The sequence below is a fragment of the Enterobacter sp. BNK-18 genome, assembly GCF_047456135.1.
Taxonomy (GTDB): domain Bacteria; phylum Pseudomonadota; class Gammaproteobacteria; order Enterobacterales; family Enterobacteriaceae; genus Enterobacter; species Enterobacter ludwigii.
In genome coordinates this window covers 1030503-1087136 of the sequence record NZ_CP179899.1, presented here as the reverse complement: position 1 = coordinate 1087136, position 56634 = coordinate 1030503, and the positions used below count along the sequence as shown (strand labels likewise).

Below are 56634 nucleotides of genomic sequence, written 5' to 3'. Positions count from 1 at the left end.
GGAGATTGCTGCATGGGTTTACCGCCGCTGTCACCCGGAAACACCGGCGCACCCGCCATCCGTTTTTCGATAATGTGACAGCCTTTGGCATAACGTACCCGCGAGGCCCCCAGATACTGCTCAAGCGCCGCGCGCGGTGTCGTGACCTGCGAGGTCTCTTCCACCATGTCGCTAATAATTAAGTGCACCGGAAAACTGTAACCGCTGAGGAGCGCCAGCGGATCGTCTGCCGTTGGCCCGACGACCGCCACGCGAGGGTTGCCGCCGAGGGGCAAAATGCCGTTATTCTCAAGCAGCGTCAGCGAACGGGTCGCCACTTCCCTTGCAACCTGACGCGTTGCCTCATTTTGCAAATCGATGCCCTGTTCATCGGCATACGGTTTTTCAAACAAGCCAAGAAGGAATTTTTCGGTCAGGACGCGAGCAACAATTTCATCGACTTTCGCCATGGAAATCAGTCCGCGCTCAACGGCTTCTGCCAGATGACGCGCGCAGTCATCTTTTGGTAGTTCGACATCCAACCCGGCATTGAAGGCCAGCGCTGCAGATTCGGCGGCATCGTGCGAGATGCCATGATGCTGGTGCAGCAGGCTCACGCCGCCGTAGTCCGCAACGATGATCCCATCGAACCCCCACTGTTCACGCAGCACGGTTGTCATCAGGAAGTGGTCGCTGTGTCCGGGCTGGTTATCGATATCGTGATAGGCAGGCATCACCGAACCGGCATTGGCCAGCTTCACCGCCATCTCAAACGGCAGCAGGAAGGTGTCGTTCAGTTCGCTAAAGCCAAGATGCACCGGCGCGTGGTTCCGTGCCCCTTCGCTGAAGGAGTGGCCCACATAATGTTTGAGCGTTGCCAGAAGATCGCGCTTATCGCCCTGCAAACCCTTCACGTATGCCGTAGCCATCACCCCCACCAGCCACGGGTCTTCTCCGAAGGTCTCTTCGGTGCGTCCCCAGCGAACGTCGCGAGAGACATCCAGCACCGGGGCCAGCCCCTGCTGGCAGCCAACAGAGCGTGCTTCTTTGCCAATCTGTTCTGCCGCACGCTGCACCAGCTGCGGATCCCAGGTCGAACCGTAGTTCAGCGACGACGGGAACAGCGTGGCATCTTTGCACAACAGCCCCACCAGGCACTCTTCATGGAACAGCGCCGGAATACCGAGGCGCGTCTCTTCCATCATCATGCGCTGCAGGCGGTTAGCGGCACGCACGCCTGTTTTCGCATCAACAATATGGGTGCCCAGTGGACGCGTAATCTGTCCCACCCCCAGTTTCAGCCGTTCGCTAAGCGCAGCCTGTTCGCTCACACCCGCGAATTCATCGCTCAGATCGCTGCGTTCGCGGTGGTTACCGTTTTCATCGAGGATCAACCAGTAGGCATGCATCTGGGCGAACTTCTCTTCGGGGGTCATGCGTGCCAGTAGGTCGGCGACGCGTTCATGCACGGGACGTCCCGCGTCCTTATAAATCGCTGTCATGTGTTACTCCTGTATTGCGGAATGGGTGGCCGGGGTGAGTTGTCCTGTCTCGTCTCGCACCTCGCGTTTGCTGGCCAGCTCGCGGGCGATGGAATTGACGAGCTTGCTGTTGAGTTTGTAAATGGTCAGCAGCGCGACCATACAGAGGAACAGCACGCAGGGGATGAGGGTGAAGAGCGCATTAATGGTAGAGAGCACGTGCGGTGCCTGGGTTGCCTGACCGGGCGCATAATCCACCATCCCGAGAACCCAACCGACCACCGCCCCGCCCAGCGCCAGACCAAATTTGATGGCAAACAGCGCGGTAGAAAAGACCAGACCATCCAGACGACGGCCGCTGCGATGCTCCTCATAATCGACCACATCAGAGAACATGGTCCACTGCAGCGGCGTGGTCAGGTTCTGAATAAAGCTAAAGATAATGTTGAGGCCAAAAATCAGCCAGATCTGCGAAGGCGGCAGGAAGAAAATCAGCGCGCCGAAAATCACGAAGGAAATAATGGTCCACTGATAGGCACGGACGCGGTCAAATTTCCCCAACAGACGTTCAGATAATAATGCCCCCGTTAAGGACGCTACCATCCCGGAAACAATAAAGGCAAATACCAGCTCCGGGCGTAGAAGCACATATTTCACGTAATACATGGTGGCAGAACCACGCGTCACCACTGCGGTTAACAGCAAAATATTAAACAGGAAAACAATTCGCCACTGGCTATTTCCGGCCAGCAGTTTTAAATCGCCGATCATCGAACCCGAGGTGTCATTGCGCGGGGAATAACGCTCGCGGGTCATCAGAAAACAGCAGAAGAAGAGAATAATACCCAGCAGGCCCATCATGCTCATGGCATAGAAATAGCCTTTCTGAACGTTGCCCTGGCCTAACAGCGAGACCAGCGGTAAGGCGATCACCGTCACAATCAACCCGCCGATGAACGACAGGCCGAAGCGCCAGGACTGCAGCGAGTGACGCTCACGCGGATCCAGCGTCAGCGCCCCGGGCATGGCGCAATACGGGACGTTAATCGCGGAATAAATAAGGCTTAAGATGGCGTAAGTGACGCAGGCATACACGATTTTCGCCGTCGGCCCGACGTCCGGTACATAGAAGGTGATAAGGCAGCTTACGCCAAATGGGATGGCAAACCACAATAGCCAGGGACGAAAGCGACCGTGCCGCGTCTGGGTGCGGTCGACCAGCGCGCCGATGCAAGGGTCGACAAAAGCATCCACCACGCGCACCACTAAAAACATGGTGCCCATGATGGCCGCCGGCAAACCGAAAACATCCGTATAGAAATAGGCGAGAAATAAGGTTGCCGTTTGCCAGACCAGCGCACTGGCCATATCACCTAAGCCATAACCTATTTTATCTTTGGTACGCAATACAGAGGAGATTGTCATTGTTATTTGCCTTTTTATCAGGTTAAAACGTATTTCAACCAGTTGCGCATCAGCGAGGGAAATGCGCGGTAAGGCTCAAGTATTAGCAACGCTTTGCGCGCTAACAATTGTCTAAATTAACAGACAAATTATGATATTTGGTTTTTTACTTTATTTGTGATGGGGAGCAAATAAGGCATGAAATAAAAAAGGCGAGGAATATATCCTCGCCTTTTTCTGGTGCTGATGGCGTTACTTGTTGAGTTCGGCCAGGCTCAGCCAGGTTTGCACCACGGTGTCCGGGTTCAGGGACAGGCTGTCAATCCCCTCTTCCATCAGCCATGCGGCAAAGTCTTCATGGTCAGACGGACCCTGACCGCAAATCCCGACATATTTACCCTGTTTCTTCGCCGCACGGATGGACATCGACAGCAGCGCTTTCACCGCCTCGTTACGCTCATCAAACAGTTCAGAGACCACGCCGGAGTCACGGTCAAGACCGAGCGTCAGCTGCGTCATGTCGTTCGAGCCGATAGAGAAGCCGTCGAAGTACTCCAGGAACTGCTCAGCCAGCAGGGCGTTGGACGGAATTTCACACATCATGATAATCTTCAGCCCGTTTTCGCCGCGCTTCAGACCCTGACGTGCCAGCTCCTCCACCACCGCTTTTGCCTGATCCACGGTACGCACGAACGGGATCATGATCTCAACGTTGGTCAGTCCCATGTCGTTGCGCACGCGCTTCACGGCGTCACATTCCAGCGCGAAGCAGGCACGGAAGCTATCAGAAACATAACGTCCGGCGCCACGAAAACCGAGCATTGGGTTCTCTTCTTCTGGCTCGTAACGCTCACCCCCCACCAGGTTGGCGTATTCGTTTGACTTAAAGTCGGACAGACGCACGATCACGCGCTTCGGATAAAACGCCGCGCCCAGCGTGGCGATCCCCTCGGTCAGACGACCGACGTAGAACTCTTTTGGCGAGTCGTAACCTTTCATCATCTCGCGGATTTCGTTCTGCAGCTTCGCGTCCTGGTCGTCAAACTCCAGCAGCGCGCGCGGGTGAACGCCAATCATACGGTTGATGATAAATTCCAGACGCGCCAGGCCAACGCCTTCGTTCGGCAGGCAGGCAAAGTCAAACGCACGATCCGGGTTACCAACGTTCATCATGATCTTCAGCGGCAGATCCGGCATGGTATCGACGCTTGAACTCTTCACGCTGAAGTCGAGAATATCGGCATACACGTAACCGGTATCGCCTTCCGCACAGGAGACGGTCACTTTCTGATCGTCCTTCATGCGCTCGGTCGCGTCACCGCAACCGACAACGGCAGGGATCCCCAGCTCACGGGCGATGATTGCCGCGTGGCAGGTACGGCCACCGCGGTTGGTGACGATGGCCGCCGCTTTCTTCATGATCGGTTCCCAGTCCGGGTCGGTCATGTCGGTCACCAGCACGTCGCCTGGCTGAATGCGGTTCATCTCGCTGATGTCATGGATCACTTTGACAGGACCGGCACCGATGCGATGGCCAATCGCGCGGCCTTCCGCCACGATTTTGCCCTGTGCGTGCAGGGTATAACGCTCCATCACCTGACCGCGGGAGCGGACAGTTTCCGGACGCGCCTGCACGATAAACAGCTTGCCGGTGTTGCCATCTTTGGCCCATTCGATATCCATCGGACGGCCGTAGTGTTTTTCGATCTGTACCGCCTGTTTCGCCAGCTCCTGCACTTCTGCATCGGTCAGGGAGAAACGGTCACGCATTTCCTGCGGTACGTCTTCAATCTTAACCTGCTTGCCATGCTCCTGCGTCGGGGCATAGATCATGCGGATTTTTTTCGAGCCCATCGTGCGGCGAACGATCGCCGGACGGTTTGCGGCCAGCGTCGGCTTATGAACGTAGAATTCGTCAGGGTTCACCGCGCCCTGTACTACCATCTCACCCAGACCCCACGCCGAGGTGATGAACACCACCTGGTCGAAGCCGGATTCGGTGTCGATGGAGAACATCACGCCGGAAGAGCCCACGTCGGAGCGCACCATGCGCTGTACGCCAGCAGAAAGCGCCACGCCGCGATGGTCATAGCCCTGGTGCACGCGGTAAGAGATGGCGCGGTCATTGAACAGGGACGCGAAGACGTGCTTCACCGCCACCAGCACGGCGTCATAACCCTGGACGTTAAGGAAGGTTTCCTGCTGTCCGGCGAATGACGCATCGGGCATATCTTCCGCGGTGGCAGAAGAACGCACGGCAAACGACGCCTGGGCATCATCCGCTGAGAGCTGGTTGTAGGCTTCGTGAATGGCTTTTTCCAGTTCCGGCTGGAAAGGTGTGTCGATAATCCACTGGCGGATTTGGGCACCGGCTTTCGCAAGCTCGGTCACATCATCAATATCCGTTTTATCCAGCAGGTCATAAATGCGCTGGTTTACACCGCTCTGGTCTAAAAACAGGTTAAAGGCATCGGCGGTTGTGGCAAACCCGTTCGGTACGGAGACACCCATACCCGACAGGTTTGTAATCATTTCACCCAGGGAGGCATTTTTGCCCCCAACTCTGTCTACATCATTCATGCCGAGTTGGTTATACCAAAGCACCAGCGGTGACGAGCCATTGTTGGACATCGAAACAATCCTTTTGTGATATTTGATCGGAGTAAGAAACACCTGACTACGTATTTATACTGGCATAATTATTTCCGCTAAAAAAACGGTGAATCGTGTAAGCAATTTAAATTTTCAACTTTTCGGATACTTTCCCACCATCCGCTAACCCGATGATTCCTATATATTCAGCCAAAAACCCTAAAAATAAAGTCGCTAATTGAAAAATGAAATCCACTTTTCAGGAAAATCAAAAACACCGTTTCATTTATAATTAGGATAAGTTCTTTGCTGTGTAATTTACTTTTTTAATTTATGCTTTCAGACAATTACGTACGATATTCAGGGTGGGTAAAATGGATAATGCTGTCGATCGCCACGTTTTTTATATTTCTGATGGTACGGCGATTACCGCCGAAGTGCTGGGACATGCGGTGATGTCGCAGTTCCCGGTTTCGATTAACAGCATCACGCTGCCGTTTGTGGAAAATGAGAGCCGTGCAAAGGCGGTGAAGGACCAGATTGACGCCATCTTCCAGCAGACGGGGGTCCGCCCGCTGGTCTTCTACTCCATCGTGATCCCTGAAATTCGCGCGATTATTTTGCAAAGTGAAGGGTTCTGTCAGGATATCGTCCAGGCGCTGGTGGCCCCGCTGCAGAGCGAACTGAAACTCGATCCGACGCCTATCGCCCACCGAACGCACGGGCTGAACCCCGGCAACCTGACCAAATACGATGCGCGTATCGCCGCCATTGATTACACCCTGGCGCACGACGACGGTATTTCGCTGCGTAACCTCGACCAGGCGCAGGTGATACTGCTGGGCGTCTCGCGTTGCGGGAAAACCCCGACCAGCCTTTACCTGGCGATGCAGTTCGGTATCCGCGCCGCCAACTACCCCTTTATTGCTGACGACATGGACAATCTGGTGCTGCCAGCCGCCCTTAAGCCGCTCCAGCACAAGCTGTTTGGCCTGACCATCAACCCGGAACGGCTGGCGGCAATACGTGAAGAACGGCGTGAGAACAGCCGCTACGCCTCAATGCGCCAGTGTCGAATGGAGGTTTCCGAGGTGGAAGCGCTGTACCGCAAAAACCAGATCCCGTGGCTAAACAGCACTAACTATTCAGTAGAAGAGATCGCCACCAAAATCCTCGATATCATGGGACTCAACCGCCGCATGTACTAACATGCTAGTACAATAACTCAGAATCGGGTATCATCACCACATCCTCGGCGCGCAGACGCGCCGAACTTGAATTCAGCAGGGATTGGTTTAAGGTGATGCCCATCACTTCCCGGTAGTCTGCCGATGAAGCAAAAATTTTTCTGAGACATTTCATGAATAAAACCGATGAACTCCGCACTGCGCGCATTGACAGCCTGGTCACACCGGCTGAACTGGCACAGCGGCATCCTGTTTCCGCGGGTGTAGCGGAACATGTCACGGCATCCCGCCGTCGCATTGAAAAAATCCTTAATGGCGAAGACAAACGTCTTCTGGTGGTGATTGGCCCTTGCTCCATCCACGATCTGGATGCCGCAATGGATTACGCAAAACGGCTTCAGGGACTGCGGGACAAGTACCAGCATCGCCTTGAAATTGTCATGCGCACCTACTTTGAAAAACCGCGCACCGTCGTGGGCTGGAAAGGGCTGATTTCCGACCCGGACCTGAACGGCAGCTACCGTGTTAATTATGGTATTGAGCTGGCGCGTAAACTGCTTTTGCAGGTCAATGAGCTGGGCGTACCGACGGCCACCGAGTTTCTCGATATGGTGACCGGACAGTTTATCGCCGATCTCATCAGCTGGGGCGCTATCGGCGCGCGCACCACGGAAAGCCAGATCCACCGAGAGATGGCCTCTGCCCTCTCCTGCCCGGTTGGTTTTAAAAACGGTACCGATGGCAACACGCGAATTGCCGTTGATGCGATCCGTGCATCGCGTGCCAGCCATATGTTCCTGTCGCCGGATAAGCGCGGTCAGATGACCATTTATCAGACCAGCGGCAACCCATACGGGCATATCATCATGCGTGGCGGGAAAAAGCCTAATTACCACGCGCAAGATATTGCTGCGGCGTGTGAAACGCTGGCCGAATTCGACCTGCCGGAACACCTGGTGGTGGATTTCAGCCACGGCAATTGCCAGAAACAGCATCGCCGCCAGCTGGACGTGTGTGATGAGATCTGCCAGCAGATCGTCAGCGGTTCAACCGCCATCGCGGGCATTATGGCCGAAAGTTTTATCCGGGAAGGCACGCAAAAAATCGTAGCCGGACAGCCAATGGTTTACGGCCAGTCGATCACCGACCCGTGCCTGAGCTGGGAAGACAGCGAACTGCTGCTGGAGAAACTGGCGGCAGCGGTCGATTCACGTTTTTAGTCCTTGCCTTTTACCCTCTCCTGCGGGAGAGGGTCTACGTTCGCGCACGGCCACATCCTCTTCTGTTTTGATCCCATCACAGTTTTTTCACAAAAACGCTTGCCGTGAATTTTCACTTTGTTGATAATGATTATCATTGTTACATTGATTGTTATTTATAAACATTATGTCACGTACGGATAACAACGCGGCAACGCCCGAAAACACACACACAGCACCTGCCCCAGCGCGCACCGATCGTCGGATCGACAGTAAAAGCCTGCTGGGGGACGAGGGACGCGTGATCATCGAGCATGACGGCCAGCTTTATCTGTTGCGCCAGACCCATGCCGGGAAGCTGATCCTCACCAAATAAATACCACAATACCTTCGCCAGCCACCCAGGTGATCCCCAGGCAGCCAGCGCTTTCGATTCTTTATGGAGAGTTGCTATGCCACACCTGCATTCCGCATTTTTGCGCCCGTCCTGCCTTGCGCTATCCGTTGTCAGCGCCCTGCCGGGCGTCACGTTTGCGGCCACAGATGACATGACCGTTATCGCCACCGGCAACGCCCGCAGCGCCTTCGAAGCCCCGATGATGGTCAGCGTGATTGACACCGCGGCCCCGGAAAACCAGACCGCCAGCTCGGCCGCCGACCTGCTGCGCTACGTCCCAGGCCTGATGCTTGACGGCACCGGGCGCACCAACGGTCAGGACGTCAACCTGCGCGGTTACGACCGCCGCGGCGTGCTGGTGCTGGTGGATGGCGTGCGCCAGGGGACCGACACTGGCCACCTGAACAGCACGTTCCTCGACCCGGCCCTGATTAAACGTATCGAAGTGGTTCGCGGCCCGTCAGCCTTACTGTACGGCAGCGGCGCGCTGGGGGGCGTGATCGCGTATGACACCGCCGATGCAAATGACCTGCTGGAACCGGGAAAAAACAGCGGCTACCGCGTGTTTGGTACAGGCGCGACGGGCGATCACAGTCTGGGCATGGGGGCCAGCGCTTACGGGCGTACCGAAACCCTGGACGGACTGGTTGCCTGGTCGAGCCGCGATCGCGGCGATCTGCGCCAGAGCGACGGTGGAACAGCACCGAATGACGAATTCATCAACAACATGCTGGCAAAAGGCCGCTGGGCCATCGACCCGGCCCAGACGCTGAGCGGATCCCTGCGCTATTACAATAACGCGGCGCAGGAGCCAAAAAACCCGCAAACCCCCGCCGCAGACGCCAGCAGCAATCCCATGACCGATCGCTCCACCATTCAGCGAGACGCTCAGCTGGGCTATCACCTGGCTCCCCAGGGCAACGACTGGCTGAATGCCGATGCGAAACTCTACTGGTCTGAAGCGCGCATTAACGCCCAGAACCTTGACGGCACCGGCGAGTTTCGCAAGCAGACCACCAAAGGTGGCAAAGTGGAAAACCGCACCCGTCTGTTCAGCGACACGTTTGCCTCACATCTTCTGACCTATGGCGGCGAATACTACCGTCAGGAGCAACATCCGGGGGGCACCACCACCGGCTTCCCGGAGGCTAAAATCGATTTCAGCTCCGGCTGGCTGCAGGACGAGATCACCCTGCGCGACCTGCCGGTCACGCTTCTCGGCGGTACCCGTTACGATAATTACCGCGGGAGCAGCGAAGGATACGACGATGTGAACGCGGACAGATGGTCCTCCCGTGCCGGACTGACCGTCAGCCCGACCGACTGGCTGATGCTGTTCGGCTCTTACGCACAGGCCTTCCGTGCGCCGACCATGGGTGAAATGTATAACGACGCCAAACACTTCTCCATCGGCCGCTTTTACACTAACTACTGGGTACCGAACCCGAACCTGCGTCCGGAAACCAATGAAACGCAGGAGTTTGGCTTCGGACTGCGCTTTGACGACGTCATGCTTGCTAACGATGCGCTGGAATTCAAGGCCAGCTACTTCGACACCAAAGCCAAAGACTACATCTCCACCAGCGTCGATTTTGCGGCTGCGACCACCATGTCCATGAACGTTCCCCACGCCAAAATCTGGGGCTGGGACGTGATGGCGAAATACACGGCCGACCTGTTCAACCTCGACGTCGCCTATAACCGCACCCGGGGAAAAGATACCGATACGGGCGAGTATATCTCCAGCATCAACCCGGATACCGTCACCAGCAAGCTGGATATCCCGGTGGCGCAAAGCGGTTTCTCCGTCGGCTGGATCGGCACCTTCGTCGATCGCTCAACCCATATCAGCAGTAGCTACAGCGAACAGCCGGGCTATGCGGTTAACGATTTCTACGTAAGTTATAAAGGCCATGAGCAGCTCAAAGGGGTAACCACGACGCTGGTGCTGGGTAACGCGTTCGACAAGGCGTACTGGTCTCCTCAGGGCATTCCTCAGGACGGACGCAACGGTAAGATTTTTGTGAGTTACCAGTGGTAATCCCCACGCCCCGCCCTGCCGGGGCCCTTATTCGAAAGGAAGAGACAATGAATCACTACACACGCTGGCTTGCGCTGAAAGAAGAAAATCCGGGTCAATACGCACGTGACATCGCAGGCTTAATGAACATCAGCGAAGCAGAGCTGACCTTCGCCCGCGTGGGCCACGACGCCTGGCGCCTGCACGGCGACATCCGCGAAATCATCGGCGCGCTGGAAGCCGTGGGCGAGACCAAATGCATCTGTCGTAACGACTATGCAGTTCACGAGCAGGTGGGCGCGTTTACGCATCAACACCTTGGCGGCCACGCCGGGCTGGTACTGAATCCGCGGGCGCTGGATCTGCGTCTGTTTCTCAACCAGTGGGCGAGCGCGTTCCACATCAGTGAAACCACCGCCCGCGGTGAGCGTCAGAGCATTCAGTTCTTCGACCTTCAGGGCGATGCCCTGCTGAAAGTTTACACGACCGATAACACCGATATTTCTGCCTGGGGCGACCTGCTTACGCGCTTTATCTTTGCCGATAATCCGCCACTGGCGCTGAAGCATGCCGATGTCCCTGCCCACAACGAAAAGGCTGATGCCGCCCTCGTTGATCAGGAGTGGCGCGCCATGACCGACGTGCATCAGTTCTTCGGCCTGCTGAAGCGCCACAATCTGAGCCGTCAGCAGGCGTTTCGTCTGGTGGGTGACGATCTGGCCTGCAGGGTAGACAACACCGCTCTGGCACAGCTGCTGGAAACGGTCCGCCTGGAGGGGAATGAAATGATGATCTTCGTCGGCAACCGCGGCTGCGTGCAGATCTTTACCGGCGTGGTGGAAAACGTCGTCCCGATGAAAGGCTGGCTCAACATCTTCAACCCAACCTTTACCCTGCATCTGCGGGATACGTCCATCGCCGAAACATGGGTGACGCGTAAACCTACCGCTGACGGGCACGTCACCAGCCTGGAGCTCTTCGCCGCCGACGGGACGCAAATCGCTCAGCTGTACGGTCAACGCAGCGAAGGTGAACCAGAGCAGCGTCAGTGGCGCAGCCAGGTCGACGCCCTGACCCGAAAAGGGCTGGCCGCATGAAAAAATGGCTCGCCCTGCTCTGCGCCCTGCCGCTGGTGACGTTCGCGGCCACACCGCAGAAAATTGTCGCCCTGGGGGGTGACGTGACTGAGATTGTTTATGCCCTTGGCGCGGGATCGTCACTGGTTGCCCGCGACAGCACCAGCCAGTGGCCGCAGGCGGCGAACGCCCTGCCCGACGTCGGCTATTTGCGCCAGCTTAACGCGGAGGGGATCTTATCCATGCGCCCGACGCTGGTGCTGGCCAGTGCTCAGGCGCAGCCCTCGCTGGCGTTAAAACAGGTCGAGGAAAGTCACGTCAGTGTCGTCACCGTTCCCGGCAGTCATGACCTGAGCGTGATTGACGAAAAGGTGCGAGTCATTGCCGAAGCGACGCATCGCGAAGCACAGGGGGACGCATTGCGCGCTACGCTGCGCCAGGCGCTGGCAGCCCTGCCCACCTCGCCACTCGACAAACGGGTGCTGTTTATCCTCAACCACGGCGGGATGACCGCGATGGCTGCCGGACAACAGACCGCCGCGGATGCAGCCATTCGCGCAGCGGGTTTGCAAAACGCGATGCAGGGCTTTACCCGTTATCAGCCGCTGTCCCAGGAAGGCGTAATTGCCAGCCAGCCTGACCTTGTGGTGATTTCGCAGGATGGCGTAAAGGCATTGGGTGGCGAAGCGAATGTGTGGACACTTCCCGGCCTGGCGCAAACGCCGGCGGGACGGAACAGGCAGGTGCTGACCATCGACGATATGGCTCTGCTGGGCTTTAGCGTGCGCACGCCGCAGGCCATACAGCAATTGCGCACCCGGGCGGAGCAACTGCCCTGATGTCCCGACGGATCGCATTGTCGCTGTGGATGCTGGCCGCCATCCTGACGGTCATGACGCTGGCGGCCTCCGGGGCTGGCGCACTGCATCTGCCGGTCAGTCTGCTGTGGCGCGGCAGTGATGAAACCCTGCGTCAGATCTGGCTGACCATTCGTCTCCCCCGGGTCCTGCTGGCGCTGGTCACCGGCGGCTCGCTGGCGCTGGCAGGCTGCGTAATGCAGGGGCTTTTTCGTAATCCGCTGGCGGATCCGGGGCTGCTTGGGATCAGCAGCGGCGCGGCGCTGGCCGTGGCGCTGTGGGTGGTCATTCCCCTCTCGCTCCCTGCGCTGATGATGCTTTACGCTCCCATGATCGCGGCATTTGGGGGTGCGCTGGCGGCCACTTTGGTCATTTTCGTCCTAAGCCAGCAGCGTAACAGCACACTTTCACGGCTGTTACTGGCAGGCATTGCCCTCAATGCCCTGTGCGGTGCGGCAGTCGGCGTGCTGTCATGGCTCAGCAATGATGCCCAGCTTCGCCAGCTCTCCCTCTGGGGCATGGGCAGCCTGGGTCAGGCACAGTGGTCTACGCTGCTGGCCGTCACCTCGCTGATGGTGCCAGGCGTTCTGATTATCTGGCGTCTTGCCTGCGCGCTCAATTTACTGCAGCTGGGTGAAGAAGAAGCGCACTACCTTGGCGTGGCGGTGGCGACGGTACAGCGGATCCTGTTGCTGTGCAGCGCCTTACTGGTTGCCGCCGCGGTTGCCGTCAGCGGGGTGATTGGTTTTGTCGGTCTGGTGGTGCCGCACCTGATACGGATGTGGCTGGGCGCCGATCACCGGGCCGTGATCCCCGGCTCCGTACTGGCCGGGGCGTCGCTGCTGCTGGTTGCCGATACGGTGGCGCGCACGCTGGTCGCACCGGCTGAAATGCCGGTCGGTTTACTGACCAGTCTCTTCGGTGCGCCGTGGTTCCTGTGGCTCATTTTTCGTCGTGGAGGCGCACATGGCTGAACGTTACTGCGCGGAACGTCTTGTTTATCAGGTCGGGCAACGGACACTTATCAACGACGTGTCGCTGGCGTTATCTCCGGGGGAAATGGTGGCGTTGATTGGGCCTAACGGTGCCGGAAAATCGACGTTACTGCGCCTGCTCACGGGCTATCTCACGCCTTCTGGCGGGCAATGCAGCCTGGCGGGTACGCCGCTTGAGGCGTGGCACCCGCAAAAGCTTTCACGCCGCCGGGCAGTGATGCGCCAGAATACGCAGCTCGGTTTCGACTGGCCGGTCGACGCGGTGGTGGGTATGGGCCGCGCGCCCTGGACGCGCTACCCGGAAGCCCCGGTTGTCGAAGCCGTAATGGCGATAACGGGCTGCCTGCCCCTCGCAGACCGACACTTTTCGGCCCTCTCCGGTGGCGAGCAACAACGGATCCAGCTCGCCCGCGCCCTGGCGCAGCTCTGGCATGACGGCGGGCCACGCGGCTGGCTGTTTCTCGATGAACCCACTTCCGCGCTGGATCTTTACCACCAGCAGCATCTGCTGCGGCTGTTGAAATCCCTGACCCGTCAGGGCGATTTTCACGTGTGCGTGGTGCTGCACGACCTCAATCTGGCAGCGCTGTGGGCGGACCGGATCCTGCTGCTGCATAACGGCACGCTGGTTTCTCAGGGCACGCCGGAAATGGTTTTACAGGCCGACGCGCTGGCCCGGTGGTATGGCGCTCAGGTATACGTTGGCCCACATCCGGTTCACGCCTCACCGCAGGTGTTTCTCGCCCCCTGACCGGGCTGATAAAAATCTTTCAGCGTCTTAAGCAGGGCATGCGCCGCTTTTGAAAGCTGCGTATGCCCGGGGTGGATCACGCCGATGCATTTTTCAATCGGCGGGTTATCGAGTGGAATACAGACCGCGCCTAACGAGGTCATCTGCGCCTCACAAAGTGCCGGGACCGCACTGCCGCCCAGACCGCTGGCGACCATTCTGCCCACCGTCACCAGCTGATGGCTCTCCAGCGCCACATCCAGTTTACGACCGCTGCGGGCCAGCTCCTCTTCCATCATCAGACGAACGGCCGAAGGGCGCTGCAGGGTAATGAAATCCAGCGTCAGTAGCGCCTCCCATGACAGGCGTTTTTTGGCTGCCAGAGCGGATGATTTCGGCACAATGGCGACAAATCGATCGAGACCCAACGGCGTAAAAAGCAGGTTATGGGTCGGCGCCGGTTCAAACGCGATCCCCATCTCGACCCGCCCTTCCCGCACCATTTCAATTACCTGCTCGTTGATAACATCGTGCACGGTGACGTTGATCCCGGCGTGGCGATCGCGAAATGCCTTGAGCACCTCCGGCAGGACATTCGCCGCAAATGACGGCATCGCCGCGACTGAGATTTTGCCGCGCTGCAGCGTAAAGCACTGATGCATGGCCTCTTCGGCGTTATCCCAGTCCGCCAGCAGCTGCCGCGCCATCGGTAAAAAGGTTTCCCCCTCCTGCGTCAGCGCCACCTTGCGGGTGCTGCGCTGCAACAGCGGTCCCCCCAGCGCCTCCTCCAGACCCTTGATCGTCAGGCTGAGCGCCGGCTGGGAAAGATTCAGCCGTTCACTGGCATGCGCGAAATTCAGAGTGTGAGCTACCGCTAAAAACGCGCGTAACTGTTTGACACTCATTCTCATTTTTCACCTTGTTAACTAATTGAAAAAATTTAGTTAACAGGAAATTAATAAAAAAACCAAATGAGTGGGTCACAAATTCAAAATTAACAAATGAGTCGCCGCCCCTAATGATACCGGCACGGATAACGGGAGGGATGATTATGGCGGGACTGGATAAGCGCGTCGGCAGCTATGCGCAGGCGCTGGACGGGCTGACGGACGGAATGACATTGCTGGCAGGCGGCTTCGGCCTGTGCGGCATTCCTGAGAACCTGATTGCCGAAGTCAGACGCCGTCAGGTGCAAGGGCTGACGGTGGTTTCAAACAACTGCGGCGTCGATGGTTTTGGTCTCGGGATACTCCTTGAGACGCGCCAGGTACGAAAAGTGGTGGCGTCGTACGTGGGCGAAAACGCGCTGTTTGAGCAACAGGTGTTGAGCGGCGAGCTGGAAGTGGAACTCACCCCACAGGGAACCCTGGCAGAAAAGGTTCGCGCTGGCGGAGCGGGTATTCCGGCGTTTTACACGGCCACCGGCTATGGCACCCCCGTGGCTGCTGGCAAGGAAGTTCGCCAGTTTGCCGGCAAGCATTATGTCCTCGAAAAGGCCATCACCGGCGATTTTGCGCTGATCAAGGGCTGGAAAGCGGACTGGTATGGCAACGTTATCTATCGCCATACCGCGCAAAACTTTAACCCGCTGATGGCCACCGCGGGCCGGATAACGGTGGTGGAAGTGGAAGAGATCGTCGCCCCGGGCGAACTGCCCCCGTCGGCCATTCATACCCCGGGGATCTACGTCGACAGGCTGATTGTCGGCCAGTTCGAGAAACGCATTGAACAGCGCACGCTGCGCGCAGAGGGAGTCTGAAGATGTTAACCCGTGAACAGATGGCCATGCGCGTCGCCCGAGAACTGCGCGACGGTTACTACGTCAACCTGGGGATAGGGATCCCGACCCTTGTGGCGAACTATATTCCGGCGGGAATGGACGTAATGCTCCAGTCTGAAAACGGCCTGCTGGGGATGGGAGCCTTTCCGGATGAGCAGAGCCTTGACGCCGACATGATTAACGCCGGTAAGCAGACCGTCACCGCGAGGATCGGTGCAGCCATTTTCGACTCGGCCCAGTCGTTCGCCATGATCCGGGGCGGTCATGTTGACCTGACCGTACTCGGGGCGTTCGAAGTGGATGTCGAAGGCAACATCGCCTCGTGGATGATCCCGGGCAAGATGGTGAAAGGGATGGGAGGCGCGATGGATCTGGTCGCCGGGGCGCAGAACATCATTGTGGTGATGACCCATGCCGCAAAAAACGGCGAGTCAAAACTGCTGCCGCGCTGCACGCTGCCGTTGACCGGCGCTGGCTGCATCCGTCGGGTGTTAACCGACCTTGCGTTGCTGGAGATTGAAGACGGCGCGTTCATTCTGCGGGAATACGCCCCCGGCGTCAGTATTGACGACATCGTCAGTAAAACAGCCGGGAAAATCATCGTGGCGGACGACGTGCGCGAGATGCGCTTCAACTGAGGAGTGAACATGAATGAGGTCATGATTGTCGGGGCCACGCGAACCCCTGTAGGCAGTTTTCGCGGATCGCTCTCCTCCCTTTCCGCGGTTGAACTGGGTGCCGTAGCGGTTCGTCGCCTGCTCGAGAACAGCCAGCTGTGCGCAGATCAGGTAGACGAACTGATTTTCGGTCAGGTGCTGACGGCAGGGTGTGGACAAAACCCCGCCCGTCAGACCGCTCTCACGGCCGGATTGCCCGTCAGTACGCCCGCAACAACCGTCAATCTGGTGTGCGGTGCCGGCTTAAAAGCGGTGCAGCTCGCCGCGCAGGCTATCCGCTGCGGCGATGCCGACGTGGTTATCGCTGGCGGCCAGGAGAGCATGAGCAATGCCCCTTACCTGCTGGACGGTGCGCGGTCAGGGTTGCGTTTTGGTCATACAGGGTTGCAGGACAGCATGATAACGGACGGCCTGTGGGACGCATTTAACGATTATCACATGGGCATCACCGCGGAAAACGTTGCCCGCCAGTATGGCATCTCCCGCGAGCAGCAGGACGCTTTTGCCGCCCGGTCGCAGCAAAAAGCGGCGTCGGCCATTGAGCACGGTCTGTTTGACGCGGAGATGGCTCCGGTCACGGTGAGCGAGGGTAAAAAGCCGCCGCGCCTGGTCAGCAGTGATGAACAACCCCGGCCGGGAACCACCGCTGAGCAACTCGCTCAGTTGCGCCCTGCCTTTCGTCGTGAAGATGGAACGGTCACGGCGGGTAATGCCTCAACCCTGAACGATGGTGCCGCTGCGGTGCTGTTGATGAGCGGTGAAAAAGCGCGGGAAAGCGGGTTACCGATCCTGGGACGGATCGTGAGTTATGCCGTGACCGGCGTTGATCCATCGGTGATGGGCATCGGGCCGGTCAGCGCCTGCCAGACGGCTCTGGCCCGGGCAGGCTGGGCGCTGGATGAGGTGGACGTCATTGAAGCGAATGAAGCCTTTGCCGCACAGGCGCTGGCCGTTGGCAAACTGCTCGGCTGGGATGAACGTAAGGTGAACGTAAACGGTGGTGCGATTGCGCTTGGCCACCCCATCGGCGCCTCTGGCTGTCGGATCCTCGTCACGCTGCTGCATGAGATGCAACGCCGCGACGCGAAAAAAGGGCTCGTCACCCTGTGTGTGGGAGGGGGGCAAGGCATTGCATTAACCCTTGCGCGCTAACCGCGCCCGGACATCTCGTTGGTACCCGAATATAACAATGATAGTGAGGAGTCATAATGAGTGTGTTGATTGCCCTGGCGGCGCTGGCATTGCTGATGCTTGCGGCCTATCGCGGATACAGCGTTATTCTGTTTGCCCCCATCGCGGCGCTGGGTGCCGTGCTGCTGACCGATCCGGGGGCCGTCGGCCCGACGTTTACCGGTCTGTTTATGGAAAAGATGGTCGGCTTCGTCAAGCTCTACTTCCCGGTGTTCCTGCTGGGTGCCGTGTTTGGCAAGCTGATTGAGCTTTCCGGTTTCTCACGCGCTATCGTCGCTGCAGCGATCCAGATCCTCGGGCGCCGCCATGCGATTCCGGTCATTGTGCTGGTGTGTGCATTGTTAACGTACGGCGGCGTTTCGCTCTTCGTGGTGGCGTTTGCCGTCTATCCTTTTGCCGCCGAACTGTTCCGCCAGAGCGGCATCCCCAAACGTCTTATCCCGGCGACCGTGGCTCTGGGGGCGTTCTCGTTTACCATGGACGCCCTGCCCGGTACGCCGCAGATCCAGAACATTATCCCCACCAGCTTCTTTGGCACTAACGCCTGGGCCGCGCCGTGGCTTGGGCTGATTGGCTCGCTGTTTATCCTCTGTTTTGGCCTGCTCTGGCTGGAGCGTCAGCGGCGAAAGGCGCTCAACAACAATGAGGGTTACGGTTCCGATCTGAAAAATGAACCTGAAACGCCGGACAACATTAATCTGCCCCATCCGCTGATCGCCATTTCCCCTCTGCTGCTGGTCGGGATCCTCAACCTGCTGTTTACCCGCTGGATCCCCGGCTGGTACGGGACGCAACATGAGCTTATCCTGCCCGGACTGGCGAAGCCGATTGTCACCGAGGTCAGCAAAATCACCGCCATCTGGGCCGTGGAAGCGGCGCTGATCGCGGGTATTGTCATGGTACTGCTTTTTGGATTTCGCAATATCCGGGGACGGCTGGCAGAAGGCAGCCGGACGGCGGTCAGCGGCGCCATTCTGGCGGCAATGAATACCGCATCTGAATACGGTTTCGGGGCGGTGATCGCTGCGCTGCCCGGTTTTCTGGTCTTATCCAAAGCGCTCGCCGCTATCCCGAACCCGTTGCTCAACGAAGCCATCAGCGTGACCGTGCTTGCCGGGATCACCGGTTCGGCGTCGGGCGGGATGAGCATCGCCCTTGCGGCCATGGCCGATACGTTTGTCGCGGCCGCCCACGCAGCCAATATCCCTCTGGAGGTTCTCCACCGCGTGGCCTCGATGGCCAGCGGCGGCATGGATACGCTTCCCCATAACGGGGCCGTGATTACGTTGCTTGCCATTACGGGTCTGAGCCATCGTCAGGCGTATGGCGGCATTTTCGCTATCACCCTCATCAAAAGTCTGGCGGTGCTTTTTGTCATTGCCGTGTTCTATCTCATCGGCATTGTGTAAGGAGAATAAAATGAATCTGAACGGTAAAACCGCACTGGTGACCGGCTCGACCAGCGGTATTGGACTTGGGATCGCTGGCGTGCTGGCGAAGGCTGGCGCGCAGTTGATTCTTAACGGTTTCGGCGACAGTGAATCGGCAAGAGACGATATCGCGAAACGGGGTAAAACGCCGGGCTATCACGATGCGGACCTGCGTGACGTCCAGCAGATTGAAGCCATGATGCACTACGCCGAAACCCGGTATGGCGGAGTCGATATTCTGATCAACAACGCCGGTATACAACACGTCGCACCTGTTGATGCGTTCCCGGTGGAGAAATGGAACGACATTATCGCCATCAACCTCTCTTCCGTCTTTCACACCAGCCGGCTGGCGCTGCCTGCGATGCAGGCAAAAAACTGGGGGCGCATCATTAATATCGCCTCCGTGCATGGGCTGGTCGCTTCGAAAGAGAAATCCGCCTATGTTGCCGCTAAGCATGGCGTGGTGGGCTTTACCAAATCCCTGGCGCTGGAGACCGCCCGCACAGGTATTACCGCCAATGCCATCTGCCCGGGCTGGGTGCTGACCCCGCTGGTGCAGCAGCAAATCGACAGACGTATTGCCGATGGCGTCGCACCGGATGTCGCTCGTGAGCAACTGCTGGCAGAGAAACAGCCCGCCGGTGAGTTTGTTACGCCGGAACAGCTAGGCGAGCTGGCGTTGTTTTTGTGCAGTGACAGCGCCGTACAGGTCCGCGGCGCCGCCTGGAATATGGATGGCGGATGGGTCGCACAGTGACCGCGGTATCGGCATAAAAAAACCTGGCACCGCAAGGTGTCAGGTTTTGTCCGCCCGGACTAGCTCGAACAGCTCACTTCCAGGCGTTTTCCCCAGTCCGGCGGACGGCTGACATAGTCGTCATCACGGTCAGCAAACGGCGTACGCAGAGCCACATGCAGGCGATGTAATTCGTCATACTCCCCCTGCTCTGCCTGTTCAATGGCCCGCTGCGCCAGCCAGTTGCGCAAAACCATCGCCGGGTTCGCCGCGTTCATTTGCGCCTGCCGGGTTGCGTCGTCGACTTGCTCTTGCTGCAACCGCGCACGGTAAAGCGCAAACCAGTCGTCAAAGCCCTGCCTGTCAATGAACTCGTCGCGCAGCGGTGAGGCACAACTGTGTTGCTCAGTCTGGCTCAGCATCCGGAAGGTGCGGGTGTAATCGCTGCCTTCACGTTCCATGAGGGCAAACAGAGCGTTCAGGATGTCGTTATCGCCCCTCTCCTGCGTCACCAGCCCCAGCTTGTTGCGCATCAGCACGCCGTATTCGCGCAGTAAAATGTCCTGGTAGCTGTCGAGCGCATCATTCAGGGCATCAACGTCGATAAACGGCGACAGAGTTTGCGCAAGGCGCTGCAGGTTCCACAGGCCAACAGCCGGCTGATTGTCGAAACTGTAACGTCCCTGATAGTCAGAATGGTTGCAGATGTACCCCGGCTGATAGTCATCAAGGAAGCCAAACGGACCGTAATCAAAGGTCAACCCGAGAAGCGACATGTTGTCCGTGTTCATCACCCCATGGGCAAACCCGACCGTCTGCCAGCGGGCAATCATGGTTGCGGTACGGGCTACCACATCGCGGAACCAGAGAATGTACTTATCGGCCTCGTCCTGGAAATGAGACCAGTGATGACGAATGGCATAATCCGCAAGCTGGCGGACTTTTTCCGGCTCACGACGATAATAAAAGTGTTCAAAGTGGCCAAAACGCAGATGGCTTTGCGCAACGCGCATAAGCATCGCCCCTTTTTCCATCGTTTCACGCGCCACCGGGGTGTCACTGGTTACAATCGACAGTGCGCGGGTGGTGGGGATCCCCAGCGCATGCATCGCTTCGGATGCCAGACATTCGCGAATAGTCGAACGCAATACCGCGCGCCCGTCGCCCATTCGCGAGTAAGGGGTTAGACCGGCCCCCTTCAGGTGCCAGTCCACCGTCTCTCCGTTGGGCAGCCGTTGTTCGCCCAGCAGGATCCCCCGGCCATCGCCCAGTTGTCCTGCCCAGACGCCAAACTGATGTCCGCTATAGACCTGAGCCAGAGGCTGCATACCGGCAAGCAGCGTTTCGCCTCCCCAGACGCCAGCGCCGTCGGCGGGCTGAAACATCTCAGGTGGAACAGCCAGCTCATCTGCCAGCCGATCGTTATGCCAGATAAGACGGGAATTTTGTAACGGTGTGGGTTTGAGTGCGGTATAAAAACCCGGCAACTCGTCATGCCAGTGAGCAGTAAAAGACAGGGTCATAGGTCCTCCTGCTTTTAGTGTAGAGGGTTTACCCGGACTTAAACACGGGCGAAAGAGAGGGTTATCACTGAACGAGCGTGGTGACGTGCTCTGCAGAGACGGCCGGCCAGAGCGCCCCCTGCATTGCGCCAAAGTTAAAGGACAAGACGCGCTGCAATAAACCGTGGTCATCAATGCCGCCGACGAGCACGGACTGACAGTGAGGCGTTATTTGCCAGAGGATTGCGCGCATAAAAGGCTCAAAAGAGAGTTCAGAAGCACGCTGCTGGATAAATCCCTTGTCGAGAATGACCCGTTTAAACAATCCATCATAAACGGCTTTCAACGACGCGGCGCCTGCGCCAAAGTTTGCCAGCACCAGCGGAAAATGGATTGCCATTCTCGCCAGTTGCAGATCGTCCTTCCCGTTATTTAAACCTGGATAATTCTCATTAACAGTAAACTCAAGAAACGGATAACGCTCAAGTATTGAAACAGCGTTCCCATTACTTAATAAAAATTCAACAATTACAGGTGTAATATTGATCCATGCAATTAACTGATGCTGAATAAAAAACAGTTTACAGGTATCAAGCAATTGCAATTTCTCGTTAAACAACGCTAACTCTTCTTCAGCCGAAAGCCGCGGGATAACGAGTTCGGTGGGGATCCGAACGTGGGTACCGACGCCAGTAAAGTTAACCAGAACCTCTAAACCTTTAAGCTCGCCGGCGCTATTACGGGCAGGCAGAAGCATCAGTTCAGACTGGTAAGCATTATCTAGCGTAATAATCATTGCACTCGCCCCGCATTAAAGATGAGAGAGGACATCCTGGAGCAATTGCCGACACAATTCCACTGTCTTGATTTTAATAAGATTAATTTCATTAGTTCCGTATTATTTTTCAGATTTATCCCTGAATCTAAAATAATCTTATCCTGGTTACTCAGTAATAGCCAGTTTTAGATAAAACAGACACCTGAGGAGATAAGTCATTTTTCGTAAATTTAACTTTAAACCTCTTATTTGAGAAAAAATGGCATGATTTATTAGTTATCATGCCATCATAAGAGACTGCTCTTTGACAGACTAAATACGTCGTGCCTGCCAGAAGTTTTTACGCCAGTAAACATTATCGAGCGACGAGCGCATCACCCCACGACTGGTCGAGGCGTGAATAAACTGATTATCGGTATCATAAATACCGACGTGAAGCCCACTGTCACCCGAGCCGGTTTTGAAAAAAACCAGGTCGCCGGGCAGCAAATCATCTTTATCGATTTCCGTGCCAATTTCCGCCTGTTTGCGCGTTTCGCGCGGAAGCTGTAAATCAAACTTATCGCGAAACGTCATCAGAACAAAGCCAGAACAATCTACGCCCCCACGGCTCATGCCGCCATAACGATAGGGCGTGCCGCGCCAGTTGCTCAGCTGATCGTTAAGGCTGGCAATGACGGTAATAGAATCTGAAAGCCGCGGGTTAGGCGGCGGCGCACGATGGCTACTGCATCCCGCAAGAAATAACGCGGCCATCAGGAGAAACCAGAATCGCATTTTCAGACGAATCCTCTGCTTTTTTTGTTCTTTTCGTAATTTAGCGTGCAACGGCGTTAACAGGCAAGAAACGGTTACGCCTGCGCGGTAGAAATCAGCATCTTATGCCCTTCTATATCCAGCCTGCGGAAAGACATATTGTACGCGCGGGCAAGATTTGGCGGCGTCAATACCGCATCGCGCGTGCCGCTGGCAATCATCTTTCCTCGCGCCAACAGCCACACCCGGTGGGCATGACGCAGCGTATGGTTCAGGTCATGACTGCTCATGACCACACCGATCCCTTTTCTGCTCAGGGAGCTTAACAGGGTGTCCAGCGCGGCCTGCTGTGCCACATCCAGACCGCTCATCGGTTCATCCAGAAGCAGCAGTCTGCCATGTGGATTGCCGGCCGGGTGAATCTGCAAAATGACGGCCGCCAGACGCACGCGCTGCCACTCGCCCCCCGAAAGCTGGCTGGCATGCCGGGACAGTTTATCTTCTAGCCCTAATCCCGCCGCCACCTCAGTGAGCAGCGACGTATGCTGTTTATCGTGCAGATGCAGCATCAGGTAGTGCCAGACGGGCATCGCAAAGGGCGGGACCTGCTGCTGCACCAGATAGCTGCGCCTGTGCGCCAGTGAGACTGGCGACCAGTCAGCAAGGTTATGCTCCAGCAGGGTTATCTCCCCCGCGCCGGCGGTCAGCCCCGCCATGCGCGCCAGTAAGGTGCTCTTTCCTGCGCCGTTCGGCCCGACAAGATGCAGGATTTCGCCTGCATTGATGGCACCGGTTATCGGCTCCAGACGCCCCGTATCGGCGACGTCCGTGAGCTGCATCAGCAACGTCATTATTTCGCCAGCGCCAGCTTGATAGACTCCATCACAATCGGATCTTCAGGCGTCATGTCCGGTGAAAAACGCTGCACCACCTGTCCGTCACGACCAATAAGGAATTTTTCAAAATTCCACAGGATATCGTCCGGATAGAGCGGCGCGCGTCCTTTACTGGCCATGCGCTCATAAAAACCGCTGCCTTCCGGCGCAACGGCGGTCGGCGCGGCCGCCACCAGCTTCGCATACAGGGGATGGCGATGTTCACCGTTAACGTCGATTTTGCTGAACATCGGGAACGTCACACCGTAGGTGGTGCTGCAAAACGTTTTGATTTCGTCTTCGCTGCCCGGCTCCTGGCCCAGGAACTGGTTGCACGGGAAGCCCAGCACGGTGAAACCGTCTTTCTCCCAGGCTTTTTGAATGTTTTCCAGCTGCTCGTACTGTGGCGTCAGGCCACATTTGGAGGCCACATTCACGATGAGCAGCACGTTGCCTTTATAGCTTTCCAGTGTGGTTTTCTCACCCTCAATGGTGGTCACTTCGGTATTCAAAATATCAGACTGCATAGCATTCCCTCAGGTTATCTTACGGGTAGTGATTTAACGTCCGGATTTTAATAGTAGCCAGATAAATACCGGCGCGCCCAGCGTGGCGGTCACCACGCCTATTGGCAGCTCAGCGGCTGTCAGGGCGAGCCGGGCGATGATATCCGCCACCAGCAGCGTTACCGCCCCGGCAACCGCCGAGGCCGGCAGTAAGGTTCGATGGTCGGTGATACCGCACAGACGCAGCATGTGCGGGATAACCAGCCCAATAAAGCCAATCGCCCCGGCCAGTGCCACGCTCACACCAACCAGCCAGCCAATGGCAATGACCAGCACGTTACGCCAGAAGCCTATCGGCATGCCAAGCTGGCGGGCCGAGGTTTCCCCCAGCGCGAGAATATTCAGCGGCTGTGCCTGCAGGCCTGCCCACAGCAAGACCGGTATCAGCAGGGCCATCAGCCAGCCCTGGCGCCAGTCTACGCCCCCGAAGCCGCCCATCATCCAGTACATCAACTGACGCAAGTCAAAGGACGTGGAGAAGTACACCGCCCAGGTCATCAGTGCGCTACAGATGATCCCCAGTGCCACCCCGGCAAGCAGCAGCCGGCTGGTTGATAAGTGCCGTCTGGCAAAGCGCAAAAGGATTACCGTTATCAGCAACGCGCCAATAATGGCGCTGAGGCTAATCCCCCATGAGGAGAGTTCCCCCCCGCCCAACATCACCGCCGCCACCAGCCCTACGCCCGCGCCATTCGATACGCCGAGCAGCCCGGGCTCCGCCAGCGGGTTATCAAATAATGCCTGCATAATGGTGCCGCACAGTGCCAGCGCGGCACCCACCAGGATCACTGCCAGCGTGCGCGGCAGACGGATTTGCCAGACGAAAAGCTGCCCCTCAGGCTCAAACCAGTGTTCAGGCCCTATCCACTGTTCCCCGGCGCACAGGCTAACGCCTGCGGTAACAATGAGCAGCAGCACGAGCAAAAGCAGGTGTCGTTGATCTAAACGGTGCTGGCGATGGGCATAATCAAGCATGGACATGGTTTTAGTAGCGTGTGATGTAATTGATTTTACGGCGGGTTTGCCAGAGAGCGCAAAGAAAAAAGGCCGCGTGAGCGGCCTTTTTAGTTAGTTCATATTACTCTGCTTTGGGCGTTGCGTTTTCGACACGGCTTTTTAACTTCTGGCCGGGTCTGAAGGTCACCACGCGGCGGGCTGTAATCGGAATATCTTCCCCCGTCTTTGGGTTACGGCCCGGACGTTGGTTTTTGTCACGCAAATCAAAATTGCCAAAACCGGAGAGTTTTACCTGCTCACCATTTTCAAGAGCACGACGGATCTCTTCGAAAAACAGCTCTACCAGCTCTTTGGCATCTCGTTTGCTAAGCCCAAGCTTATCAAACAGATATTCTGACATTTCAGCTTTTGTAAGCGCCATAGGTTCAATCCCTCAATGATGCCTGGAATCGCTCTTTTAATGCCTCTACACATTTGGCGACGGTAGCGGCAATCTCCTCTTCTTCGAGTGTACGGCTGGTATCCTGAAGGATAAGGCTAATAGCGAGGCTCTTGAAACCTTCTGCTACGCCCTTGCCGCGGTACACGTCAAATAAGTTTACGCCAACTACCTGATTTACGCCAACTTTCTTACATTCGGCCAAAATATCTGCTGCGGGCACATTTTCCGCGACCACAACCGCGATATCACGGCGGTTTGCCGGGAAGCGTGAGACGTCGCGGGCCTGAGGAATAACGCGGTCTGCAACCGGGCTCCATTCCAGCTCGAACACGATGGTACGGCCGTTCAGGTCCAGCTTGCGCTCCAGCTCAGGATGAACAACGCCAATGAAACCAATGCGTTTGCCGTCTAAATAGATAGCCGCGCTCTGGCCTGGATGCAGCGCAGGGATCGCTTCTGCACGGAATTCAATTTCAGATAATTTACCGGTCAGATCGAGAATTGCTTCCAGATCTCCCTTCATATCGTAGAAATCAACCGTGCCTTTTGCCAGGTCCCAGTGCTCTTCGTAACGGTTACCGCTGATGGCACCAGCCAGCATGAGATCCTGACGGATGCCTAAATTTGCCTGATTATCCGGTACAAAGCGTAAACCACTTTCGAAAATTCGCACGCGGTTTTGCTGACGATTCTGGTTGTAAACGATAGTCCCCAGCAGACCGGTCCACAGGGACAGGCGCATCGCGGACATTTCGCTGGAGATTGGGCTTGGCAGGATCAGCGCTTCCTGGCCCGGATGGATCATCTGCTGCAGTTTTGGATCAACAAAGCTGTAGGTGATCACTTCCTGATAGCCTTTGTCGTTCAGCATGGTTTTCACACGCTTAAGAGACAAATCTGCTTCACGGTGACTTCCCATCACCAGACCCGCCTGAACAGGCTCATCCGGGATGTTGTTGTAGCCGTATACGCGAGCCACTTCTTCCACCAGATCTTCTTCGATCTCCATGTCGAAACGCCAGGATGGCGCAACGGCTTTCCACTCGTCCTGCCCTTCGGTCACATCACAACCCAGGCGGCGAAGGATATCGCTGACCTGTGCGTCAGAAACATGGTGACCAATCAGACGATCCAGCTTGCTACGACGCAGGGTAATGGTCGCACGCTTCGGTAACGTCGCTTCGTGGGTGACGTCGATAACCGGGCCCGCTTCACCGCCGCAGATGTCGATCAGCAGACGCGTCGCACGCTCCATCGCTTTGTGCTGCAGTGCCGGATCGACGCCACGCTCATAACGGTGAGAGGCATCGGTATGCAGGCCGTGACGACGTGCGCGACCGGTGATAGAAAGCGGGCTGAAAAACGCACACTCCAGCAGAACGTTTTGCGTTTCATCGTTTACACCGGAGTGTTCACCACCAAATATACCGCCCATCGCCAGCGCTTTAACGTGATCCGCGATCACCAGCGTATCAGCATTCAGTTTTGCTTCGCTGCCGTCGAGCAGAACCAGGGTTTCGCCCTCTTTCGCCATACGCACTACAATACCGCCTTCGATACGATCTTTATCGAACGCGTGCATCGGCTGACCCAGCTCCAGCAGAACATAGTTGGTCACGTCAACGACGGCGTCGATAGAACGAATACCACAGCGACGCAGCTTCTCTTTCATCCACAGCGGGGTTGGCGCTTTTACGTTGATGCCTTTCACCACACGACCAAGGTAGCGTGGGCACGCGTCAGCGGCTTCAACCTGAATCGGCAGTGTGTCACTGATGGTAGCGTCAACCGGTATGATTTCCGGTACGTTCAGTTCAGTCTGGTTCAGCACGGCCACATCGCGGGCCACGCCGATAATGCCTAAGCAGTCCGCACGGTTTGGCGTCACGCTGATTTCAATGGTGTTGTCATCAAGTTTCAGGTATTCGCGGATGTCGGTACCAATAGGCGCATCAAGCGGCAGCTCAATGATGCCATTGTGATCGTCGGAAATACCCAGCTCAGAGAACGAACACAGCATGCCTTCAGACGGCTCACCGCGCAGTTTCGCTGCTTTAATTTTAAAATCGCCCGGCAGTACAGCCCCCACGGTCGCCACGGCCACTTTCAGGCCCTGACGGCAGTTTGGCGCGCCGCAGACGATATCCAGCAGGCGATCGCCGCCTACGTTAACTTTTGTCACACGCAGCTTGTCAGCGTTAGGGTGCTGACCGCACTCAACCACTTCGCCCACAACGACGCCATTGAAAGCGCCAGAAACCGGCTCAACACCGTCAACTTCCAGACCCGCCATGGTGATCTGGTTGGAAAGCGCTTCGCTATCAAGCGTGGTGTTCACCCATTCGCGTAACCACAGTTCACTGAATTTCATTGTTCTGTCCTGCCCTTATTTAAACTGTTTGAGGAAACGCAGATCGTTTTCGAAGAATGCACGCAAATCGGTCACGCCATAGCGCAGCATTGTCAGACGCTCCATGCCCATACCGAACGCAAAGCCGGAGTAGACTTCTGGATCGATACCCACGTTGCGCAGAACGTTTGGATGCACCATGCCGCAGCCCAGCACTTCCAGCCATTTGCCGTTTTTACCCATCACGTCAACTTCCGCAGACGGTTCAGTGAACGGGAAGTAGGACGGACGGAAACGAACCTGCAGGTCTTCCTCAAAGAAGTTGTTCAGGAAATCGTGCAGCGTACCTTTCAGGTTGGTAAAGCTGATGTTCTTATCAACAATCAGGCCTTCCATCTGATGGAACATCGGGGTATGGGTCTGATCGTAGTCGTTACGGTACACGCGGCCCGGTGCGATGATGCGGATCGGGGGTTCCTGTTCCTTCATGGTACGGATCTGAACGCCCGAGGTCTGAGTACGCAGCAGACGGGTGGCGTCGAACCAGAAAGTGTCGTGGTCAGCACGTGCCGGATGATGGCCTGGAATGTTGAGGGCGTCGAAGTTGTGGTAATCATCTTCGATTTCCGGGCCAGTCGCCACGGTAAAGCCGAGCTCACCGAAGAAACTTTCAATGCGATCAATGGTGCGGGTAACCGGATGCAGGCCACCATTTTCAATACGGCGACCCGGCAGGGAGACATCGATAGTCTCTGCCGCCAGACGCGCATTCAGCACCGCGCTTTCCAGCTCAGCTTTGCGCGCGTTCAGTGCCTGTTGCACCTGCTCTTTGGCTTCGTTAATGACCGCACCCGCTGCCGGGCGTTCCTCTGGCGGCAGTTCACGCAGGGTTGTCATTTGAAGGGTCAAATGCCCTTTCTTACCGAGATATTCGACGCGGACATTGTCTAACGCGGCAACATCTGAGGCCTGATTAATGGCGGCTGTTGCACTGGCAACCAGCTCTGCGAGATGTGACATGATTTTCCTCATTATGTCGGTGCAGACACCGATTTGGTGGAGTTATTCTCTCGAATTTAGACACAAAAAAAGCCTCCATCAGGAGGCTTATCTGGCGCTGTTTTTCGTTTCATCTTTCACGCGCTAGCCTCCTGAATTCAGGTGCTAAAGTAAAAGAAGAAGCGGAAAATAGCAGCATTCATGCTTGCGTTACCTTGTGTGGTAAAAAACCGTTAAGACCTTATTGAAAAGGTTGCACGGGTAAAAGTCAATCTTCTGATGGTGTTAAATGAAAAGAGGGAGCGAAGCCCCCTCTTTCAACTGGCTTATGCCAGTGCTGCTTTCGCTTTTTCGACCAGAGCGGTGAACGCTACTTTGTCGAATACTGCGATGTCAGCCAGGATCTTACGGTCGATTTCAACAGAGGCTTTTTTCAGGCCGTTGATGAATTTGCTGTAAGAAATACCGTTCTGACGTGCTGCTGCGTTGATACGCGCAATCCACAGTTGACGGAACTGACGCTTACGTTGACGACGGTCACGGTAAGCGTACTGACCTGCTTTGATAACAGCCTGGAAGGCAACGCGGTATACGCGTGAACGCGCACCGTAGTAGCCTTTAGCTTGTTTCAAAATTTTCTTGTGACGTGCACGTGCAATTACACCACGTTTTACGCGAGCCATATGTGCTCTCCTGTATCTATATTCTTAGTAAAAAATTAAACGTTAACGGCTTATGCGTACGGCAGGCACGCGATAACCAGACCCAGATCGCCTTTAGAAACAAGGCCTTTTGGACGCAGGTGACGTTTACGCTTAGTAGATTTTTTGGTCAGAATATGACGCAGGTTTGCGTGCTTACGCTTAAATCCACCACCACCGGTTTTTTTGAAGCGCTTAGCAGCACCGCGTACGGTCTTAATTTTTGGCATCTTAATTACTTCCACTTCGCATTGTTAAATAAACGAAACATAGGCGAACAAAACCTATGAGACCCGAAGGCTCCACAGGTTTTGCTGCTTGAAGGCCTTACTGTTTCTTCTTAGGAGCGAGCACCATGATCATCTGGCGGCCTTCGATCTTCGTAGGGAAGGATTCGACTACTGCCAGTTCACTCAGATCGTCACGGACGCGGTTAAGCACTTCCATACCAATCTGTTGGTGGGCCATCTCACGACCGCGGAAACGCAGTGTGATCTTGGCCTTATCGCCATCTTCCAGAAAGCGAATCAGGCTGCGGAGTTTTACCTGATAATCGCCATCGTCGGTACCAGGACGGAATTTAATTTCCTTAACCTGGATAACTTTTTGCTTTTTCTTCTGTTCCTTAGAAGACTTACTCTTTTCATAAAGGAACTTGCCGTAGTCCATGATACGACAAACTGGCGGTTCGGCGTTAGGGCTGATTTCAACTAAATCTACTCCAGCTTCTTCAGCCTTTTCGATCGCTTCTCTCAGACTCACAATCCCCAGCTGCTCGCCTTCCAGACCTGTTAAGCGAACTTCCTGGGCGCGAATCTCGCCATTGATACGATTCGGACGTGCCGTTTGAACTCGTTTTCCGCCTTTAATACCTTATTCCTCCAGTTGTTGAAGACTGCGGCTGCGAATCTCTTGTTGCAGCTTCTCAATCACTTCACTTACGTCCAGGCTCCCCAGGTCTTTACCACGGCGGGTGCGAACGGCAACTTTGCCTGCTTCCACCTCTTTATCACCACAGACCAACATATACGGGACACGACGTAAAGTGTGCTCGCGGATTTTAAAGCCAATCTTCTCATTTCTCAAGTCTGCTTTTACGCGAATGCCCGCATTTTGTAGTTTCTGCGTCAATTCTTTAACGTATTCAGCCTGAGAATCGGTAATGTTCATCACCACGACCTGCACTGGCGCAAGCCAGGTTGGGAAGAAGCCGGCAAACTCTTCAGTCAGGATGCCGATGAAGCGCTCCAGAGAACCGAGGATTGCACGGTGAATCATAACCGGTACCTGACGTTCGTTGTCTTCGCCAACATAAGAGGCGCTTAAACGCTGCGGCAGGGAGAAGTCCAGCTGTACAGTACCGCACTGCCATGCGCGATCGAGGCAGTCATACAGGGTAAATTCAATTTTCGGACCGTAGAATGCGCCCTCGCCCAGCTGGTATTCGAACGGAATGCCGTTCTCTTCCAGCGCCACGGCGAGATCCGCTTCTGCGCGATCCCAGGTCTCATCGCTACCGATACGTTTTTCCGGACGCGTTGAGAGTTTGACAACGATCTTCTCGAAGCCAAAGGTGCTGTACATATCGTAGACCATACGAATACAGGCGTTAACTTCATCACGAACCTGATCTTCAGTACAGAAGATATGCGCATCATCCTGAGTAAAGCCACGAACACGCATCAGACCGTGCAGTGCACCTGATGGCTCGTTACGGTGGCAGCTACCGAACTCTGCCATACGCAGCGGCAGATCGCGGTAGGATTTCAGACCCTGGTTGAAGATCTGAACGTGGCCCGGGCAGTTCATTGGCTTAATGCAGTATTCACGGTTCTCAGAAGAGGTGGTGAACATCGCATCTTTGTAGTTGTCCCAGTGGCCGGTTTTTTCCCACAGCACACGGTCCATCATGAACGGGCCTTTCACTTCCTGATACTGGTACTCTTTCAGCTTGGAGCGTACGAACGTTTCCAGTTCACGGAAGATAGTCCAGCCGTCATTGTGCCAGAACACCATACCCGGCGCTTCTTCCTGCATGTGGTACAGGTCAAGCTGCTTACCGATTTTACGGTGGTCACGTTTAGCCGCCTCTTCCAGGCGCTGCAAGTAGGCGTTAAGGGCTTTTTTATCGGCCCACGCGGTACCATAGATACGCTGCAACATCTTGTTGTTGCTATCGCCACGCCAGTAGGCGCCCGCGATTTTCATCAGCTTAAAGTGATGACAGAAGCGCATGTTCGGCACGTGCGGTCCACGGCACATGTCGACGTATTCTTCGTGATGGTACAAGCCAGGCTTGTCATCATGAGAGATGTTTTCATCAAGAATAGAGACTTTATAGCTCTCGCCACGCTTCACGAAGGTTTCACGCGCTTCGTGCCAGCTGACTTTCTTCTTAATGACGTCATAGTTAGTTTCGGCGAGCTCGTGCATACGTTTTTCGAGCGCGTCGATATCTTCCTGAGTCAGGGTATGGTCAAGATCAACGTCATAGTAGAAACCGTTGTCGATAACCGGACCGATCGCCATTTTGGTGTTCGGCCACAGCTGTTTGATCGCATGACCTAACAGGTGCGCGCAGGAGTGACGAATGATCTCCAGACCTTCTTCGTCTTTCGCTGTGATGATAGACAGCTGCGCATCGCTTTCAATCAGATCAGATGCATCAACCAGCTCACCATTAACACGGCCAGCGATGGTTGCTTTCGCGAGTCCAGGACCAATGTCCAGGGCAACATCCATTGGGCTTACAGCGTGGTCGTAATGGCGTTGGCTGCCATCAGGAAGAGTAATTACAGGCATTTTATATCCTTATTTGCAGTGATGCCCCACACATAAGAGCATATACAAAGAAAATAATCGTGATTTGACAATAGATTACGACACCATCTGACCAACAATCGTCAAATTGGCTCGCGATCATTCACCCGCCGAAAATCAGATAAATGCGGATTTACGGCAAGCCCTGCAATGGTAACACTAACAAAAGAGAGATTGCACCCTTTGCGGGCAGATTGCTGCGCTGGCACTTTCGCATGAATTTGCAGGGCGCATATCTCCGGCGCTCGCATTCCAGAGATGCTGGGCTACTCTTGAACAAGTCTTTAAACCCAAAGGTGCATACCATGAACGTATCAAGTAGAACGGTTGTGATATTGAACATCCTTTCAGCCACCGGTTTATTGTTGATTCTTGCAGAACGATTCCACTGGTTCTAACCGAACCGGAAGTAGGCATAACCTGATTCACCACTGGAGAAGGGGCATTTCCCCGCCCTGTTTGGTAGACTGTTCGCATCAACTTACAAGGATCAGGTTATGCCAACAAAACGATTTGCCGTAAAACACTGGAAAATGGTACTGGTGCTGATTGCCATCTGCGGCGCGATGCTGCTTCTGCGTTGGGCGGCAATGATTTGGGGCTGAACGGGGATATAAATAACTGCGCAGGGAATAACGTCGTTATCCGTAATACCCTTTTGCGGGTATTCATCTTGCGGGTATTCACCGCCAGGACGAAATACGAACGATAGGTTTACGTCAAATAGGTTTACCGCGAAAAAACCGGTACCACAAAATCCGGTTTTCTTGGCGCGTTGAATTAGCGTTTAAACGTCAATAACAACACGGCAAAACCCATCAGGACCATTCACCTGCAACCAGTTTATGGACGTCAAAAGCATCATTCATAGACTGACCGGTGGACTGAGAGGCTGGCGCGATGTTAGACCCGGCTTCAACGTCAGCGGCTTTCGCAATGCCGATTTGGCTGTGGGTGTCACTGGCTGTCGGGGTGGTTTCATCAGCAGCAAATACGCCAAAAGACAGTGCGGAAAGCACCATCGCTGCTGCGGCAGTTTTGATTTTTTTCATAATGTTTTTTCTCTTTCTACATTTAATACTAATAATGCTAAATACCTTAAGGCCGAATTCTGCCCGTGCTAAGAGTGTAGATCCAGATCACACTTTTGCCTAGCCTGTTACGTTATCAATTCGTGTCAAATAAGCCGCAAATTAATGAAAATGCATTATAAAGAAATGATGGAGATATCAGCAGATCAGATATTTCAAAACAGTGTTTAATATAAAACAGCACAGTTTCAAAAAATAAAAAACGGGCCGATAGCGTAATCGGCCCGAGAATATTACATTTTATAACCCAGTGAAACCGTGGTTCTGCGGTCGGTATGATCCGGAGCAGAATCAGGAGGAGAAGAGTTCCAGGTGACGTTGTAGGCCACTTTCAGGCCGAAGTGTTCGTTGATGGCCACGTTCAGCGCTGTTTCTGAGTTCAGCGTCGTATCGTCGGCACCAAACACAGACACCCCCTGGGTAAATTTGGTGTTGTCAGTCATCTGCCAGGCATAGGTGCCGGAAGCGTAACCGAGCGGTTGAGTTTTGGTTTCGCCGTCGGTGTACTCGTCGTAGCGCACACCTGGACCGAATTCAAAACGTAAACTGTGTACCGGACCGTTCAGGAACTGGCGACCGTAACCGGCAGTGAACACATCACGCTGGCGATAGCCGTTGTAACGGTCAGTTAACCAGCTGGCCTGACCAAACAGGTAGTCAAAGTCGGTCATGTTGTAACGGCTACGTCCGCCAACCGCATATTTCTCGGAAGAGCGTTCGTCATTCGCGGAGGTGTTACTGGCATTTCCCCACAGAGACCAGGCGGTGGTATTACCGTACCAGGTCAGCGTACTGTCCGCCGTGAGAGAGGAGCTTTTCGTGTTACCGGATTGTGCAAGATAGCCAGCGTTCAGGTTACCTTCAAACGGTTTTTGCGCGGTGGCTGGATCGTCCATGACAGTAAAAACGGAATCATCTGCGGTCGCGTTCATTGCAGCAAACACGCCACCCGCCAGCATCAGTGCAGCGGGTACTGTCTTCAAAAGCTTCATTTTATTAAGGAGTCCGTACAACAAAAAAAGAGACCACACGGTCCCGGAAACTTTCTTGAGGATCAATGACAAGGCGTCCAGAGAAAGGTAACAAATTATAAAAAGCCGCAAATAACATAGCAATGATTTCTTATTTCATTTTTTGAATAAGAACGATCTCAAAAAGCGTTTTATTTTATATAAGCCGCAGCAGACTTTATGTCAGTATTCATATTTAAAATCATACTGTTATTTACATTGCCTTCCTGACAAATGGTGCCAGACTAAAAGGAACCCACGCTAAAAGGAGGTAATGATGGTTTCTATCTATACCCTGACGCTCTCCCCTTCCCTCGACTCCGCCACCCTGACGCCCCAGATTTACCCGGAAGGTAAATTGCGCTGCAGCGCCCCGGTGTTTGAGCCCGGCGGCGGCGGTATCAATGTGGCGCGAGCCATAACGCACCTCGGTGGAAAGGCGACAGCAATTTTCCCCGCAGGCGGCGCGACCGGTGAGCACCTGGTCTCTCTGCTGGCCGATGAACAGGTGGCCTCGCAGACCGTCGAGTCCAAAGACTGGACGCGGCAAAACCTGCATGTGCACGTGGAGTCCAGCGGCGAGCAATACCGTTTCGTCATGCCGGGTGCAAAACTTAGTGAAGATGAGTTTCGTCAGCTTGAAGAGAAGGTGCTGGCCATTGAGAGCGGTGCTCTGCTGGTGATAAGCGGCAGCCTGCCGCCCGGTGTCAGCACGGAAAAACTGACGGCGCTGATTCGGATCGCGCAGCAACGCGGTATCCGCTGCATTGTCGACAGCAGCGGCGAGGCGCTGCAGGCAGCCCTGACGCCGGGCAATCTTGAGCTGGTTAAACCCAATCAGAAAGAGTTAAGCGCGCTGGTGAACCGCGAGCTGAACCAGCCGGACGATGTCCTCACCGCCGCGCAGGAGCTGGTTCACAGCGGCAAAGCGCGACGGGTCGTGGTCTCCCTTGGCCCGCAGGGTGCCCTGGCCGTGGACGAAACGGGGTCCGTTCAGGTTGTTCCGCCGCCGATGAAAAGCCAGAGTACCGTGGGCGCAGGTGATAGCATGGTTGGAGCGATGACCCTGAAACTGGCCCAGGGTGCTTCATTACTGGAGATGACACGCTACGGCGTCGCAGCGGGTAGCGCTGCCACCATCAACCAGGGCACACGTCTCTGTTCGCTTAGCGACACGCAAAAAATCGTCGATTACCTGTCCCGAAATTAATCCCCCTTTTCCCCTTCTCTGTGAAGGGGAAATACGCGGCATAGTCGCCAAACGCAGCCTATCGACTATGCTAAGAAAACTTCCAAGATAACAATGAGGTGAATTATGAGCAGTGGTGACATCACCCGCTACGTCGTTACCATCAACATTCATCAAGCGTCGCTGACCGAGCTTAATGAGCTCAACAACGCCTTTACCCGGGCCAATTTCCTGCTCACACTCACGGATGACGAGGGCAATATCCATGATTTAGGCACCCTGACGTTTGGCCTGATCAGCGCCCTGAGTAAAGAAGAGGTTCACGCTCTGGCGGCCAGTCTGGTCGAAAGCGTGACCGACAAAGCGGCAGAAATTGATCTTGATACCTGGGAAAACTGGCAGAAAAAAGAACAATAAGTGCCCTGCATGAATTTAAACCGCTCAGGTGTGCGTTAGTTCGTATTTTTTTACCGCAATTATGCGCTAACTTTATGATCTGGCAGACAACATGGGAGAGACAACATGTGGCAGGCTATCAGTCATCTTTTAAGTGAGCAACTGGGTGAAGGTGAAATTGAACTGCGGAACGAACTGCCAGGCGGAGAAATCCACGCCGCATGGCACTTACGCTACGCCGGGCGCGATCTCTTTGTTAAATGCGATGAACGAGAGCTGCTTCCGATTTTCACCGCCGAAGCCGACCAGCTGGAACTTTTGTCGCGCAGTAAAACGGTGACGGTCCCGCAGGTCTGGGCCGTGGGCAGCGACCGCGACTACAGTTTTCTGGTCATGGAATTTCTTCCTGCCCGCCCGTTAGACGCCCATAACGCCTTCATTCTCGGCCAACAGTTAGCGCGACTGCATCAATGGAGCGACCAGCCGCAGTTTGGTCTCGATTTTGACAACGACCTCTCCACCACCCCACAACCCAATGCCTGGCAACGACGCTGGTCGACATTCTTTGCTGAGCAACGCATTGGCTGGCAGCTGGAACTGGCTGCGGAGAAAGGTCTGGAGTTTGGCAATATCGATGCCATCGTCGAACACATTCAGCAGCGTCTGGCATCCCACCAGCCTCAGCCGTCTCTGCTGCACGGCGATTTGTGGTCAGATAACTGCGCGCTGGGTCCTGACGGCCCCTATATCTTCGACCCGGCCTGTTACTGGGGCGACAGGGAGTGTGACCTGGCGATGCTGCCACTGCACCCTGAGCAACCGCCGCAAATTTACGACGGGTACCAGTCCGTGCTGCCTCTGCCGCAGGGTTTTCTTGAGCGCCAGCCGGTGTATCAGCTGTACACACTGATGAACCGCGCCATTCTGTTTGGCGGAGAACATCTGGTCAATGCCCAGAGGGCACTTGAACGTGTGCTTGCCGCGTAATGGCGGGACGGGTGGCTATGTCGCCACCCTTATCGGTTACAGGAATCCCAACAGCGAAAAGAAGAAGTACCCCGCCACGATGATAATGACTGGCAGGATATACAGCGGGAAAATTTGCAGGAAAATGGTGTGACGCGGCACAACAATGCGGGACTCAATCTGCTCGCGGCTCATCCCTTCCGGGCCTTTTGCCTGTTCGAGAATCATCTGGTCTTCCACACCTTCGCGTAAAAAGCGCGTCTGACGGCTCATGCGTGCGCCAGAGGCCTGCAACGCCATACCAATAAAGATCAGCGCGTAGATCACCCAAAACCCGAGATTCAACTGCTGATGAAAATTCGGCGTCGGCGAATTGAACCAAAAGACATTCAGAAACGGCGTGTTAAAACGCATCATTTCAATCATGACATGAGCAAAATCAAGCATTACCGCATTAATACCTGGCTGTTTTTCACTGTGATCGTACATAAACTTGAGCACAGAGATCAGCGTCGAAATGACGGCTGGAATAAAAATTACCCAGCCAGCAATACGTTTTAAGACAGCAATGCGTCCAGCTTGTTGATACGTCATCAGTTCCCCTTCATAAAGACGCGTTATTTCTGCCTAAGTCTACCTGCTGACCATCATTTTCGCCCGCTCTTTAAAGGCAATATGCTAAATTGCAGAGTGCACTTAGCATTTATCGTCTGTCGTACACCCTGGATAAGGAGACGTTGTGATGTCGACACCGCGCCAGATTCTTGCCGCAATTTTTGACATGGATGGATTACTGATCGATTCCGAACCGTTGTGGGATCGCGCCGAACTGGACGTTATCGCCAGCCTGGGCGTTGATATCAGCCGCCGTAATGAACTTCCGGATACGCTTGGTCTGCGCATCGATATGGTGGTGGACCTGTGGTATGCCCAGCAGCCGTGGGGAGGACCCGATCGCGACGAAGTGACCGCGCGCATTATCAGCCGCGCCATCTCACTGGTGGAAGAGAGCAAGCCCCTGCTGCCCGGCGTGCGTGAAGCCGTCGCGCTGTGTAAAGCGCAGGGGTTGAAAGTTGGCCTGGCGTCAGCTTCACCGCTGCATATGCTGGAAAAAGTGCTGACCATGTTTGAGCTGCGCGACAGCTTCGACGCGCTGGCCTCAGCGGAAACGTTGCCATACAGCAAGCCGCACCCGCAGGTCTATCTCGACTGTGCCGCTAAGCTCGGTCTTGATCCTCTCTGCTGTGTCGCGCTGGAAGATTCCGTTAACGGAATGGTGGCCTCGAAGGCCGCGCGCATGCGCTCGATTGTTGTTCCCGCGGAGGAAGGCCGACACGATCCCCGTTTTGCCCTTGCCGACGTAAAGCTGAACTCACTGGTTGAGCTGACGGCGCAGCACCTGCGCGGCGAGTAACCCGCTCCTTTCAGGCAGCGTCAGGCTGCCTGCTTTAAAAACAAAACATCGTTTCATTTTGTTTGCTTTTCTTATCCCCCGCTTCTATCCTTAGCGTCAGAATGACAATAACCTTACTTCTGAGGCGCGTATGATACTGGATAACTTCACTCTGTCAGGAAAAGTGGCCATCGTCACCGGATGCGATACCGGTCTGGGACAAGCCATGGCCATTGCGCTGGCGCAGGCGGGATGCGACATCGTGGGTGTTAACCGCAAAGCGCCGGAGGAAACGGCTGCCTGCATTAGCGCGCTCGGAAGGCGGTTCAGGGCGATTCGGGCCGACCTCAGTCAGCAGGAGAGTCTTCAGGACGTTGTTGACAGCGCGGTTGCTGAGATGGGGCGAGTCGATATTCTGGTGAACAATGCCGGGACCATACGCCGTGAAGATGCTCTCGCGTTCAGCGAAAAGGACTGGGATGACGTCATCAACCTGAATCTGAAATCGCTTTTTTTCCTCTCCCAGGCCGTGGCTAAACAGTTTATTGCGCAGGGCCAGGGCGGGAAAATCATTAATATCGCCTCGATGCTCTCATTCCAGGGTGGCATCCGCGTGCCCTCTTACACCGCGTCCAAAAGCGGCGTGTTGGGGATCACGCGTCTGCTGGCCAATGAATGGGCGACACACGGCATCAATGTTAACGCCATCGCGCCAGGCTACATGGCGACCAACAACACTCAGCAACTGCGAGATGATCAGCAGCGCAGCCAGGAGATCCTCGACCGGATACCTGCCGGGCGCTGGGGAGTTCCGGAAGACCTGCAGGGACCGGTGGTCTTTTTAGCCTCCGCCGCCTCGGATTACGTGAACGGTCATACGTTAGCCGTCGACGGGGGCTGGCTGGCGCGCTAGGCGCGTTTGTGACATACAGTTACACCGTCACCTCTTTCGTCTACTGTATAAAAACCCTATACTGTATGAATTGACAGTTTTGTGGGTTTTATCATGACGGCGGAAGGCCATCTGCTTTTTTCCATTGCGTGCGCAGTTTTTGCCAAAAACGCTGAACTTACCCCTGTGCTCGCACAGGGGGACTGGTGGCATATTGTCCCGTCCGCCGTGTTGACCTGTCTACTGCCCGATATCGACCATCCAAAATCGTTCCTGGGACAGCGGCTAAAGTGGATATCAAAACCCATCGCCCGCGCGTTTGGTCACCGTGGGTTTACCCACAGCCTGCTGGCCGTATTCGGCCTGCTCACCCTTTTCTATTTAAAAGTCCCTGAGAGCTGGATAGTGCCCGCCGATGCTATCCAGGGAATGGTGCTGGGTTATTTAAGCCATATCCTTGCCGATATGCTGACGCCTGCGGGCGTGCCGCTGCTCTGGCCATGCCGCTGGCGTTTCCGTTTGCCCATTCTTGCGCCGCAGAAAGGTAATCAGCTTGAGCGTGTGTTGTGTATGGCGCTCTTTGCCTACGCCGTCTGGATGCCGCAAACCTTGCCCGAAAACAGTGCAGTGCGCTGGTCATCCCAGATGATCAATTCGCTGCAATTTCAGTTTAATCGGTTCATTAATCACCAGATTGAACACTAAGCACACAAATTATTTCCATTTGTCATAACCCATTCCATTTGGATATAAGCGCCACATCACACTTCTGATAACCTTGCGCCAACAGGATCGGTAAAAACCGACCGTATAATAAATCAGGAGAACGGGGATGAATTTTCCACTCATCGCGAACATTGTGGTGTTCGTTGTATTGCTATTGCTTCTCGCGCAGGCGCGCCACAAACAGTGGAGCCTCGCGAAGAAAGTGCTGGTTGGTCTGGCCATGGGTGTCGTGTTTGGTCTGGCGTTGCAGGCTATTTACGGCTCCGATAATCCAGTTTTGAAAGATTCTATTCAGTGGTTCAACATCGTCGGTAACGGCTATGTCCAGCTGCTGCAGATGATCGTTATGCCGCTGGTGTTTGCCTCTATTCTGAGCGCCGTTGCCCGTCTGCATAACGCCACCCAGTTGGGTAAAATCAGCTTCCTGACCATCGGTACACTGCTGTTTACCACGCTGATTGCAGCTCTGGTCGGCGTGCTGGTCACCAACCTGTTCGGGCTGACCGCAGAAGGTCTGGTCCAGGGTACGGCTGAAACGGCGCGTCTTACCGCGATTCAGACCAACTACGTGGGTAAAGTCGCTGACCTGACGGTGCCACAGATGGTGCTTTCTTTCGTGCCGAAGAACCCGTTTGCTGACCTGACCGGTGCCAGCCCAACCTCCATTATCAGCGTGGTGATCTTTGCGGCCTTCCTCGGTGTGGCGGCGCTGAAGCTGCTGAAAGACGACGCGCCGAAAGGCGAGCGCGTGCTGGTGGCTATCGATACCTTGCAAAGCTGGGTAATGAAGCTGGTCCGTCTGGTGATGCAGTTGACCCCTTACGGTGTTCTGGCGCTGATGACCAAAGTGGTTGCCGGCTCTAACCTGCAGGACATTATTAAGCTGGGTAGCTTCGTCGTCGCCTCTTATCTGGGTCTGGGCATTATGTTCGTGGTGCACGGTATCCTGCTGGGCGTCAATGGCGTTAGCCCGCTGAAATACTTCCGTAAAGTGTGGCCGGTACTGACCTTTGCGTTTACCAGCCGTTCCAGCGCCGCGTCTATTCCGCTGAACGTTGAAGCGCAGACCCGTCGTCTGGGCGTACCGGAATCTATTGCCAGCTTCTCTGCCTCCTTTGGTGCCACCATTGGTCAGAACGGTTGCGCAGGTCTCTACCCTGCAATGCTGGCGGTAATGGTTGCTCCGACCGTGGGTATCAACCCACTGGATCCCGTATGGATTGCCACGCTGGTCGGGATTGTTACCATCAGCTCCGCAGGCGTTGCGGGTGTTGGCGGTGGCGCAACCTTCGCCGCGCTGATTGTCCTGCCGGCCCTGGGTCTGCCGGTGACGCTGGTTGCCCTGCTGATCTCCGTTGAGCCGCTGATCGACATGGGTCGTACTGCGCTGAACGTGAGCGGTTCCATGACCGCCGGTACGTTGACCAGCCAGTGGCTGAAGCAGACCGATAAAACCATTCTGGAAAGTGAAGACGACGCTGAACTGGCGCACCGTTAATCACGGATGGATAAATGAAAAAAACCGCCTGATGGCGGTTTTTTTTTGGCTGTTATTCTTCAATCTCTTCATCCTGGCGGACCTGGTTCGCCCATCGCTGGGCCGACTCCGGCCCCGAAAACGCGGGCGAACGACGGAAGTGTTCTCCCATCAGAACAAACGCCACGTATTTACCGCGCAGTTGCCAGACATCACGAAAACCATCCACCTTCAGGGCGTGTTCGGGCGGCGCGGGTTCGACGCGGGGCACGTAGCTAATGACAGGGCGGTTTTGTTGACGAAAAGGTTTCATAAGCGACGGGTTCACTAAAGCACATTCTGGAAGCAGGAAAATTCTATGATAGCCGATCCTCCCCCCACGCGTCGCGCCCTGCATCGCTCTGATAGCGCATTCCTTAACCAGGTCATCTGAAAACTCTTAGTTCGCCCGCCCTTTCGCCACATTGTTCTATAGTTAACAAGGTTTTTAGCAATGGATAAAGGAGAAGCGTGCAATGTCGAACAAAGATAAAACACATCAATCACCCATTCATGGCACTGAAGAATCTCAACCAGGCATGGACTCTCTGGCCCCAGCGGACGGCTCTCACCGCCCGTCCCCCGGCCCTTCCGCACCTGGCGAACAGCCTACCGCGCCGGGAAGTATGAAATCCCCGGATACCGGAAACGAGAAGCTGAAATCCCTTGAGTCCCACCGTAAAGGCGGCGAAGGTTTTGCACTTACCACCAACCAGGGCGTGCGCATTGCTGACGATCAGAACTCGCTGCGTGCGGGAACGCGCGGACCGACCCTGCTGGAAGACTTTATTCTGCGGGAAAAAATCACCCATTTTGACCATGAACGTATACCTGAGCGCATCGTTCACGCGCGTGGCTCCGCGGCACACGGCTACTTCCAGCCCTACAAAAGCCTCAAAGAGATAACCAAAGCGGATTTCCTTTCCGATCCGGACAAAATCACACCGGTCTTTGTCCGCTTTTCAACCGTGCAGGGCGGCGCGGGTTCGGCAGATACCGTGCGTGATATCCGCGGCTTCGCCACCAAATTTTATACCGAAGAGGGTATTTTCGATCTCGTCGGCAATAACACCCCGGTGTTTTTCATTCAGGATGCGCATAAATTTCCTGACTTTGTCCATGCGGTAAAACCGGAGCCCCACTGGGCCATACCGCAGGGACAAAGTGCGCATGACACCTTCTGGGATTATGTCTCACTGCAACCAGAAACGTTACACAACGTGATGTGGGCGATGTCAGACCGTGGCATTCCGCGCAGCTACCGCACGATGGAAGGGTTTGGTATTCATACCTTCAGGATGATCAACGCGGACGGGAAAGCCACATTCGTACGCTTCCACTGGAAGCCTGTGGCGGGCAAAGCCTCGCTGGTGTGGGATGAAGCCCAGAAGCTGACCGGGCGCGATCCGGACTTCCACCGTCGTGAGCTGTGGGAGTCGATTGAAGCCGGTGACTTCCCGGAATATGAACTGGGGTTACAGCTGATCCCGGAAGAGGATGAGTTTAACTTCGATTTCGACCTTCTCGACCCGACAAAGCTGATCCCAGAGGAGCTGGTGCCGGTTCAGCTGGTGGGTAAAATGGTGCTCAACCGTAACCCGGACAATTTCTTTGCCGAAAATGAGCAGGTCGCGTTCCACCCGGGGCATATCGTTCCGGGGCTGGATTTCACGAACGATCCCCTCCTGCAGGGGCGATTGTTCTCCTATACCGATACGCAGATCAGTCGCCTTGGCGGGCCCAACTTCCACGAAATTCCGATTAACCGTCCAACCTGCCCGTACCACAATTTCCAGCGCGACGGGATGCATCGCCAGGATATCGATACCAATCCGGCTAACTATGAGCCGAACTCCATCAACGATAACTGGCCGCGCGAAACGCCGCCGGGACCAAAACGCGGTGGTTTTGAGTCGTACCAGGAGCGCATCGATGGCAATAAAATCCGCGAGCGTAGCCCGTCATTCGGCGAGTATTATGCCCAACCTCGCCTGTTCTGGAACAGCCAGACGCCGATCGAGCAACAGCATATTATCGGCGGCTTTAGCTTTGAACTGAGCAAAGTGGTGCGGACTTACATCCGCGAGCGCGTGGTCGATCAGCTCGCCCATATCGATATTCAGCTTGCCCAGAGCGTGGCGGATAACCTTGGCATTACGCTGACGGATGAGCAACGCAATGCGGCCCCACCGAAAGACGTTAACGGCCTGAAGAAAGATCCGTCCCTGAGTCTGTATGCGGTGCCGGGTGGCTCGATAAAAGGCCGGGTAGTGGCCATTCTGCTGAATGACAAAACCCGTGCCAGCGACGTGCTGGGGATTATGCAGGCGCTGAAAACCAAAGGCGTTCACGCCAAACTGCTCTATTCCCGCATGGGGGAAGTGACCGCCGACGACGGTTCAGTGCTGCCGGTTGCGGCCACCTTTGCCGGAGCACCATCGCTCACCGTTGATGCGGTGATTGTGCCATGCGGCGACATCGACAGTCTGCTGAACAATGGCGATGCGATTTATTATCTGCTGGAAGCCTATAAACACCTGAAGCCGATCGCCCTGTCCGGCGATGCGCGACAGTTTAAAGCGCACCTGAAGGTGGCTGAGCAAGGTGAAGATGGTATTGTCGAAGGCGATAACGTCGATGATGCGTTTATGACGAAGCTGTTCGATCTGCTCGCAGCGCACCGTGTGTGGTCACGCAGCAGTAAGATTGATCGTATACCGGCATAAAAGAAAAGCCGGGTCTGGCTTTGCCCGACCCGGCGTTGATTGACATCGTTTACTCAGCCCGGCAGGCACCGCGCCTCCGGGCTATTTTCATACATCCTCAAAGGTGCCCAGACGGTACCCACGCTCGGCAATGGCGTATTTCAGCGATGCCGACGTCAGCACATCCAGTTCCGCCAGTCGCGGCCAGCAGTAGGCACTTTTACGCACAATGTTATCGACAAACGCAGGGTGTGCCATCACTTCCAGCGACCGTTCCCCGCGCGCGGCGGACTCATCCAGCACCTGCAGAAACAGCGCTTCGCTAATCTCGTCGCCGTAGAACGCGCTACTGAACCCGTCCGTTGTGGGCACAGAAGACAATGACAGCCCGTGCAGCGCCTGCACCTCACGATCCACGCGCATTGCCACGCCTTTGCGCTGTGCAAATTCCGCCACTGACGGGAAAAGTGCCGGGATCATATGCACGTGATGATGGCTGTCAATATGCGTGGGTTCACGGCCAAAGAGATCGACGAAACGGTTGAACTGACAGTCCAGCTCGCGGGTAATCTCCTCGAGCGGCAGCGTGCCCTGCTCTGCCTGCTCCCAAATCCATTTACCCAGCTGTCCGTCCCGCGTCAGTCCCGGCATCGGTGAAAGGGGCATCCCGAGCGTCAATACAAAGTGCATGCCGACGCCCAGCGCTGGCACCTCGCGGCTGAGCTGCGCCGCGTGTTCAACCGCGTCACCATTAACCAGTGCCGTTGTTGAGGTCACCACACCCCGGCGGCAGGCTTCAATAATGCCGTAGTTTTGACCTTTTGAGAGTCCAAAATCATCAGCATTGACGATCAGCAGGTTTTCCATCACACATCCTCTCAGTGCTGTTTGAATTTCAGCTTCTCAATCGTGGCGGCAAAATTAGGCAACCATTTTTCATGCGCCAGAATCATTTCGCTGGCCAGTTGCTCGGCATCACGATCGGAATGGACCAGCGGGCTGAGATTGAGCGCCAGAAGAACGTCATTGAGTTCACCGCTCAGCGCCGCGTTGCTGGCTGCCACTTCAAACCCTTTGATGGTGTGGATCAACCCCATCACTTTGTCGTCAAAGTGGGTAATCCGTGGATGTGGCCTGGCGCCATCACGTCCCAGAATGCAGGTCATCTCAACAGCCCAGTCAGCCGGGATATTGTCGATATGGCCGTGATGCGGCACATTGACGTAGTGCTCGGCCTGCTTGTTGTTGTAAATGGCGTTGATCACTTCACACGCCGCATCGGAATAATACGCTCCGCCGCGCAGCTCAAGCTCTTTCGGTTTCACGTTCAGGTTCGGATCTTTATACAAATCAAACAGCTGTTTTTCAACTTTCTGCACCACCTGAGCGCGTGCGCCACCCTTATAGTACTCACCCATCTCGATGGCCAGCATCTCTTTCTGTTTGAAGTAGTAAAGCAGGTATGAGCAAGGCAGCAGATTAAGCGAGCGGATCAGCCCTTCGCTGAACGGCAGGTCAAAGATGTTTTTCACTGACGCAGCGGTCAGACGTCCGGAGGCTACGCCGTCAAGCAGTTCGCTAAAGCGAGACTGACCATTCACGATGACATCTTTGATAAACACCATGTGGTTCAGGCCAAAGAGATCGATAGAAAGATCGTCGTTATCGGTCAACTCCAGCACATCGCTGATGAACATCTTCATGCCAATCGGAATATTACAGACGCCGATAAAGCGTTTGAAATCGGTGTGGCGATAGACCGCCTCGGTCACCATCCCGGCCGGGTTGGTGAAGTTAATCACCCACGCGTTGGGGCAGATCGCTTCCACATCGTTGATGATGTCAAAAATGACCGGAATGGTACGCAGCCCCTTGAACAGGCCGCCCGCGCCGTTGGTCTCCTGCCCCAGATAGCCGTGGCTCAGTGGAATACGTTCATCCATTTCACGCGCTTTGAGCTGGCCGACGCGCAGCTGGGTCGTCACGAAGTCGGCATCCTGCAGCGCCAGGCGACGGTCGAGGGTTTTATGCACGGTCAATGGCACACCGGCTTTCGCGACCATCCGCTTGCAGAGCTCAAAAATGATATTCAGTTTCTCCTGACCTTCCTCAACGTCCACCAGCCATAATTCGCTGACCGGTAATTCATGATAACGTTTCAGGAAACCTTCGAGTAATTCCGGGGTATAACTGCTGCCGCCGCCAATGGTTACGACTTTTAATTTCTTCTGCATAATATCTCCCTTAGCATATCAGGTTAATCGCCTGCAAGGTGTAGCGTACTCTTCCCGCTCTGTGGGCAAGCAATCAAGGCAATATTTGTGGCGGGTAAATCCGCCGAAATTTAATTAATTACCGTCAGGTTCTTCCGGTAACTGTTCGGTGTGAACGAAGTCAATTTCTTAAAGGTCTTAATAAACAAGCTGGGGCTACTGTAGCCTGACTCATAAGCAATATCGGTAACCGAGTAGTTGGTTATTTCCAGCTGTTTTTTAGCAAAATTAATGCGGATTTCATTAATAATTTGCACTGGCGTTTTACGATAATAACGCTGAGTTGCTCGGGTCAGATATTCCTGTGATTTACCGGACAAAGCGACCATATTTTCCAGCGCATTTTCGCTGAATTGTCCTTTATCGTGCATCAGTTCAACCGTACTGCGCAGCCACTGCGGAATATCATCGCTTACCTGCTGCTCTTCACGATGATGGCGCAGACGGTTCATCACATAAAACGTCACCGTTTCAATAAACTCATCAAATTCATTCTCGCGAAAGTTAAGCGAGGCGATAACCGTTTCAATCCAGGTCATGAACTCGTTTTTGATGCGATAGACCTGCGAGGCCACAAAGCAGAACGGCACCAGCGGCAGATAGTGTTTCTCAAAGAAGCGTCTGCTGACACCTACGTTAAGAATGCGGGTTGCACCAAATTCATAAAAGCTCTGGTGATGGGACCCCATCGGCAGGAAGACGAAATCTCCCCGCTCAAGCAGGACGCGCTTGCCGTTGATTTCCTGGTAGTAGCGACCGGTCAGAACAATCGTGAACTCATAGTAGTCATGCTGATGCAGACCGCTCGCGCTCTCCGTCTTGTTGTAAATAATCACGTGAAAATTTTTGCCATTAAACAGTTGCTGTTCAAGTGCGGTTTTTATTTCCATCGCGCTGACCTCCTGCTGCAAACTCTGCCTTACTGCATCTTCTCGTGAAGCTCAATTAACTCGGCCACCAGTTCACGTGCCAGCATCGACGTCATCAGATGATCCTGCGCATGCACCAGCACCAGACTGACCTTCATCTTGCCTTCACCCTGATCGCTTTCAATAAGCTTTGTCTGCACCAGGTGTGCTTCGTTCAGCGCCGTACGGGACTGTTCCATCATGGTCTTTGCGGCTGCGAAATCACCCTGCTTGGCCTGTTTGAGCGCGGCATACGCCAGGCTACGCGCCTGCCCGGAATTGATGATAAGCCCCATCACCACCTCTTCCAGATCGTTCTCTGCGGTTTCTTCTGCGACAATACTGTCCAAATCTAACATTTTTAAGCTCCTTTTGGCTGGCGCGGGTTGCCCCGCGCCGTGCAATTTTAGAATTTCAGTGCGAGGGCGATATCCTCTTCGCTCTCTTCTTCATCGATAACGGTTGCAGCTTTGTTTGCTATCGCCACGAATGGCATATAGAGCAGTGTTGCAATCCCGAGGTTGAATATCGCCAGCAGGAAGGCAGCCACGCTACCGTTGGTGTTGAAGAACGCCCCCAGACCCGCCGGCATGGTCCACGGCGCAATGTTGGTGACGGGCGGGATAATGCCCAGGTAATAGGCCGTCAGGGTTATGGCCGCCAGCAGTGGCTGAACCAGAATGAACGGAATGAACATCACCGGGTTCATGATGATTGGCAGACCAAACAGAATCGGCTCGTTAATCTGGAAGATGCCTGACGGCAGTGCCAGCTTCGCAACCTGACGATGGTCAGCGCGACGAGAAACAATAAAGACCGCGATGATCAGACCCAGCGTCGCCCCGGTACCCCCCAGGAAGATATAAGAGTCGAGCATCGGCTTCGCCCACACATGGAAGGTTTTACCGGCTGCCAGCGCCGCGTCAACGGAGCCGTACTGCTGATAAAGTGCAACGTTTTCCAGTGCCCATGGGGTCATGATACCGCTGTCCAGCGCCGCCAGTGCCAGTGAACCATGCACGCCAAAGAACCACAGCAGGGAGGTGAAAATCACATACGCCCAACCGACCACGCTACCCATTGACGCCAGCGGCGTTGAGATAGAGTCCATAATGATCTGGTGGAAGTTAGTGCCCCAATGAGAGAGCGCCCAGGCGATAATCCCCATGATGGAGAGAATAATGAAGCCTGGAATCAACGCGGAAAATGAACGAGAAACGGACGCCGGCACGCTATCCGGTAAACGGATAACCCAGTTGCGACGAATAATAAAGGTGAACATCTCCGCAACCACCAGACCGATAACGATACCGGAGATGATATTAGCGCCCCCCAGCCAGTTGGCCCCTACGGCATAGGCCTCACCGACGCTGTATGGCGTCACGGTCATAAAGGCGGCAATGGATAATAAACCTGCGGCCAGCGGATCCACTTTCCGCTCTTCCGCCAGTGCCATGCCAATAAAGAAAGGTGCCATCAGCGACATAATACCTAACGTACCGTTATATACGTTGCCGCCGATGGCTTTTAAACCATTAAGGGTTTCAATTGTGGAAGCGTCTAATCGAATTCCTAATGAATAAAAAAAGGAACCTTCACCAAAGCTCAGAAAAACGTTGTTAATTAAAACGAACATTGCCCCAGCCAGCGTCAACGGCATTAATCTAATAAAACCGTTTTTAATGGCATTAACGTGAGGCTGCTTTCCTATTTTAACAGCAAAAGGAAGGAGTACCTTTTCAAGTGAAGCGATGACTTTACTCATAGGAAAATACCCTTAAATGCCGCAACGCGGGTTACGGCGTATTGTGTGTGAAATAACTCTTTGACGGGAAAAATAAAAATTAATTAGCAGCTTTTTTAATTGCTGCAACAGCAGCTTTCAATACACCTAAACCATCAATCTTGCCGTACAATCCCGAATCGATCACTTCGACCGGTTTATTGGGTAACAGACGTTGAATTTCGGGTAACATATAGGCAATTTGCGGCCCCAGTAAAACGACGTCGGCTGTCTGGCCCTTTTCGCCCGCCAGCGTCTCCGGAAACGCTTCGATTACCACCGGGACTTCATACTTCTCAGCCTGAGCACGCATCTTTGACACCAGAAGCGAGGTTGACATGCCTGCTGAGCAGAACAGATAGATATGTTTCTTTTCCATAGTAACTTCCCTCTCGTATGACTACCTGCCATCGCGCTATCACTCGACTCGCTATCCTGGCAGACAGGTAGTTTGCTTACTGTTGTTTGTCGTTGGAGTGAGTATACGCAATGGTACAGACAGGAGATAATTCTGCACAGGGGCAAATTGTCTCTCATTGACCTAGCGTGTTGACTACCTTCACATTTCAGGCAAATAATTCGCGAGAAGAAATAAGATTTACGTATGTATAAAAAAACCGGCCCAACGGCCGGTTTGTTAACATACTCAGGCAAGAAGGGTTACTGCGCCTTAGGTGCCTGCGGATCGGTATCGTATTCAGTACAGGTCTGGTAACCGGAGTTGATCACATGACCAGTCTCATCCAACGCAACGAAGTAGGTCTCTGCCTTACCATCACGTTGACCCAGGATATAGGTCTGGCAGGTACCGCGTGCATGAATCATTGTCACTTCCGAAGAAGGCTTGCCGGCAATCGCAGCCACCTGCGAACGGGTCATGCCTTTTTTGACATCTTTCACTACGGGCTGTGTAAACTGATCTTTGGTGCGGTCGTAGGCCGTACACCCTGCCAGCATAGTCAGTACCGCCGCTGCGCTAAGAATTCCTGCTACGTTCTTGTTCATATTCCGTCCTCTTGTTTATCAGCGTGTTATCTAAGCATGGAATAAAAAGTACTATTGTTCAACTTTGTGAATTCCGCCAGACGAATTTCGGAAAATTCTAATAAAACAACGATAACCTGCTAAATCGCCGCAATTTAGCGCACTCGAAACTGTGATCCTTGTCGTTTCTCGTTCAAAGGGTTAGTTTTAACAGTTAACACAATCTGTTTATGTTCTGCATATGGAGGGCGTGATGGCTCTGCAACAAGAGATTATTCAGGCGCTGGGCGCGAAGCCCGCGGTAGACGCACAAGAAGAGATCCGCCGCAGCGTGGATTTTTTAAAGTCTTATTTAAAAACTCACTCGTTCCTGAAATCCCTGGTGCTGGGCATCAGCGGCGGTCAGGACTCTACCCTGGCCGGTAAACTCTGCCAGATGGCAATTTCAGAGCTCCGCGAAGAGACGGATGATGACGCGCTGCAGTTTATTGCCGTGCGTCTTCCCTATGGCGTGCAGGCCGATGAACAGGATTGCCAGGATGCCATCGCCTTCATCCAGCCCGATCGTGTGCTCACCGTCAATATCAAAGGATCGGTGCTGGCCAGCGAGCAGGCGCTTCGCGAAGCAGGCATTGAGTTGAGCGATTTTGTCCGCGGCAATGAAAAAGCCCGTGAACGTATGAAAGCGCAATACAGCATTGCCGGGATGACCAAAGGCGTTGTGGTCGGTACCGATCATGCGGCAGAAGCCATCACGGGTTTCTTCACCAAGTATGGCGACGGCGGTACCGATATTAACCCGCTCTTCCGTCTGAACAAACGTCAGGGTAAGCAGCTGCTTGCCGCGCTGGGTTGCCCGGAGCACCTTTACAAGAAAGCGCCAACGGCAGATCTGGAAGACGATCGCCCCTCCCTGCCGGATGAAGCGGCCCTGGGTGTCACCTATGACAATATTGATGATTATCTGGAAGGCAAAAAACTGGATGAAGGTACCGCGAAGATCATTGAAAGCTGGTATCTGAAAACCGAGCACAAGCGTCGCCCACCGATCACCGTGTTCGATGATTTCTGGAAAAAGTAACACTCTGGCACCCTCTCTCTGGGGAGAGGGTGTTCTCCCGCACCGTCCGTTGCGCCATCCGGCTCTTTTTTAACCAAACCGGCTCTGCTACACTGTATGCCTGAACAGTATATGGAGTAGTATGTGAGCAGGCGTCAATCCGCCCCGCGTCTTGAGTTTGAAGCGGCGGCTATCTACGAATATCCCGAACATCTTCGCCCCTGGCTTGAGGAACTGCCTAAACAGCCGGGCGTGTATATCTTTCACGGTGAGAGTGACACCCTTCCGCTCTACATTGGCAAAAGCGTAAATATTCGCAGCCGGGTCATGTCTCATCTGCGCACGCCAGACGAGGCGGCAATGCTGCGCCAGTCGCGACGCATCACCTGGTTTCGTACCGCCGGAGAGATGGGCGCGCTTTTACTGGAAGCGCGGCTGATCAAAGAGCAACAGCCGCTGTTCAATAAGCGCCTGCGCCGCAACCGGCAGCTCTGCTCCCTGCAGATAAACGCCGGTAAGCCGCAGGTTGTCTACGCACGGGAAGTCGATTTTTCTCACGCCCCCAATCTCTACGGGCTGTTCGCTAACAAACGGGCGGCTCTGCAGGCTCTGCAAACGCTGGCCGATGAGTTACAGCTGTGCTACAGCCTGCTAGGCCTCGAAGCAACCACCCGCGGGCGTGCCTGTTTCCGCTCAGCGTTAAAGCGCTGCGCAGGGGCCTGCTGCGGGAAAGAAAGCATTGAGGAACACCACGCCCGGCTCCTCGCAGGGCTGGCGGCGCTTAGCGTTAACTGCTGGCCGTGGGAGGGTGCCGTTGCGCTAAAAGAAGTCGGTGACGCGATGACCCAGTATCACATCATCAACAACTGGCTCTGGCTGGGTGCTGTTGACGATGTAAACGATGCGGCAACCTTGCTGCGCACACCCGCCGGTTTCGACCACGATGGCTACAAAATTCTCTGCAAGCCCGTGTTAACCGGCAAGTATGAGGTCATTGAGCTTAGCGCCCCGGCAGCCAGTTAATTTCGCTGAATAATAAGGTGCCCTGAGCCTCCAGCAGGCGGAGAGTATGGACGCCCTCCTCCCAGCTGGCGCCCTGATCGGCCGTCAGCAACTTATCGCCAAGCTGCCACGCCCCGCTTAACACGAACGCGACGCCCCCGCGGGAGCCGAACGTGGTAAAGGTGCGGTCAGCGACACGCACTTTCGCCTGACAACGGTCACGCCGGGTCATGATGTTGAAATCCATCGACATCCGTCCTTCGGAAAGCAGCGCTTTCACCGGCTGATCGCCGGAAAAATGGTATGGCTGATGATGTTTCAGGGTATGGCAGAACGCCTGACCGGCATCCAGCGTTACCTCACCCCCTTCAAGCAAGGTAATCACCCGATCGACACCGGGAAAAGAGGAGAATTCGCCATTGCTGGCGATGGTCGCGATACTGGCACGCCAGTAAAAATCACGCGTTGCGGGCGGAAAACAACAAATTTCCCGCGTCTCGCCTGCGCCATTGCGCCAGAGGCTGACCGGCATCTTACGGATATCAAAGAACTCCATCACCACTCCTGAAAGGCACAACCTGTGCCAGGGCAAGGATATCGCTATCGTTGCTGTCTTGTTTGTTATCGTTGGGTTTTCACAGACACAGTATCGGCAGCAGAGCGGGCAGGCCTTAGCGGAACGTTAATAAAAATTATAACGCCATGACTCTGCAAACATTCTCTGAAGCGACTACAGGAGAATACCGCTCTGGCGGCGGCAGACAAGAGGGCAGGAAAGAAAAACCGCCGGTCCTGTCCACAGCGTTAGCGCTTTTGTGGACAGGATCCCGGCGGTCTTAAGATGTTGAACCGATTATTCGGTTGGTGCTGGCATTTTACCTTCCATTGCTGGACGTTCTGTCAGACGCTTCTCAAAATTGGCATTAAATTGTTTTTTCTGTTCCGGCGTCAGAATGTTGTAGATCTTGTTCTGGGTTTCCATATGCGCCAGCATGCGGGCTTTATGCTGCTCAGCCATTTTGTCGATCTGCGCTTCGGCTTTTGCTTTATCGAAGCTGTCGCTGGCGATGATGTCATGCATCGCGCGGCGTTCGTCCAGTGACGGACGTTTCATCTGGTCGCGCTGGCTTTTCATGATGTCGCGGACCTGCTGTTTCTGTGCATCCGTCAGGTTCAGATCTTTAAACATCATCATCTCGTGGTGCATACCCGGCTTGCCTTTATGATGCATCATCATTTTGCCTTCGACAGGCGCGGCAGTGGTGGTGGTCGCGGTATCTGCAGCGAACGCCATGCTGGTAGCGCCCAGAGCCAGGGTAGAAGCAACAAACAGTGCAGTAAACTTACGCATAATTTATTTCCTTACTTTCAGTTATTCTTCGGCGCTATGCCGTGTTGACGAGATTAACTTTACGGGGTTTATCGTCAATTAATCAGAGCAACAGTAAAACAATGAAAGTGTAAAAAACAAATTATCGCCAAATGTGGAGGAATTAAGGATAAAGGATGGAGAGTTGCAACGAAAATATTCAAAATGATGATTTTCAAAGCAATTTAAAAAAGTATAGCGAAGTGAAGACCAATAATAAAGCAATTCACCAGGAATATTCTGCAATAGTTGTCATTGCGCTTTAATCGCTAAGAAAAATATTTTGACGTTCCCCTCTCAGGCAATGAGAGGGGAAATGTTCAGGACACTTTTTCCAGCATCAGCCCGGCGCGCAGGCCAAACGCTACCGATGGATTTGGGAACAGAACATATTCAGTGGTTTTCTGCACCTCGTAACGCTCGTCGCCATCTTCCGCCAGCAGAACGCCTTTGCGAAAAGGGGTGAAGTTCAGCGTGTGGGCGGCCATATGCAGCCGGAAAGCCTCGCTGCGGCGAGTGATCTGCTGTACGACCCGATAGCGCACGACAGTCTGTTGCGTTGGCTCGGGTGCTAATCCTCCAAGCAGCGCGCGAAGCGCAAGGTGCGTTGGCGCGAAGCGCGTGAGATCGTTCTGGCCAAACGGTAGCGCTTTTCCCAGCTCCAGCGTGCAGGCCAGCGCGCCGAAATGCTCACAGGTGAAATGGGTAAATGTGCCCCCCGGCGACTGATGAAACACCAGAGCCTCCAGCCCGGCGTCGCCCAGCCAGCTCAGAAACGCCTCATCCCACGGCTGGTTACGCTGGGGCAGAACACCAAAGCGCACATGATAAGAGGCGCGAATTGCCGTATGCAGGTCGAGATGCCAGCGCACGGGACCGGCCGCGGCGAAAAATGTGGCAACCACGTGCTCAAGCCACTGCGCCCGCGACGTTTCATCGCCCGGCACAAACTGTGACCAGCGGCCGCCAAACATGCGGTTAAGGTCGCTCTCAAGATAACGTTTGTTTTGCGCCAGCGCAGGCGGGTTGCCAAACACCACCAGCAGACGGCACTGCAGGGTGATATCTCCCCGATACAACGCGCGCAGCAGCAGGTCGACAATTTCAACCGGCGCGGTTTCATTGCCATGGATGCCGGTTGAAAGCAGCAGCGATAACTCACTCTTCGCGGTCGGTGTCAGTTCAAGGACGCCGCGGCCCAGCCACCGCCAGTGAAATGAGGGGCCCTCCCCCTCACGCTGTTCGGGGGTCTCATCGGCCAGTGTCAAGGCCAGTAAATTTTCCATAACCACTCCTTTAGCGCTGGAACGGATAAACCGCTCCCAACTGCAGGATTGTTGTTAACGCGTCCAGTGCCTCACGCCCTTCACGCAGTAGCTGTGGGTCGACCAGATCGGCCTGCGTTAATCTGTCGCGATAGTAACGATCCACCCAGTCATTCAGGGAGTTAAACAGCGTCTCATTCATCATCACGGCCGGATTAACAGCCTGCATTTCGTTCTGCGTCAGCACTACGCGCAGGCGTAAACAGGCCGGACCGCCGCCGTTGGCCATGCTTTCGCGCAGGTCAAAGACGCGCAGTTCATCGATCGGGTTATCGGCCTTCACCAGTTCAGACAGATAACGCCACACCCCTTTATGGTCCTGCGACTCTTGCGGCAGCACCAGCATCATGCTGCCGTCCTCACGGCTCAACAGCTGGCTATTAAAGAGGTAAGTTTCAACCGCGTCCTGCACGCTGACCGCCTGGGTCGGCACCTGAATCGGCATAAATCCCGGCACCCGCTCATGCAGCGTAGCGAGCAGCTTCTCCTGATGGGCAAACGCCTGCTCATGGCAGAACAGCACCTGGCGGTTAGAGACGGCAATGACGTCATTGTGGAAAACCCCCTGGTCAATCACCTGCGGGTTCTGCTGAGCAAAAATCACCTGTGAGGGATTCACCTGGTTCAGCCGCGCGACGGCCTGGCTTGCCGCCAGCGTCTGGCGGGCGGGATAACGGACAGGTGCCGAATGGCCGCCCTCTTCTCGCCCGTAAATGAACAGCTGCACGCCGGGATCGCCATAATCCCCCCCAAGACGGTTATGGTTTGCCGCTCCTTCATCCCCGAACATGGCCACCTGTGGCAATGCCTGATGGACCTCAAAGTGGGCCTCATCACGGAAAATCGCACGCAGAACGCGCTCGGTCGTCTCCGCTTCGGTAGCACGATGGAATTTGTTATTCAGGTTCGCCACCGTTAAATGTACTTTGCCATCCAGCGTATCGGCCGACGGTGCAACGGTAGCAGCGTTTGCCACCCACATCGACGAGGCAGAGCTCGCCGCTGAAAGCAGGTGCGGCGTCTGCGTACCCGCTTTTTCGATAACCTGCTCATCGCTGCCGCTAAAGCCGAGCTGACGTAACACCGCCACGTTCGGGCGCTCCTGCGGCGGGATCACCGCCTGCGGGAAACCGGCATCCGACAGGGCTTTCATTTTCAGCAGCCCCTGCTTCGCCGCCAGTTTCGGGTTGGAGACCTGAAAACGGTGCTTCGTCGAGGCTTCATTACCAAACGAGAGGCCAGCATAGTGGTGCGTCAGCCCCACCAGCCCGTCAAAGTTGACTTCACGCGCTTTCATGACGATCCCCCTGAGTAAAATCCAGCCCCGGACTCAGCGTTTCCGGCAGCGTCAGCGCAGGCGTTTCCAGGCTCGCCATCGGCCACGCGCAGTAATCTGCGGCATACCACGCGCTGGCGCGGTGGTTACCCGAAGCGCCTACCCCGCCAAACGGTGCCGTACTCGCCGCACCGGTAAGCGGTTTATTCCAGTTCACAATCCCGGCGCGTGCTTCGAGCAGCAGCTGATCAAATTTCTCACGATGCGGGGAAATCAGACCGCTCGACAGT

The 56634-nt window shown here is 55.0% G+C and carries 59 protein-coding genes and 1 other annotated feature (2 of these 60 running past the window's edge); of the genes, 25 read left to right on the top strand and 34 right to left on the bottom strand.

Annotated features, from left to right (window positions below):
• The 3 genes from ACMGG3_RS05205 to ppsA form a co-directional block, all read right to left on the bottom strand.
• A protein-coding gene (locus tag ACMGG3_RS05205; RefSeq protein WP_414149649.1) for a glycoside hydrolase family 3 N-terminal domain-containing protein crosses the window boundary here: on the bottom strand, positions 1-1481 show its 5' portion. 895 nt of this gene lie to the left of the window's left edge; only the first 1481 of its 2376 coding nucleotides appear in the window; its start codon is at positions 1479-1481; the stop codon falls past the left edge of the window.
• Between the two features lie 3 nt (positions 1482-1484).
• A complete protein-coding gene (locus tag ACMGG3_RS05200; protein WP_020884385.1) occupies positions 1485-2885 on the bottom strand; it encodes an MFS transporter in 1401 nt (466 codons plus the stop codon).
• Between the two features lie 231 nt (positions 2886-3116).
• Positions 3117-5495, bottom strand: coding sequence for a phosphoenolpyruvate synthase (gene ppsA, locus ACMGG3_RS05195; RefSeq protein ID WP_414149648.1), 2379 nt, complete (start codon positions 5493-5495; stop codon positions 3117-3119).
• A gap of 335 nt (positions 5496-5830) precedes the next feature.
• Between ppsA and ppsR the strand changes: the two genes are divergently transcribed.
• From ppsR to ACMGG3_RS05155, 8 genes are all read left to right on the top strand, one after another.
• Positions 5831-6664, top strand: a complete 834-nt coding sequence (ppsR, locus tag ACMGG3_RS05190; RefSeq protein WP_020884387.1) for a posphoenolpyruvate synthetase regulatory kinase/phosphorylase PpsR — start codon at positions 5831-5833, stop codon at positions 6662-6664.
• Between the two features lie 152 nt (positions 6665-6816).
• Positions 6817-7863 carry a 3-deoxy-7-phosphoheptulonate synthase AroH gene (aroH, locus tag ACMGG3_RS05185; protein ID WP_025204385.1) on the top strand — a complete coding sequence of 349 codons (1047 nt, stop codon included), beginning with the start codon at positions 6817-6819 and terminating at the stop codon, positions 7861-7863.
• A 166-nt stretch (positions 7864-8029) separates the two neighbouring features.
• On the top strand, positions 8030-8218 hold the full coding sequence (gene hemP / locus ACMGG3_RS05180; RefSeq protein WP_020884389.1) for a hemin uptake protein HemP: 189 nt from the start codon (positions 8030-8032) through the stop codon (positions 8216-8218).
• 76 nt (positions 8219-8294) lie between these two features.
• Positions 8295-10280 carry a TonB-dependent hemoglobin/transferrin/lactoferrin family receptor gene (locus tag ACMGG3_RS05175; protein ID WP_414149647.1) on the top strand — a complete coding sequence of 662 codons (1986 nt, stop codon included), beginning with the start codon at positions 8295-8297 and terminating at the stop codon, positions 10278-10280.
• 47 nt (positions 10281-10327) lie between these two features.
• Entirely contained in the window at positions 10328-11356 is a 1029-nt protein-coding gene (locus ACMGG3_RS05170) for a hemin-degrading factor (RefSeq protein ID WP_044867859.1), read from the top strand.
• Entirely contained in the window at positions 11353-12174 is an 822-nt protein-coding gene (locus ACMGG3_RS05165) for a heme/hemin ABC transporter substrate-binding protein (protein ID WP_063156093.1), read from the top strand. The genes ACMGG3_RS05170 and ACMGG3_RS05165 overlap by 4 nt, the downstream gene beginning before the upstream one ends.
• Entirely contained in the window at positions 12174-13166 is a 993-nt protein-coding gene (locus ACMGG3_RS05160; RefSeq protein WP_414149646.1) for a FecCD family ABC transporter permease, read from the top strand. The genes ACMGG3_RS05165 and ACMGG3_RS05160 overlap by 1 nt, the downstream gene beginning before the upstream one ends.
• Positions 13159-13938, top strand: coding sequence for a heme ABC transporter ATP-binding protein (locus ACMGG3_RS05155; RefSeq protein ID WP_041162550.1), 780 nt, complete (start codon positions 13159-13161; stop codon positions 13936-13938). The genes ACMGG3_RS05160 and ACMGG3_RS05155 overlap by 8 nt, the downstream gene beginning before the upstream one ends.
• On the opposite strand, the gene ACMGG3_RS05150 is transcribed toward ACMGG3_RS05155, so the two are convergent.
• The gene (locus tag ACMGG3_RS05150; protein WP_059305552.1) at positions 13905-14828 is read right to left on the bottom strand and encodes a LysR family transcriptional regulator; all 924 of its coding nucleotides are present in this window, start codon (positions 14826-14828) and stop codon (positions 13905-13907) included. The genes ACMGG3_RS05155 and ACMGG3_RS05150 overlap by 34 nt on opposite strands.
• A 140-nt stretch (positions 14829-14968) precedes the next feature.
• Here ACMGG3_RS05150 and ACMGG3_RS05145 point away from each other — a divergent pair, with 140 nt between their 5' ends.
• Genes ACMGG3_RS05145 through ACMGG3_RS05125 form a run of 5 tightly spaced genes read left to right on the top strand, consistent with a single transcriptional unit; the run spans position 14969 to position 19755 of the window.
• A complete protein-coding gene (locus ACMGG3_RS05145) occupies positions 14969-15676 on the top strand; it encodes a CoA transferase subunit A (protein ID WP_414149645.1) in 708 nt (235 codons plus the stop codon).
• 2 nt (positions 15677-15678) lie between these two features.
• Entirely contained in the window at positions 15679-16335 is a 657-nt protein-coding gene (locus ACMGG3_RS05140; RefSeq protein WP_014169704.1) for a CoA transferase subunit B, read from the top strand.
• 9 nt (positions 16336-16344) lie between these two features.
• Complete coding sequence (locus ACMGG3_RS05135) at positions 16345-17526, top strand: acetyl-CoA C-acetyltransferase (RefSeq protein WP_078773928.1); 1182 nt, start codon at positions 16345-16347, stop codon at positions 17524-17526.
• 53 nt (positions 17527-17579) lie between these two features.
• On the top strand, positions 17580-18974 hold the full coding sequence (locus tag ACMGG3_RS05130; protein ID WP_204274018.1) for a GntP family permease: 1395 nt from the start codon (positions 17580-17582) through the stop codon (positions 18972-18974).
• A gap of 10 nt (positions 18975-18984) precedes the next feature.
• Positions 18985-19755, top strand: coding sequence for a 3-hydroxybutyrate dehydrogenase (locus ACMGG3_RS05125; RefSeq protein WP_059305549.1), 771 nt, complete (start codon positions 18985-18987; stop codon positions 19753-19755).
• A gap of 59 nt (positions 19756-19814) precedes the next feature.
• Here ACMGG3_RS05125 and selO read toward each other — a convergent pair whose 3' ends face one another.
• The 14 genes from selO to thrS all read right to left on the bottom strand — a co-directional run bounded on the left by selO (position 19815) and on the right by thrS (position 32462).
• On the bottom strand, positions 19815-21257 hold the full coding sequence (gene selO, locus ACMGG3_RS05120) for a protein adenylyltransferase SelO (RefSeq protein WP_044867292.1): 1443 nt from the start codon (positions 21255-21257) through the stop codon (positions 19815-19817).
• A gap of 64 nt (positions 21258-21321) precedes the next feature.
• Positions 21322-22032: an EAL domain-containing protein gene (locus ACMGG3_RS05115; RefSeq protein ID WP_020884402.1), complete on the bottom strand. Its 711-nt coding sequence runs from the start codon at positions 22030-22032 to the stop codon at positions 21322-21324.
• Positions 22033-22326: 294 nt separating this feature from the next.
• On the bottom strand, positions 22327-22791 hold the full coding sequence (locus tag ACMGG3_RS05110) for an NlpC/P60 family protein (RefSeq protein ID WP_020884403.1): 465 nt from the start codon (positions 22789-22791) through the stop codon (positions 22327-22329).
• Positions 22792-22865: 74 nt separating this feature from the next.
• Positions 22866-23621, bottom strand: a complete 756-nt coding sequence (gene btuD / locus ACMGG3_RS05105) for a vitamin B12 ABC transporter ATP-binding protein BtuD (RefSeq protein WP_020884404.1) — start codon at positions 23619-23621, stop codon at positions 22866-22868.
• Positions 23621-24172 carry a glutathione peroxidase gene (locus ACMGG3_RS05100; RefSeq protein ID WP_014169696.1) on the bottom strand — a complete coding sequence of 184 codons (552 nt, stop codon included), beginning with the start codon at positions 24170-24172 and terminating at the stop codon, positions 23621-23623. Before ACMGG3_RS05100 ends, btuD begins: the two co-directional genes overlap by 1 nt.
• A 33-nt stretch (positions 24173-24205) precedes the next feature.
• A complete protein-coding gene (gene btuC / locus ACMGG3_RS05095; protein ID WP_025204397.1) occupies positions 24206-25186 on the bottom strand; it encodes a vitamin B12 ABC transporter permease BtuC in 981 nt (326 codons plus the stop codon).
• Between the two features lie 103 nt (positions 25187-25289).
• Positions 25290-25589 (bottom strand): integration host factor subunit alpha, encoded by a 300-nt coding sequence (ihfA, locus tag ACMGG3_RS05090; RefSeq protein ID WP_003857805.1) that lies wholly within the window; start codon positions 25587-25589, stop codon positions 25290-25292.
• A gap of 4 nt (positions 25590-25593) precedes the next feature.
• The gene (gene pheT, locus ACMGG3_RS05085; RefSeq protein ID WP_414149644.1) at positions 25594-27981 is read right to left on the bottom strand and encodes a phenylalanine--tRNA ligase subunit beta; all 2388 of its coding nucleotides are present in this window, start codon (positions 27979-27981) and stop codon (positions 25594-25596) included.
• Between the two features lie 15 nt (positions 27982-27996).
• Positions 27997-28980, bottom strand: a complete 984-nt coding sequence (gene pheS, locus ACMGG3_RS05080; RefSeq protein WP_020884406.1) for a phenylalanine--tRNA ligase subunit alpha — start codon at positions 28978-28980, stop codon at positions 27997-27999.
• A 62-nt stretch (positions 28981-29042) separates the two neighbouring features.
• Positions 29043-29167: a sequence feature (Phe leader region), on the bottom strand.
• Positions 29118-29162 (bottom strand): pheST operon leader peptide PheM, encoded by a 45-nt coding sequence (gene pheM / locus ACMGG3_RS05075; protein ID WP_001386830.1) that lies wholly within the window; start codon positions 29160-29162, stop codon positions 29118-29120. (Overlaps the previous feature by 45 nt.)
• 118 nt (positions 29168-29285) lie before the next feature.
• Positions 29286-29642 carry a 50S ribosomal protein L20 gene (rplT, locus tag ACMGG3_RS05070; RefSeq protein ID WP_000124850.1) on the bottom strand — a complete coding sequence of 119 codons (357 nt, stop codon included), beginning with the start codon at positions 29640-29642 and terminating at the stop codon, positions 29286-29288.
• A gap of 50 nt (positions 29643-29692) precedes the next feature.
• Positions 29693-29890 (bottom strand): 50S ribosomal protein L35, encoded by a 198-nt coding sequence (gene rpmI, locus ACMGG3_RS05065; protein WP_003030583.1) that lies wholly within the window; start codon positions 29888-29890, stop codon positions 29693-29695.
• 97 nt (positions 29891-29987) lie between these two features.
• Positions 29988-30530 carry a translation initiation factor IF-3 gene (gene infC, locus ACMGG3_RS05060; protein ID WP_023616141.1) on the bottom strand — a complete coding sequence of 181 codons (543 nt, stop codon included), beginning with the start codon at positions 30528-30530 and terminating at the stop codon, positions 29988-29990.
• Positions 30531-30533: 3 nt separating this feature from the next.
• Complete coding sequence (gene thrS, locus ACMGG3_RS05055) at positions 30534-32462, bottom strand: threonine--tRNA ligase (RefSeq protein WP_014169692.1); 1929 nt, start codon at positions 32460-32462, stop codon at positions 30534-30536.
• Positions 32463-32605: 143 nt separating this feature from the next.
• Between thrS and yncL the strand changes: the two genes are divergently transcribed.
• Complete coding sequence (gene yncL, locus ACMGG3_RS05050) at positions 32606-32878, top strand: stress response membrane protein YncL (protein WP_072255720.1); 273 nt, start codon at positions 32606-32608, stop codon at positions 32876-32878.
• A gap of 99 nt (positions 32879-32977) precedes the next feature.
• The gene (yniD, locus tag ACMGG3_RS05045; RefSeq protein ID WP_008500658.1) at positions 32978-33085 is read left to right on the top strand and encodes a small membrane protein YniD; all 108 of its coding nucleotides are present in this window, start codon (positions 32978-32980) and stop codon (positions 33083-33085) included.
• A gap of 213 nt (positions 33086-33298) precedes the next feature.
• Here the strand turns inward: yniD and ACMGG3_RS05040 are convergent, their stop codons facing one another.
• Positions 33299-33532: a hypothetical protein gene (locus ACMGG3_RS05040; protein WP_020884407.1), complete on the bottom strand. Its 234-nt coding sequence runs from the start codon at positions 33530-33532 to the stop codon at positions 33299-33301.
• Positions 33533-33804: 272 nt separating this feature from the next.
• The gene (locus ACMGG3_RS05035; RefSeq protein ID WP_025204400.1) at positions 33805-34563 is read right to left on the bottom strand and encodes a YdiY family protein; all 759 of its coding nucleotides are present in this window, start codon (positions 34561-34563) and stop codon (positions 33805-33807) included.
• 295 nt (positions 34564-34858) lie between these two features.
• Here ACMGG3_RS05035 and pfkB point away from each other — a divergent pair, with 295 nt between their 5' ends.
• The 3 genes from pfkB to ACMGG3_RS05020 all read left to right on the top strand — a co-directional run bounded on the left by pfkB (position 34859) and on the right by ACMGG3_RS05020 (position 37153).
• Positions 34859-35791 (top strand): 6-phosphofructokinase II, encoded by a 933-nt coding sequence (pfkB, locus tag ACMGG3_RS05030; protein WP_078773921.1) that lies wholly within the window; start codon positions 34859-34861, stop codon positions 35789-35791.
• Positions 35792-35896: 105 nt separating this feature from the next.
• Positions 35897-36187, top strand: coding sequence for a type V toxin-antitoxin system endoribonuclease antitoxin GhoS (gene ghoS / locus ACMGG3_RS05025; RefSeq protein WP_050736661.1), 291 nt, complete (start codon positions 35897-35899; stop codon positions 36185-36187).
• A gap of 105 nt (positions 36188-36292) precedes the next feature.
• Positions 36293-37153: a fructosamine kinase family protein gene (locus ACMGG3_RS05020; protein WP_014169687.1), complete on the top strand. Its 861-nt coding sequence runs from the start codon at positions 36293-36295 to the stop codon at positions 37151-37153.
• Positions 37154-37189: 36 nt separating this feature from the next.
• Here the strand turns inward: ACMGG3_RS05020 and ACMGG3_RS05015 are convergent, their stop codons facing one another.
• Positions 37190-37726: a YniB family protein gene (locus ACMGG3_RS05015; protein ID WP_014169686.1), complete on the bottom strand. Its 537-nt coding sequence runs from the start codon at positions 37724-37726 to the stop codon at positions 37190-37192.
• A 148-nt stretch (positions 37727-37874) separates the two neighbouring features.
• On the opposite strand from ACMGG3_RS05015, the gene hxpB reads away from it, so the two are divergent.
• The 4 genes from hxpB (at position 37875) to ACMGG3_RS04995 (ending at position 41641) form a co-directional block, all read left to right on the top strand.
• Complete coding sequence (gene hxpB, locus ACMGG3_RS05010; protein WP_371006074.1) at positions 37875-38546, top strand: hexitol phosphatase HxpB; 672 nt, start codon at positions 37875-37877, stop codon at positions 38544-38546.
• A gap of 130 nt (positions 38547-38676) precedes the next feature.
• Positions 38677-39438, top strand: a complete 762-nt coding sequence (gene kduD, locus ACMGG3_RS05005; RefSeq protein ID WP_020884411.1) for a 2-dehydro-3-deoxy-D-gluconate 5-dehydrogenase KduD — start codon at positions 38677-38679, stop codon at positions 39436-39438.
• 93 nt (positions 39439-39531) lie between these two features.
• A complete protein-coding gene (locus ACMGG3_RS05000) occupies positions 39532-40122 on the top strand; it encodes a metal-dependent hydrolase (RefSeq protein ID WP_020884412.1) in 591 nt (196 codons plus the stop codon).
• Between the two features lie 127 nt (positions 40123-40249).
• The gene (locus ACMGG3_RS04995) at positions 40250-41641 is read left to right on the top strand and encodes an L-cystine transporter (RefSeq protein ID WP_014169681.1); all 1392 of its coding nucleotides are present in this window, start codon (positions 40250-40252) and stop codon (positions 41639-41641) included.
• Between the two features lie 52 nt (positions 41642-41693).
• Here ACMGG3_RS04995 and cedA read toward each other — a convergent pair whose 3' ends face one another.
• A complete protein-coding gene (gene cedA / locus ACMGG3_RS04990; protein ID WP_071605472.1) occupies positions 41694-41948 on the bottom strand; it encodes a cell division activator CedA in 255 nt (84 codons plus the stop codon).
• Positions 41949-42135: 187 nt separating this feature from the next.
• Here cedA and katE point away from each other — a divergent pair, with 187 nt between their 5' ends.
• Entirely contained in the window at positions 42136-44385 is a 2250-nt protein-coding gene (katE, locus tag ACMGG3_RS04985) for a catalase HPII (RefSeq protein WP_020884413.1), read from the top strand.
• Positions 44386-44472: 87 nt separating this feature from the next.
• Here katE and chbG read toward each other — a convergent pair whose 3' ends face one another.
• From chbG to osmE, 7 genes are all read right to left on the bottom strand, one after another.
• Positions 44473-45231, bottom strand: coding sequence for a chitin disaccharide deacetylase (chbG, locus tag ACMGG3_RS04980; RefSeq protein ID WP_032677967.1), 759 nt, complete (start codon positions 45229-45231; stop codon positions 44473-44475).
• Between the two features lie 11 nt (positions 45232-45242).
• A complete protein-coding gene (locus ACMGG3_RS04975) occupies positions 45243-46598 on the bottom strand; it encodes a 6-phospho-beta-glucosidase (protein WP_371006076.1) in 1356 nt (451 codons plus the stop codon).
• A 110-nt stretch (positions 46599-46708) separates the two neighbouring features.
• On the bottom strand, positions 46709-47548 hold the full coding sequence (gene chbR / locus ACMGG3_RS04970) for a transcriptional regulator ChbR (RefSeq protein WP_014169676.1): 840 nt from the start codon (positions 47546-47548) through the stop codon (positions 46709-46711).
• Between the two features lie 8 nt (positions 47549-47556).
• Positions 47557-47904, bottom strand: coding sequence for a PTS N,N'-diacetylchitobiose transporter subunit IIA (gene chbA, locus ACMGG3_RS04965; RefSeq protein WP_020884417.1), 348 nt, complete (start codon positions 47902-47904; stop codon positions 47557-47559).
• 47 nt (positions 47905-47951) lie between these two features.
• Complete coding sequence (chbC, locus tag ACMGG3_RS04960; RefSeq protein ID WP_014169674.1) at positions 47952-49310, bottom strand: PTS N,N'-diacetylchitobiose transporter subunit IIC; 1359 nt, start codon at positions 49308-49310, stop codon at positions 47952-47954.
• 79 nt (positions 49311-49389) lie between these two features.
• The gene (gene chbB, locus ACMGG3_RS04955; protein ID WP_008500676.1) at positions 49390-49707 is read right to left on the bottom strand and encodes a PTS N,N'-diacetylchitobiose transporter subunit IIB; all 318 of its coding nucleotides are present in this window, start codon (positions 49705-49707) and stop codon (positions 49390-49392) included.
• A gap of 281 nt (positions 49708-49988) precedes the next feature.
• Positions 49989-50333 carry an osmotically-inducible lipoprotein OsmE gene (gene osmE / locus ACMGG3_RS04950; RefSeq protein ID WP_014169673.1) on the bottom strand — a complete coding sequence of 115 codons (345 nt, stop codon included), beginning with the start codon at positions 50331-50333 and terminating at the stop codon, positions 49989-49991.
• A gap of 232 nt (positions 50334-50565) precedes the next feature.
• Here osmE and nadE point away from each other — a divergent pair, with 232 nt between their 5' ends.
• Together nadE and cho are read left to right on the top strand one after the other, a co-directional pair.
• Positions 50566-51393 carry an ammonia-dependent NAD(+) synthetase gene (nadE, locus tag ACMGG3_RS04945; protein ID WP_333192005.1) on the top strand — a complete coding sequence of 276 codons (828 nt, stop codon included), beginning with the start codon at positions 50566-50568 and terminating at the stop codon, positions 51391-51393.
• A 123-nt stretch (positions 51394-51516) separates the two neighbouring features.
• Complete coding sequence (gene cho, locus ACMGG3_RS04940; RefSeq protein WP_014169671.1) at positions 51517-52395, top strand: excinuclease Cho; 879 nt, start codon at positions 51517-51519, stop codon at positions 52393-52395.
• Here cho and ves read toward each other — a convergent pair.
• From ves to astD, 5 genes are all read right to left on the bottom strand, one after another.
• Complete coding sequence (ves, locus tag ACMGG3_RS04935; RefSeq protein WP_041162545.1) at positions 52373-52930, bottom strand: environmental stress-induced protein Ves; 558 nt, start codon at positions 52928-52930, stop codon at positions 52373-52375. The two genes, cho and ves, sit on opposite strands and share 23 nt — an antisense overlap.
• Before the next feature lie 297 nt (positions 52931-53227).
• On the bottom strand, positions 53228-53725 hold the full coding sequence (gene spy, locus ACMGG3_RS04930; RefSeq protein WP_020884420.1) for an ATP-independent periplasmic protein-refolding chaperone Spy: 498 nt from the start codon (positions 53723-53725) through the stop codon (positions 53228-53230).
• 338 nt (positions 53726-54063) lie between these two features.
• The gene (astE, locus tag ACMGG3_RS04925; RefSeq protein ID WP_134179197.1) at positions 54064-55029 is read right to left on the bottom strand and encodes a succinylglutamate desuccinylase; all 966 of its coding nucleotides are present in this window, start codon (positions 55027-55029) and stop codon (positions 54064-54066) included.
• Positions 55030-55039: 10 nt separating this feature from the next.
• Complete coding sequence (gene astB, locus ACMGG3_RS04920) at positions 55040-56365, bottom strand: N-succinylarginine dihydrolase (RefSeq protein ID WP_309950602.1); 1326 nt, start codon at positions 56363-56365, stop codon at positions 55040-55042.
• A protein-coding gene (gene astD, locus ACMGG3_RS04915; RefSeq protein WP_020884423.1) for a succinylglutamate-semialdehyde dehydrogenase crosses the window boundary here: on the bottom strand, positions 56352-56634 show its 3' end. It continues 1205 nt past the right edge of the window; the window shows 283 of its 1488 coding nt (coding positions 1206-1488); its start codon lies off the right edge, out of view — the gene reads right to left on this strand; the stop codon is at positions 56352-56354. The genes astB and astD overlap by 14 nt, the downstream gene beginning before the upstream one ends.

Coding starts and splice junctions, on each gene's coding strand:
- katE (WP_020884413.1), top strand. CDS start 42,136: ATGTCGAACAAAGATAAAACACATCAATCACCCATTCATGGCACTGAA.
- btuC (WP_025204397.1), bottom strand. CDS start 25,186: ATGCTTGATTATGCCCATCGCCAGCACCGTTTAGATCAACGACACCTG.
- chbC (WP_014169674.1), bottom strand. CDS start 49,310: ATGAGTAAAGTCATCGCTTCACTTGAAAAGGTACTCCTTCCTTTTGCT.
- yncL (WP_072255720.1), top strand. CDS start 32,606: ATGCGGATTTACGGCAAGCCCTGCAATGGTAACACTAACAAAAGAGAG.
- btuD (WP_020884404.1), bottom strand. CDS start 23,621: ATGACGTTGCTGATGCAGCTCACGGACGTCGCCGATACGGGGCGTCTG.
- aroH (WP_025204385.1), top strand. CDS start 6,817: ATGAATAAAACCGATGAACTCCGCACTGCGCGCATTGACAGCCTGGTC.
- ACMGG3_RS05035 (WP_025204400.1), bottom strand. CDS start 34,563: ATGAAGCTTTTGAAGACAGTACCCGCTGCACTGATGCTGGCGGGTGGC.
- pheS (WP_020884406.1), bottom strand. CDS start 28,980: ATGTCACATCTCGCAGAGCTGGTTGCCAGTGCAACAGCCGCCATTAAT.
- hemP (WP_020884389.1), top strand. CDS start 8,030: ATGTCACGTACGGATAACAACGCGGCAACGCCCGAAAACACACACACA.
- ACMGG3_RS05150 (WP_059305552.1), bottom strand. CDS start 14,828: ATGAGAATGAGTGTCAAACAGTTACGCGCGTTTTTAGCGGTAGCTCAC.
- astE (WP_134179197.1), bottom strand. CDS start 55,029: ATGGAAAATTTACTGGCCTTGACACTGGCCGATGAGACCCCCGAACAG.
- ACMGG3_RS05110 (WP_020884403.1), bottom strand. CDS start 22,791: ATGCGATTCTGGTTTCTCCTGATGGCCGCGTTATTTCTTGCGGGATGC.
- rpmI (WP_003030583.1), bottom strand. CDS start 29,890: ATGCCAAAAATTAAGACCGTACGCGGTGCTGCTAAGCGCTTCAAAAAA.
- ACMGG3_RS05040 (WP_020884407.1), bottom strand. CDS start 33,532: ATGAAAAAAATCAAAACTGCCGCAGCAGCGATGGTGCTTTCCGCACTG.
- astB (WP_309950602.1), bottom strand. CDS start 56,365: ATGAAAGCGCGTGAAGTCAACTTTGACGGGCTGGTGGGGCTGACGCAC.
- nadE (WP_333192005.1), top strand. CDS start 50,566: ATGGCTCTGCAACAAGAGATTATTCAGGCGCTGGGCGCGAAGCCCGCG.
- ihfA (WP_003857805.1), bottom strand. CDS start 25,589: ATGGCGCTTACAAAAGCTGAAATGTCAGAATATCTGTTTGATAAGCTT.
- chbG (WP_032677967.1), bottom strand. CDS start 45,231: ATGGAAAACCTGCTGATCGTCAATGCTGATGATTTTGGACTCTCAAAA.
- ACMGG3_RS05170 (WP_044867859.1), top strand. CDS start 10,328: ATGAATCACTACACACGCTGGCTTGCGCTGAAAGAAGAAAATCCGGGT.
- ACMGG3_RS05175 (WP_414149647.1), top strand. CDS start 8,295: ATGCCACACCTGCATTCCGCATTTTTGCGCCCGTCCTGCCTTGCGCTA.
- ACMGG3_RS04995 (WP_014169681.1), top strand. CDS start 40,250: ATGAATTTTCCACTCATCGCGAACATTGTGGTGTTCGTTGTATTGCTA.
- ACMGG3_RS05100 (WP_014169696.1), bottom strand. CDS start 24,172: ATGCAGTCTGATATTTTGAATACCGAAGTGACCACCATTGAGGGTGAG.
- thrS (WP_014169692.1), bottom strand. CDS start 32,462: ATGCCTGTAATTACTCTTCCTGATGGCAGCCAACGCCATTACGACCAC.
- hxpB (WP_371006074.1), top strand. CDS start 37,875: ATGTCGACACCGCGCCAGATTCTTGCCGCAATTTTTGACATGGATGGA.
- pheT (WP_414149644.1), bottom strand. CDS start 27,981: ATGAAATTCAGTGAACTGTGGTTACGCGAATGGGTGAACACCACGCTT.
- ACMGG3_RS05125 (WP_059305549.1), top strand. CDS start 18,985: ATGAATCTGAACGGTAAAACCGCACTGGTGACCGGCTCGACCAGCGGT.
- ACMGG3_RS05165 (WP_063156093.1), top strand. CDS start 11,353: ATGAAAAAATGGCTCGCCCTGCTCTGCGCCCTGCCGCTGGTGACGTTC.
- rplT (WP_000124850.1), bottom strand. CDS start 29,642: ATGGCTCGCGTAAAACGTGGTGTAATTGCACGTGCACGTCACAAGAAA.
- ppsR (WP_020884387.1), top strand. CDS start 5,831: ATGGATAATGCTGTCGATCGCCACGTTTTTTATATTTCTGATGGTACG.
- ACMGG3_RS05200 (WP_020884385.1), bottom strand. CDS start 2,885: ATGACAATCTCCTCTGTATTGCGTACCAAAGATAAAATAGGTTATGGC.
- ACMGG3_RS05160 (WP_414149646.1), top strand. CDS start 12,174: ATGTCCCGACGGATCGCATTGTCGCTGTGGATGCTGGCCGCCATCCTG.
- ACMGG3_RS05140 (WP_014169704.1), top strand. CDS start 15,679: ATGTTAACCCGTGAACAGATGGCCATGCGCGTCGCCCGAGAACTGCGC.
- ACMGG3_RS05000 (WP_020884412.1), top strand. CDS start 39,532: ATGACGGCGGAAGGCCATCTGCTTTTTTCCATTGCGTGCGCAGTTTTT.
- ppsA (WP_414149648.1), bottom strand. CDS start 5,495: ATGTCCAACAATGGCTCGTCACCGCTGGTGCTTTGGTATAACCAACTC.
- osmE (WP_014169673.1), bottom strand. CDS start 50,333: ATGAACAAGAACGTAGCAGGAATTCTTAGCGCAGCGGCGGTACTGACT.
- ghoS (WP_050736661.1), top strand. CDS start 35,897: ATGAGCAGTGGTGACATCACCCGCTACGTCGTTACCATCAACATTCAT.
- ACMGG3_RS05015 (WP_014169686.1), bottom strand. CDS start 37,726: ATGACGTATCAACAAGCTGGACGCATTGCTGTCTTAAAACGTATTGCT.
- ACMGG3_RS05020 (WP_014169687.1), top strand. CDS start 36,293: ATGTGGCAGGCTATCAGTCATCTTTTAAGTGAGCAACTGGGTGAAGGT.
- ACMGG3_RS04975 (WP_371006076.1), bottom strand. CDS start 46,598: ATGCAGAAGAAATTAAAAGTCGTAACCATTGGCGGCGGCAGCAGTTAT.
- ves (WP_041162545.1), bottom strand. CDS start 52,930: ATGGAGTTCTTTGATATCCGTAAGATGCCGGTCAGCCTCTGGCGCAAT.
- ACMGG3_RS05145 (WP_414149645.1), top strand. CDS start 14,969: ATGGCGGGACTGGATAAGCGCGTCGGCAGCTATGCGCAGGCGCTGGAC.
- pfkB (WP_078773921.1), top strand. CDS start 34,859: ATGGTTTCTATCTATACCCTGACGCTCTCCCCTTCCCTCGACTCCGCC.
- chbB (WP_008500676.1), bottom strand. CDS start 49,707: ATGGAAAAGAAACATATCTATCTGTTCTGCTCAGCAGGCATGTCAACC.
- kduD (WP_020884411.1), top strand. CDS start 38,677: ATGATACTGGATAACTTCACTCTGTCAGGAAAAGTGGCCATCGTCACC.
- yniD (WP_008500658.1), top strand. CDS start 32,978: ATGCCAACAAAACGATTTGCCGTAAAACACTGGAAAATGGTACTGGTG.
- ACMGG3_RS05155 (WP_041162550.1), top strand. CDS start 13,159: ATGGCTGAACGTTACTGCGCGGAACGTCTTGTTTATCAGGTCGGGCAA.
- selO (WP_044867292.1), bottom strand. CDS start 21,257: ATGACCCTGTCTTTTACTGCTCACTGGCATGACGAGTTGCCGGGTTTT.
- spy (WP_020884420.1), bottom strand. CDS start 53,725: ATGCGTAAGTTTACTGCACTGTTTGTTGCTTCTACCCTGGCTCTGGGC.
- ACMGG3_RS05135 (WP_078773928.1), top strand. CDS start 16,345: ATGAATGAGGTCATGATTGTCGGGGCCACGCGAACCCCTGTAGGCAGT.
- ACMGG3_RS05115 (WP_020884402.1), bottom strand. CDS start 22,032: ATGATTATTACGCTAGATAATGCTTACCAGTCTGAACTGATGCTTCTG.
- chbA (WP_020884417.1), bottom strand. CDS start 47,904: ATGTTAGATTTGGACAGTATTGTCGCAGAAGAAACCGCAGAGAACGAT.